The 57,218-nt window shown below is 64.7% G+C and carries 52 protein-coding genes and 2 tRNA genes (2 of these 54 only partly in view); 19 read left to right on the top strand and 35 right to left on the bottom strand.

What is annotated here, in order from left to right:
- On the top strand, window positions 1–841 hold the end of the coding sequence (katG, locus tag L7H23_RS06660) for a catalase/peroxidase HPI (RefSeq protein WP_237838565.1). Its footprint begins 1,349 nt before the window's first position; only the last 841 of its 2,190 coding nucleotides appear in the window; its start codon lies beyond the left edge, outside the window; the stop codon is at window positions 839–841.
- Between the two features lie 111 nt (window positions 842–952).
- On the opposite strand, the gene L7H23_RS06655 is transcribed toward katG, so the two are convergent.
- Entirely contained in the window at window positions 953–2,566 is a 1,614-nt protein-coding gene (locus L7H23_RS06655; protein ID WP_237838564.1) for a DHA2 family efflux MFS transporter permease subunit, read from the bottom strand.
- Window positions 2,567–2,622: 56 nt separating this feature from the next.
- On the opposite strand from L7H23_RS06655, the gene L7H23_RS06650 reads away from it, so the two are divergent.
- The 5 genes from L7H23_RS06650 to L7H23_RS06630 all read left to right on the top strand — a co-directional run bounded on the left by L7H23_RS06650 (window position 2,623) and on the right by L7H23_RS06630 (window position 6,225).
- Window positions 2,623–3,216: a TetR/AcrR family transcriptional regulator gene (locus L7H23_RS06650; RefSeq protein ID WP_237838563.1), complete on the top strand. Its 594-nt coding sequence runs from the start codon at window positions 2,623–2,625 to the stop codon at window positions 3,214–3,216.
- Complete coding sequence (locus tag L7H23_RS06645) at window positions 3,213–3,629, top strand: PaaI family thioesterase (protein ID WP_237838562.1); 417 nt, start codon at window positions 3,213–3,215, stop codon at window positions 3,627–3,629. Before L7H23_RS06650 ends, L7H23_RS06645 begins: the two co-directional genes overlap by 4 nt.
- Window positions 3,626–4,747, top strand: coding sequence for an HlyD family secretion protein (locus L7H23_RS06640; RefSeq protein ID WP_237838561.1), 1,122 nt, complete (start codon window positions 3,626–3,628; stop codon window positions 4,745–4,747). The genes L7H23_RS06645 and L7H23_RS06640 overlap by 4 nt, the downstream gene beginning before the upstream one ends.
- 118 nt (window positions 4,748–4,865) lie before the next feature.
- Window positions 4,866–5,447 (top strand): septation protein IspZ, encoded by a 582-nt coding sequence (locus L7H23_RS06635; protein ID WP_237838560.1) that lies wholly within the window; start codon window positions 4,866–4,868, stop codon window positions 5,445–5,447.
- A gap of 49 nt (window positions 5,448–5,496) precedes the next feature.
- Entirely contained in the window at window positions 5,497–6,225 is a 729-nt protein-coding gene (locus L7H23_RS06630; protein ID WP_237838559.1) for a hypothetical protein, read from the top strand.
- A gap of 3 nt (window positions 6,226–6,228) precedes the next feature.
- Here the strand turns inward: L7H23_RS06630 and L7H23_RS06625 are convergent, their stop codons facing one another.
- Window positions 6,229–7,476, bottom strand: coding sequence for an aspartate kinase (locus tag L7H23_RS06625; protein ID WP_237838558.1), 1,248 nt, complete (start codon window positions 7,474–7,476; stop codon window positions 6,229–6,231).
- A 160-nt stretch (window positions 7,477–7,636) separates the two neighbouring features.
- On the opposite strand from L7H23_RS06625, the gene ubiG reads away from it, so the two are divergent.
- Both ubiG and L7H23_RS06615 read left to right on the top strand, forming a co-directional pair.
- Window positions 7,637–8,362, top strand: a complete 726-nt coding sequence (gene ubiG / locus L7H23_RS06620) for a bifunctional 2-polyprenyl-6-hydroxyphenol methylase/3-demethylubiquinol 3-O-methyltransferase UbiG (RefSeq protein WP_237838557.1) — start codon at window positions 7,637–7,639, stop codon at window positions 8,360–8,362.
- Window positions 8,359–8,952, top strand: a complete 594-nt coding sequence (locus L7H23_RS06615; protein ID WP_237838556.1) for a YdeI/OmpD-associated family protein — start codon at window positions 8,359–8,361, stop codon at window positions 8,950–8,952. Before ubiG ends, L7H23_RS06615 begins: the two co-directional genes overlap by 4 nt.
- Window positions 8,953–8,954: 2 nt before the next feature.
- Here L7H23_RS06615 and L7H23_RS06610 read toward each other — a convergent pair whose 3' ends face one another.
- The 12 genes from L7H23_RS06610 to L7H23_RS06555 all read right to left on the bottom strand — a co-directional run bounded on the left by L7H23_RS06610 (window position 8,955) and on the right by L7H23_RS06555 (window position 22,841).
- The gene (locus L7H23_RS06610) at window positions 8,955–9,389 is read right to left on the bottom strand and encodes a hypothetical protein (protein ID WP_237838555.1); all 435 of its coding nucleotides are present in this window, start codon (window positions 9,387–9,389) and stop codon (window positions 8,955–8,957) included.
- Between the two features lie 8 nt (window positions 9,390–9,397).
- Entirely contained in the window at window positions 9,398–9,748 is a 351-nt protein-coding gene (locus tag L7H23_RS06605) for a hypothetical protein (RefSeq protein ID WP_237838554.1), read from the bottom strand.
- Window positions 9,749–9,793: 45 nt separating this feature from the next.
- Entirely contained in the window at window positions 9,794–10,270 is a 477-nt protein-coding gene (locus L7H23_RS06600) for a helix-turn-helix transcriptional regulator (protein WP_237838553.1), read from the bottom strand.
- 283 nt (window positions 10,271–10,553) lie between these two features.
- Entirely contained in the window at window positions 10,554–11,225 is a 672-nt protein-coding gene (locus L7H23_RS06595; protein ID WP_237838552.1) for a glutathione S-transferase N-terminal domain-containing protein, read from the bottom strand.
- Window positions 11,226–11,293: 68 nt separating this feature from the next.
- On the bottom strand, window positions 11,294–11,716 hold the full coding sequence (locus L7H23_RS06590; RefSeq protein WP_237838551.1) for a hypothetical protein: 423 nt from the start codon (window positions 11,714–11,716) through the stop codon (window positions 11,294–11,296).
- 112 nt (window positions 11,717–11,828) lie between these two features.
- Complete coding sequence (gene gltB / locus L7H23_RS06585) at window positions 11,829–16,358, bottom strand: glutamate synthase large subunit (RefSeq protein WP_237838550.1); 4,530 nt, start codon at window positions 16,356–16,358, stop codon at window positions 11,829–11,831.
- Between the two features lie 29 nt (window positions 16,359–16,387).
- A complete protein-coding gene (locus L7H23_RS06580) occupies window positions 16,388–17,545 on the bottom strand; it encodes a DUF2059 domain-containing protein (protein WP_237838549.1) in 1,158 nt (385 codons plus the stop codon).
- Window positions 17,546–17,646: 101 nt separating this feature from the next.
- A complete protein-coding gene (locus L7H23_RS06575; protein WP_237838548.1) occupies window positions 17,647–18,438 on the bottom strand; it encodes a DUF2059 domain-containing protein in 792 nt (263 codons plus the stop codon).
- Entirely contained in the window at window positions 18,435–19,880 is a 1,446-nt protein-coding gene (locus L7H23_RS06570) for an NAD(P)-dependent oxidoreductase (RefSeq protein WP_237838547.1), read from the bottom strand. The genes L7H23_RS06575 and L7H23_RS06570 overlap by 4 nt, the downstream gene beginning before the upstream one ends.
- A 160-nt stretch (window positions 19,881–20,040) precedes the next feature.
- A complete protein-coding gene (locus L7H23_RS06565) occupies window positions 20,041–20,841 on the bottom strand; it encodes an undecaprenyl-diphosphate phosphatase (protein ID WP_237838546.1) in 801 nt (266 codons plus the stop codon).
- Window positions 20,842–20,941: 100 nt separating this feature from the next.
- Window positions 20,942–21,817, bottom strand: a complete 876-nt coding sequence (locus tag L7H23_RS06560; protein WP_237838545.1) for a hypothetical protein — start codon at window positions 21,815–21,817, stop codon at window positions 20,942–20,944.
- 91 nt (window positions 21,818–21,908) lie between these two features.
- The gene (locus L7H23_RS06555; protein ID WP_237838544.1) at window positions 21,909–22,841 is read right to left on the bottom strand and encodes a complex I NDUFA9 subunit family protein; all 933 of its coding nucleotides are present in this window, start codon (window positions 22,839–22,841) and stop codon (window positions 21,909–21,911) included.
- 200 nt (window positions 22,842–23,041) lie between these two features.
- Between L7H23_RS06555 and L7H23_RS06550 the strand changes: the two genes are divergently transcribed.
- A tRNA-Leu gene (locus tag L7H23_RS06550) sits at window positions 23,042–23,128 on the top strand.
- Between the two features lie 382 nt (window positions 23,129–23,510).
- Here L7H23_RS06550 and L7H23_RS06545 read toward each other — a convergent pair.
- The 15 genes from L7H23_RS06545 to L7H23_RS06475 form a co-directional block, all read right to left on the bottom strand.
- Window positions 23,511–26,102, bottom strand: a complete 2,592-nt coding sequence (locus L7H23_RS06545) for a restriction endonuclease (RefSeq protein WP_237838543.1) — start codon at window positions 26,100–26,102, stop codon at window positions 23,511–23,513.
- On the bottom strand, window positions 26,095–27,717 hold the full coding sequence (locus tag L7H23_RS06540) for an Eco57I restriction-modification methylase domain-containing protein (protein ID WP_237838542.1): 1,623 nt from the start codon (window positions 27,715–27,717) through the stop codon (window positions 26,095–26,097). The genes L7H23_RS06545 and L7H23_RS06540 overlap by 8 nt, the downstream gene beginning before the upstream one ends.
- Window positions 27,714–28,592, bottom strand: a complete 879-nt coding sequence (locus tag L7H23_RS06535) for an N-6 DNA methylase (RefSeq protein ID WP_237838541.1) — start codon at window positions 28,590–28,592, stop codon at window positions 27,714–27,716. The genes L7H23_RS06540 and L7H23_RS06535 overlap by 4 nt, the downstream gene beginning before the upstream one ends.
- Window positions 28,593–28,650: 58 nt before the next feature.
- Window positions 28,651–29,781 (bottom strand): site-specific integrase, encoded by a 1,131-nt coding sequence (locus L7H23_RS06530; protein ID WP_237838540.1) that lies wholly within the window; start codon window positions 29,779–29,781, stop codon window positions 28,651–28,653.
- Window positions 29,778–30,263 (bottom strand): helix-turn-helix domain-containing protein, encoded by a 486-nt coding sequence (locus L7H23_RS06525; protein WP_237838539.1) that lies wholly within the window; start codon window positions 30,261–30,263, stop codon window positions 29,778–29,780. The genes L7H23_RS06530 and L7H23_RS06525 overlap by 4 nt, the downstream gene beginning before the upstream one ends.
- 7 nt (window positions 30,264–30,270) lie before the next feature.
- Window positions 30,271–30,438: a helix-turn-helix domain-containing protein gene (locus L7H23_RS06520; protein ID WP_237838538.1), complete on the bottom strand. Its 168-nt coding sequence runs from the start codon at window positions 30,436–30,438 to the stop codon at window positions 30,271–30,273.
- A gap of 96 nt (window positions 30,439–30,534) precedes the next feature.
- Entirely contained in the window at window positions 30,535–31,356 is an 822-nt protein-coding gene (locus L7H23_RS06515; protein WP_237838537.1) for a hypothetical protein, read from the bottom strand.
- Between the two features lie 296 nt (window positions 31,357–31,652).
- Entirely contained in the window at window positions 31,653–32,897 is a 1,245-nt protein-coding gene (locus L7H23_RS06510) for an integrase arm-type DNA-binding domain-containing protein (protein ID WP_237838536.1), read from the bottom strand.
- 196 nt (window positions 32,898–33,093) lie between these two features.
- Window positions 33,094–33,169, bottom strand: a tRNA-Thr gene (locus L7H23_RS06505).
- Window positions 33,170–33,277: 108 nt separating this feature from the next.
- Entirely contained in the window at window positions 33,278–34,300 is a 1,023-nt protein-coding gene (locus L7H23_RS06500) for an alpha/beta hydrolase (protein ID WP_237838535.1), read from the bottom strand.
- 66 nt (window positions 34,301–34,366) lie between these two features.
- Entirely contained in the window at window positions 34,367–34,786 is a 420-nt protein-coding gene (locus tag L7H23_RS06495) for an organic hydroperoxide resistance protein (protein ID WP_237838534.1), read from the bottom strand.
- Window positions 34,787–34,886: 100 nt separating this feature from the next.
- Window positions 34,887–35,375 carry a DUF3237 domain-containing protein gene (locus tag L7H23_RS06490; protein ID WP_237838533.1) on the bottom strand — a complete coding sequence of 163 codons (489 nt, stop codon included), beginning with the start codon at window positions 35,373–35,375 and terminating at the stop codon, window positions 34,887–34,889.
- Window positions 35,376–35,445: 70 nt separating this feature from the next.
- Entirely contained in the window at window positions 35,446–35,682 is a 237-nt protein-coding gene (locus L7H23_RS06485; RefSeq protein WP_237838532.1) for a 4-oxalocrotonate tautomerase family protein, read from the bottom strand.
- Window positions 35,683–35,709: 27 nt separating this feature from the next.
- Window positions 35,710–36,543, bottom strand: coding sequence for an SDR family NAD(P)-dependent oxidoreductase (locus tag L7H23_RS06480; RefSeq protein WP_237838531.1), 834 nt, complete (start codon window positions 36,541–36,543; stop codon window positions 35,710–35,712).
- A gap of 23 nt (window positions 36,544–36,566) precedes the next feature.
- Window positions 36,567–37,484 carry a LysR family transcriptional regulator gene (locus L7H23_RS06475; protein WP_237838530.1) on the bottom strand — a complete coding sequence of 306 codons (918 nt, stop codon included), beginning with the start codon at window positions 37,482–37,484 and terminating at the stop codon, window positions 36,567–36,569.
- Window positions 37,485–37,641: 157 nt separating this feature from the next.
- Here L7H23_RS06475 and L7H23_RS06470 point away from each other — a divergent pair, with 157 nt between their 5' ends.
- The 8 genes from L7H23_RS06470 to L7H23_RS06435 all read left to right on the top strand — a co-directional run bounded on the left by L7H23_RS06470 (window position 37,642) and on the right by L7H23_RS06435 (window position 48,173).
- The gene (locus L7H23_RS06470) at window positions 37,642–38,904 is read left to right on the top strand and encodes an acetyl-CoA C-acyltransferase (protein WP_237838529.1); all 1,263 of its coding nucleotides are present in this window, start codon (window positions 37,642–37,644) and stop codon (window positions 38,902–38,904) included.
- A gap of 4 nt (window positions 38,905–38,908) precedes the next feature.
- Window positions 38,909–39,970, top strand: coding sequence for a nitronate monooxygenase (locus L7H23_RS06465; protein ID WP_275671229.1), 1,062 nt, complete (start codon window positions 38,909–38,911; stop codon window positions 39,968–39,970).
- Between the two features lie 67 nt (window positions 39,971–40,037).
- Window positions 40,038–41,525 (top strand): carboxylesterase family protein, encoded by a 1,488-nt coding sequence (locus tag L7H23_RS06460; RefSeq protein WP_237838528.1) that lies wholly within the window; start codon window positions 40,038–40,040, stop codon window positions 41,523–41,525.
- A gap of 234 nt (window positions 41,526–41,759) precedes the next feature.
- Window positions 41,760–43,925: a TonB-dependent receptor gene (locus L7H23_RS06455; RefSeq protein ID WP_237838527.1), complete on the top strand. Its 2,166-nt coding sequence runs from the start codon at window positions 41,760–41,762 to the stop codon at window positions 43,923–43,925.
- A 50-nt stretch (window positions 43,926–43,975) separates the two neighbouring features.
- Window positions 43,976–45,331, top strand: coding sequence for an FAD-linked oxidase C-terminal domain-containing protein (locus tag L7H23_RS06450; protein WP_237839138.1), 1,356 nt, complete (start codon window positions 43,976–43,978; stop codon window positions 45,329–45,331).
- The gene (locus L7H23_RS06445) at window positions 45,331–46,644 is read left to right on the top strand and encodes an MFS transporter (protein ID WP_237838526.1); all 1,314 of its coding nucleotides are present in this window, start codon (window positions 45,331–45,333) and stop codon (window positions 46,642–46,644) included. Before L7H23_RS06450 ends, L7H23_RS06445 begins: the two co-directional genes overlap by 1 nt.
- A gap of 57 nt (window positions 46,645–46,701) precedes the next feature.
- Window positions 46,702–47,463 carry an AraC family transcriptional regulator gene (locus L7H23_RS06440; RefSeq protein ID WP_237838525.1) on the top strand — a complete coding sequence of 254 codons (762 nt, stop codon included), beginning with the start codon at window positions 46,702–46,704 and terminating at the stop codon, window positions 47,461–47,463.
- A complete protein-coding gene (locus tag L7H23_RS06435; protein ID WP_237838524.1) occupies window positions 47,460–48,173 on the top strand; it encodes an FCD domain-containing protein in 714 nt (237 codons plus the stop codon). Before L7H23_RS06440 ends, L7H23_RS06435 begins: the two co-directional genes overlap by 4 nt.
- Here L7H23_RS06435 and L7H23_RS06430 read toward each other — a convergent pair.
- The 6 genes from L7H23_RS06430 to L7H23_RS06405 are packed head-to-tail and all read right to left on the bottom strand — an operon-like array spanning window position 48,170 to window position 55,149.
- Window positions 48,170–49,018 (bottom strand): MaoC family dehydratase N-terminal domain-containing protein, encoded by an 849-nt coding sequence (locus tag L7H23_RS06430; protein WP_237838523.1) that lies wholly within the window; start codon window positions 49,016–49,018, stop codon window positions 48,170–48,172. The two genes, L7H23_RS06435 and L7H23_RS06430, sit on opposite strands and share 4 nt — an antisense overlap.
- Window positions 49,018–50,610 (bottom strand): acyl-CoA dehydrogenase family protein, encoded by a 1,593-nt coding sequence (locus L7H23_RS06425; RefSeq protein ID WP_237838522.1) that lies wholly within the window; start codon window positions 50,608–50,610, stop codon window positions 49,018–49,020. Before L7H23_RS06425 ends, L7H23_RS06430 begins: the two co-directional genes overlap by 1 nt.
- A gap of 2 nt (window positions 50,611–50,612) precedes the next feature.
- The gene (locus L7H23_RS06420) at window positions 50,613–51,827 is read right to left on the bottom strand and encodes an acetyl-CoA C-acetyltransferase (protein ID WP_237838521.1); all 1,215 of its coding nucleotides are present in this window, start codon (window positions 51,825–51,827) and stop codon (window positions 50,613–50,615) included.
- Window positions 51,824–53,038, bottom strand: coding sequence for a CoA transferase (locus tag L7H23_RS06415; RefSeq protein WP_237838520.1), 1,215 nt, complete (start codon window positions 53,036–53,038; stop codon window positions 51,824–51,826). The genes L7H23_RS06420 and L7H23_RS06415 overlap by 4 nt, the downstream gene beginning before the upstream one ends.
- Window positions 53,038–54,219: an acyl-CoA dehydrogenase family protein gene (locus tag L7H23_RS06410; RefSeq protein WP_237838519.1), complete on the bottom strand. Its 1,182-nt coding sequence runs from the start codon at window positions 54,217–54,219 to the stop codon at window positions 53,038–53,040. Before L7H23_RS06410 ends, L7H23_RS06415 begins: the two co-directional genes overlap by 1 nt.
- A gap of 12 nt (window positions 54,220–54,231) precedes the next feature.
- Window positions 54,232–55,149 (bottom strand): SDR family NAD(P)-dependent oxidoreductase, encoded by a 918-nt coding sequence (locus tag L7H23_RS06405; RefSeq protein WP_237838518.1) that lies wholly within the window; start codon window positions 55,147–55,149, stop codon window positions 54,232–54,234.
- Between the two features lie 106 nt (window positions 55,150–55,255).
- Here L7H23_RS06405 and L7H23_RS06400 point away from each other — a divergent pair, with 106 nt between their 5' ends.
- Together L7H23_RS06400 and L7H23_RS06395 are read left to right on the top strand one after the other, a co-directional pair.
- The gene (locus tag L7H23_RS06400) at window positions 55,256–55,996 is read left to right on the top strand and encodes a helix-turn-helix domain-containing protein (protein ID WP_237838517.1); all 741 of its coding nucleotides are present in this window, start codon (window positions 55,256–55,258) and stop codon (window positions 55,994–55,996) included.
- 74 nt (window positions 55,997–56,070) lie between these two features.
- Window positions 56,071–57,218: the 5' portion of an FAD-dependent oxidoreductase gene (locus tag L7H23_RS06395; protein ID WP_237838516.1), read on the top strand. Its footprint extends 76 nt past the window's final position; only the first 1,148 of its 1,224 coding nucleotides appear in the window; its start codon is at window positions 56,071–56,073; its stop codon lies beyond the right edge, outside the window.

Below are 57,218 nucleotides of genomic sequence, written 5' to 3'. Positions count from 1 at the left end.
CGCCGAAGTGGCGGCGGTGAAGGACAAGATCGCCGCGAGCGGACTGACCGTCAGCGAGCTGATCAAGACCGCCTGGGCATCGGCGAGCACCTTCCGCAAGTCCGACTTCCGCGGCGGCGCCAATGGCGCGCGCGTCCGCCTGGCGCCGCAGAAGGACTGGGAGGTCAACGAACCCGCGCTGCTCGCCAAGGTGCTGAACACGCTCGAGGGGGTGCGCGGCACTCTGTCGATCGCCGACACGATCGTGCTGGGCGGCGTCGTCGCGCTCGAAAAGGCGATCAAGGACGCGGGCTTTAACGTCCCCGTCCCGTTCACCGGCGGCCGCGGCGATGCGACCGCGGAACAGACCGACGCCGAAAGCTTCGAGGTGATGGAGCCCGAGGCCGACGCTTTCCGCAACTATGTCGGCAAGAAGAAGCTGGCAGTGAAGGTCGAGGAAATGATGCTCGACCGCGCCTCGCTGCTCGGCCTGTCGCTGCCTGAAATGACGGTGCTGATCGGGGGCTTGCGCGTCCTCGGCGCCAATCATGGCGAGCGCGGGCACGGCCATTTCACCAAGCGGTCGGGTCAGCTCACCAACGACTTCTTCGTCAACCTTTATGACATGACCAATGTCTGGAAGGCCGAAGGCGACGGCGACGATGAATTTATCGCCACCGACCGCAAGGACGGCGGCGAGAAGTGGCGGGCGACACGCGCCGATCTGATCTTCGGCTCGAATGCCGAGCTGCGCGCCGTCGGCGAGGTCTATGCGCAGTCCGACAGCGGCGAGAAGTTCGTGAAGGATTTCGTCAAGGCCTGGACCAAGGTGATGAACGCCGACCGTTTCGACCTCGCCTGATCCGGCGCCCCGGTCCCGCATCATGCCGCGGGACCGGGCGCGGCCAATGGACGACGGGTCGCGACCCGCCCCCGGGGACATGGGCCCGGGGGCGGGTCTTCTTTTTAGGGTTTAATGCGCGTCGGTCGGGGCCGGGCCTCCGATCGGCGGCGGCTTGCAGAACGGGACCATGATCAGCGCCGCCAAGAATATCCACGACATCAGGCGGAAGACGTCGTCGAAGGCGAGCGTCAGCGCTTCGCGTCCGACGATCCGGCCGAGCACGCCGTTCGCCATCTGCGCCGCGAGCGCAGGGTCGGTGACATATTGGCCGATGCCGTGCGTCAGGTTGGCGGCCGCCTCGCGCGCCGCTTCGCCGCCGCGGCCCAAGGCTTCGGATAGACGCAGCGCGTGGAGGCGCATATTGTCGCCGAGCCAGGTGTTGACGAGCGCGATGCCGATCGCGCCGCCGAGGTTGCGCATCAGGTTGAACAGGCCCGAGGCATAGCGCAGCTCGGGCCCCTCGAAATTGCCGAGCGCGAGCCCGACCGACGGGACGATGCAGAGCATGATCGCAAAGCTGCGCACGACCTGCGGCCAGAACAGCGCGGCGAAACCCCATTCGGGGGTCATGAAGCTGAACATCCAAAGGCCGACGGCGAACAGGCCGAGCCCGAAGGTGATGACGATCCGCTGGTCCACCTTCTGCGATAGCGCGGCCGCGATCGGGACGCCCATGAGTTGCGCGATCCCGGCGATAAACACGGTCGTGCCGATCTCCGACGCATTATATCCCTGCACGCGGCCGAGGTAGATCGGGATCAGATAGGTGCTGGCATAGAGGCCGAAACCGATCACCAGATTGAAGACGCAGGCAAAGACGAAGGTCGGCACCCGGAAGGGCGACAGCTTCACGATCGGTCCGTCGGAGCGGAAAGAGCGCTCGAGGAAGAGGCCGAAGGCGACGAACGACACCCACGCGCCGATCGCGATTTCGGGTTCGCTGAACCAGTCGTGCTTCGGCCCCTCCTCGAGCACGAATTCGAGGCCTGCGAGGAACACCGCCATCGAGGCGAGGTGGACCCAGTCGATCCGGCGGAGCATCGGCAAATTGGGCTTGTCGACGCGGACGAGCATCAGGATCAGCAGCGTCACCATCGCGCCGGGCAGAACGTTGATGAAGAAGACCCAGCGCCACCCCAGACTGTCGGTGATCCAGCCGCCGACCGTCGGGCCGAGCGTCGGCGCGAGCACCGATACCATGCCGAGGATCGCGGGGATCATCGCGCGCTGCTTGCCCTGGAAGAGCATATAGCCGGTCGCGAACACCGTCGGGATCATCGCGCCGCCGACGAAGCCCTGGACAGCGCGGAACAGGATCATCGATTCGATGTTCCACGCGAGCCCGCACGCGATGCTCGACAGGGTGAACAGCGCCGCCGATCCCGCGAACAGCCAGCGCGTCGACAGCGCCTGAGCGAGGAAGGCCGAGAAGGGTATCATCACGAGCTCGGCCATCAGATAGGCGGTCTGCACCCAGCTGATCTCGTCGGGCCCGGCGCTGAGTCCCGCCTGCACTTCGTTGAGCGATGCGGCGACGATCTGGATGTCGATCAGCGCCATGAACTGGCCGAACGCCATCACCGCAAAGATCAGATATTTCCGCGCGTTGGGCATCGCCGCCGGGTCGAAGGGCGTGTCGTCTTTTGCGGGGTTTTGCCCGGAGGAGAGCGGGATGGAGGCCATGGGTCTTGTGTCCTGTCGTCTTTATATTATATGTATCATATAAAAGGAGACGACAAGTGCGCTATTCAAGTGCCCACAAGGCGGAGACCCGCGAACGGGTCCTGAAAGAGGCGGCGAAGGAGATTCGCGAGCGTGGTCCGGACAATGTGGCGGTTGCGGGCATCATGGCCCGTGCGGGCCTGACGCACGGCGGCTTCTACGCGCATTTCCCGTCGAAGGATGCGCTGGTGAAGGAAGCGATCGGCACGATGTTCGCCGACGCGCGCCGGCGCTCGGCGACGATCGACGCTGAGGGCGATCCGCGCTCCGTGCTGCGCGCCTATGTCGATTTCTACCTCTCGCCGGCGCATCGCGACGGGCGCGATCGCGGCTGTCCGCTGCCGACGCTGTCGGGCGATTTCGCGCGATCAAAGCCCGAGACGCGCGAGCGCTTCGGTGCGGGGGTGGTCGGGATAGCGAGCCGCCTTGCCGCGCCGCTGGGCCAGCTGGGTTTCGCCAGCCCCGATGCCGAGGCGCATGCGCTGCTCGCACAGCTCGTGGGCGGGGTCGCGCTTGCGCGGGCGGTCGGCGACGCGGAATTGTCCGATGCGCTGCTCGCCGACACGCGCGCCAGCATCGTCGCCCGCTATGGTCTGGAGACGGTGCAATGACGCTTGCGAAGGTGCGCGGGCTGATCGCGAGCGGAGGTCGCCCGCCGATCGGACACACGATGGGCTTTCAGCTCGTCGATGCGGGTGACGGCTGGGCGGCGTTCGAGGGGGTACCGGGCCCCGAGCATTATAATCCGATGGGCACCGTGCATGGCGGCTATGCCGCGACGCTGCTCGATTCGGCGTGCGGGATCGCCGTGGTGACCAAACTCGCCGAGGATCAGGCGATGACCACGCTCGAACTCAAGACATCCTATCTGAAAGCGATGACCGAGAAGACGGGCAAGGTCCGCGCCGAAGGCCATGTCATCTCGATCGGGCGCCGCGTCGCCTATGTCGAGGCGAGGCTGACTGACGAAGCCGGACGCCTCTATGCGACTGCGACCTCGACCTTGCTGGTGCTGAGCCAATGAACGCGCAGACCGCCATCGCCGCCGATGCGTCGGCCGAAGCACCCGTCCGTCGCCGCCTCGCCCTGCCGAGGAAGGCATGGAAGATCGGCCTGATCGCGCTCGCCGTGGCGGCGCTCGGCATCTGGTGGCTGATTGCGCCGAAGAGCGTCGAGTCGACCGACAATGCTTATCTGCAGGCCGATTCGAGCGAGGTCGCGCCGCGCGTCGGCGGACTCGTCACCGCGGTGCTGGTGAAGGACAATCAGGTCGTGAAGGCGGGCGATCCGCTCGTCCGCATCGACGTGCGCGACTATGACTCGCGCGTGATGGCGGCCGAGGCCGCGGTGGCGGACGCCGATGCGCAGGTCGCGACGGCGCGCGCGACGCTCGCATCGCTTGGCGCCGAACAGAAGCTTGCGGCGGCGCATGTGCGTTCGATGAACACCCAGATTGCAGCGGCCGACGCCGAATATGTGCGCGCCGCCGCCGACCGGAAGCGCTACGACGCGCTGCTGGTCGACGGTTTCGTGCCGCGCCGCGATGCCGAGCAGGTTTCGGCCAATGCGGTGAGCGCGGCTTCGGCGGCGCAGCGCTCGCGCGCCGACCTCGGCGCCAGCATCGAGGCGGCCGCGGTGACGCGCGCAAAGGGTCCGGTTCTTGCGGCACAGATCCAGGCGGCCGAGGCAAACGCCGCCAAGGCGCGCGCAGCGCTCGCGCTTGCGAAGCTTGACCGCGGGCATACGCTGATCGTCGCGCCGATCGACGGGGTCGTCGGCAACCGCCGCATTCAGGTCGGCGACTATGTCCAGCCGGGCTCGCGCGTGCTGACGGTCGTGCCGGTGAAGTCGATCTATGTGACCGCCAATTTCAAGGAAACGCAGACGCGCGAGATGCGGCCGGGGCAGAAGGCCGAAGTCTATGTCGACGCGCTCGGCGAGACGCTGAGCGGCACGGTCGAGAGCCTCGCGCCGGGGTCGGGAAGCGAGTTCACGCTGCTGCCCTTCGAGCCCGGGTCGGGCAATTTCACCAAGATCGTCCAGCGCGTCGGCGTACGCATCCGGCTCAATCCGGGGCAGCCGGCGCTCGCGCAGCTCCGGCCCGGCCTGTCCGTGACGGCGAAGGTGCGCCTGCGCGATTGATCGTGACGGCGCGTCGCTTCGGCGCGGCCATGTTAACGATGTAAATTTTATCTTGACCCGGCCTCGCTCCGCCATCAATGTTTACGACAGTAACATTGAGTCGCGAAAGGACGGGCGGATGAAGACGCTGCTTTACGCCATTGGACCAATGATCTTCGACTCGCTGGGCATCATCGTCTTTGCGGTGCTGCTCGCGCTCGGCGCCGACATCGTCGTCGCCACCGTTGCCGGCACCGCGGTGGCCGTTGCCGTCGTCGGTTACGAACTGGCGCGCGGCAAGAAGGTCGCGGCGCTGCAATGGATCAGCCTTGCGTCGGTGCTGCTCACCGCTGCCGCGACGCTCATGACCGGCGATCCGCGCTTCGTGATGGCAAAGCCTACGATCGTCTATCTGATCGTCGGGACGGTGATGCTGCGCCGCGGCTGGCTCGACCGCTATATCCCGCCCGAACAGAAAGCGCTGGTCGGCGACGTCATGGACCGCTTTGGCATGATCTGGGCGGCGCTGATGTTCCTGAGCGCCGCGCTGAACCTGATCGTCGCGGTTTTCTTCACCCAGTGGTGGCCGCTGTTCGTCGGGATATTCCCGCTGTCGTCCAAATTCGGGCTGTTCGCGGTCCACATCGCGGTGGTGCACGTCATCGGCCGGAACCGGCTGCGCCGCCGCGGGGGCGGATTGCAGCCGGCCGTCGCCGAATAGCCGTGTCTCCCGCGCCGGCGCATGATAAGCATGCGGACGGGAGGGGCTTATGAAACAGATGCTTGCGGTGTCGCTTGCGCTCGGGGCTGCCCCCGCGCCGGCGCAGCAGGAAGAGCTGTCTATCGTCGGCCATTATTATGCCTGCACGGCGTCGGTTGCCGTCGGCGATCAGCAACTGCGCGGCGAGCTCGGCGTCGGCGAAGATGGCGCGTATCGCGATTTCAAGGCCGAACTCGGCGAAATGCCGGTCGACAGCAATCCCAAGGTCTATGCCGAGGAAAAATCGACCGAGCGCTGGTCGCATATCGGCAAGGCGTGGTGGAAACTGAGCTGGTGGCAGATGGCATATGACGGGCAGGGGCCGATGGCGTTTCCGGCGTGGCCGGACGCAAAGCTCGTTTTCCGCCTGCGATCCGAACAGGCGATGCCCGAATATACGCTCCTTCATCTCGAACGCGGAACGCAGTTTGATCTGAGCTCGGTCGTCGATGGCTGGAGCAACGAGAAGCAGACGGCTTATTTCTCGTTTCCGCTGAGCAGTCTGATGGCGCATGGGGCCGGCCTGGACCGTATGTCATGGCAGGTACAGCGGCCGCCCTTCCGCAAGGTGCCGTCGCTCAAGCGGCGTTACGGTTTCGGCCAGTTCGATCTGGTTCGCGTCAGGGCGACGGCCGCGCCGTATGAAGAACTGCTCGAAGCCCTGCGCCAGAAAGCGCGCGACGCCGAACGGCAGTGCGAGCGCAAGCCGATCTACGAAGACAATTCGATCGTTATCTGACGATCAGTCGGCGTCGAGCCCGTAGGCGGTGTGCAGCACGCGCACCGCGAGTTCGGTTTCGTCCTCGTCGATCAGGACGCTGACCTTGATCTCGCTGGTCGAGATCGCCTGGATGTTGATCCCGCGATCGGCGAGCGCGCGGAACATCGTGCTCGCAACGCCCGCGTGGCTCTTCATGCCGACGCCGACGACGCTGATCTTCGCGACCTTGTCGTCGCTGATGATGCGGTTGAACCCGATCTTGTCCTTCGCGCCTTCGAGCAGGTCGATCGAGCGGAGCAGGTCGGTGCCCGGGACGGTAAAGGTCACGTCGGTCTCGCCCTTTTCGCGGCCGACATTCTGGATGATCATGTCGACGTTGATGCCCGCGGCGGCGAGCGGGCCGAAGATGTTCGCGACCGCGCCCGGCTTGTCGGGCACGCGCGTGACGATGATCTTCGCTTCATTCTTGTCGTGGGCGATGCCGGTGATCAGCTGCCGTTCCATCTGATGTTCCTCTATTTCCTCGTCGCTGACGATCATCGTGCCTTTTTTCGGAGCCTCGTCGCCCTCGACGAAGCTGGAGAGCACCTGCACGCGCACGCCCATCTTCATCGCCAGCCCGACCGAGCGGGTCTGGAGCACCTTGGCGCCGACGCTCGCGAGTTCGAGCATTTCCTCATAGGTGACATAATCGAGCTTGCGCGCGCGCGCGACGATGCGCGGGTCGGTCGTATAGACGCCGTCGACGTCGGTGTAGATGTCGCAGCGGTCGGCCTTCACTGCCGCGGCCACCGCGACCGCGCTGGTGTCCGATCCGCCGCGACCGAGCGTCGAGACGCGGCCGTCATCCATCATGCCCTGGAAGCCCGGGATCACCGCCACTTCGCCGCGGCCCATCGCCGCGAGCAGACCGCCGGTGTCGATGTCGAGGATGCGCGCGCGCGCGTGCGCTTCCTCGGTACGGATCGGGAGCTGCCAGCCGAGCCAGCTGCGTGCGGGAACGCCCATGGCCTGCAGCGTCAGCGCAAGCAGCCCCGACGTGACCTGCTCGCCGGCTGCGACGACGACGTCATATTCGGCGGGGTCGTAGCGCGGGTTCGCCTCGCGGCAGAAATTGACAAGCCGGTCGGTCTCGCCCGCCATCGCCGACACGACGACCGCGACCTCGTTGCCGTTCGCCACTTCGCGCGCGACGAGCTTCGCCACAGTGCGAATCCGCTCGGTGCCCGCCATCGACGTGCCCCCGAATTTCATCACGATCCGCGCCATCTCGCCCCGCTTTCCTGAACTGGTTTCGGCCGCAACTTTTCCAAGCATTTCCGCGGCGCTCGCGTCGTTACGGAAGGGGGAGGGCGATGGCAAGACCGGCTTCGTATGCGCAGGATAGAATTTCTTGCGCCAATGATGGCAGAGTGCCACATCGAGCGGCATGAGTGCCGCGACGATCAATCCGAATGAAGCCGCCCATTTCGGCGCACTCGCCGCCGACTGGTGGGATCCGCATGGATCGTCGGCGATGCTGCACAAGCTGAACCCGGTGCGACTGGCCTATATCCGTGACCGGATCGATGCGCATTGGCATGTCGATGCGCGCGAGCGTTATCCGCTGTCGGGGCGCAGCGCGATCGACGTCGGTTGCGGCGCGGGGCTGCTGGCCGAGCCGCTGGCGCGCATGGGTGCGAAGGTGACCGGGGTCGATGCGGCCCCGGAGAATATTGCGGCGGCACGCGATCATGCGGCGGGGCAGGGGCTGGCGATCCATTATCATGCCGGCGAACTTGCGGCTTTGCCCGCGGCGACCTTCGACCTCGTCACGTCGATGGAGGTGGTCGAGCATGTGACCGATCCTGCGGCCTTTATTGCTGAACTCGCGGCGCGGCTCGCGCCCGGAGGGCTGATGATCCTGTCGACCCCGAACCGGACCGCGCTGTCGAAGCTGCTGCTTGTCGAAGCGGCCGAGCGGATCGGCGCGGTGCCGCGCGGGACGCACGACTGGGATCAGTTTCTGAAACCCGAAGAGCTGACCGGCCTGATGGAAGAGGCGGGGTTGCAGGTGATCGACCGCACCGGCCTGTCGCCGTCGCCGGCGAAGGGCTTCAAATTGGGCGGCAGCGAGGCGCTCAACTATCTCGTCGCGGCAAGGCACGCGGGATGAGCCGCGACCCGCGCGTCGACGCCTATATCGCAAAGCGTCAGCCCTTCGCGCAGCCGATCCTCAATCACCTCCGCGAGCTGGTGCACAAACACGCGCCAGGCAGCGAAGAAACACTGAAATGGGGCGTGCCGCATTTCGTGATCAACGGGCAGAATCTCGCCGGCATGGCGGCGTTCAAGGAACATGCGACCTTCGGCTTCTGGCGTGACGAGGAAGTCACGGGATCGCCGCGCGATACCGGAGCGATGGGCAGCATGGGGCGCCTCGCGACGCTTGCCGACCTGCCGTCGGACAAGCAGATGGCGGACTGGATCGGAAAGGCCGCAGCGCTCTGTGCCGAGGGCAAGCCGAAGCGGCCGAAGGCGGCACCGAAGCCGACGCTCGATCTGCCCGCCGACCTCGGCTCGGCGCTGAAAGCCAATGCCGCGGCGCAGGGCCATTGGGATGCTTTCTCGCCCGGCAAACGCCGCGACTATATCGAATGGGTGCTCGAGGCGAAGCGCGAGGAAACGCGCGCAAAACGCATCGAAACGATCGTCGCGCAGGTCGCCGAGGGCAAGGATCGCAACTGGAAGTACAAGAGCTGCTAAGGTCAGTCGCCGGCAGGCGCAGCGGCCAGAGCCCGAGCAGCGCGTCGCTGTCCGTCGCGATAGGTTCCGTAAGCCATGCAGGCGAGTGCCGGCAAGGACCAGAAGGCGCTGGCTGCGAATATTAGGAACGGATTGAGTTCCCGGAACAACAGGATGCTCACCGACGACGCCACACCGACCATCAGAAAGCCTGCGAACCAGACCGGCCAGAACCGGCTCTGCGTCAGCGCGAGATACAGTGCGTAGACGAAGATCGAAGTGTCGATTGGCAGGATATAATAGAGGTAGGCGGGAAAGGGAAAATAGGCCTGGATCAGATGTGTCGCGGCGGATGCGGCGAGCAGATAGGCGCAAAATCTGCGCTCGACATTTTCGCCATATATCGACGTAATGGCGAGCGCAGACAGAAGATAGAAATAGAATAATATCTGGATCAAGGCGTCGCCTATTGCTGCTGCGCGGTTAGCTCGCCGGGTGCATCCAGCGAAGCCTGGCTCGGCAGGCCACCCGGACAGCCAAAACCCACTTCGCGCAGATTGCTCTTCCGCTGAAGCTGCTGGAGCTCGGTAAGCGCTTTGATCAGCTCGGTCCGGCCGGCGACGACCTGCGACATGCTATCGGTAACGGCCCGCAGAATGCCTTGGGTCGCCGCCGCGGGAAGATCGGAGGCGGTCGCCGCTTCGACGATGCTGGCTGCCATTCGCGCCTGAGCGAGGTAAGCCGCGTCGACCGATCGCATTGTCGTCCGCGTATCCGCTGCAACCACGCTCCCTACCCCTTGTTCGATCTTGTGCATCGCATGCCTCCTTCATTGAACTGGCACCGATGCTTCCGGAAAATCCTATCGGCTGAACAGATCAACTACCCCCGCAATGGTGATTGTGATTGCAGCAAACGCCATTGTGGCGGCAATTGCTATCAGGCCGATATGCAGGATGCGCTGTATCAGCGGCTCGTCATTGGTTGCTCCGCCGAGCGGTGGCAGCAAGTTGCGCGCGGCCTTTGAGCCGAGTCGTAGATCATCAGGGTGCGTAAACTTTGCCTTGTTATCTTCGCTTTGGGAATGAAGGTCGCCCCGTTCGGCAAACTGCTCCGCCGTTTCCAGTATGCGCGCAGCAACGATACGTGAGGAACAACCGAGCCTTTCGGCGGCGGCATTGAGATGATTGTCGATCGTCGAAGGAGATAGCGAGAGCAAACGCCCGATTTCCTTGGACGTGAGACCGTCTTTGACAAGAATCAGGCATTCGCGCTGACGATCACTTAGGCGCGCCGCCATTGACGCGGCCTCTGAAGGTAATGGAAAATTTTGCTTCACTTTGGATCAATTACTGCGTCGAAACTGGGACCCCATGTTTAGTACCCATGGTTAATTTCGCCTAGGCAGATTGACCGGTTAATTTGTGCCAATACCGTTTGAATCTTTGCTGTGGCAGTCCGGTACGCAGAACGACGCGGCGGATTTGCCATAGCTCCGGAGGGTCATTGGGTGCGGGGGCGTGCCAATGGCTGCTGACAGTCCAGTCGGGTGGCGCCGACTGCACCCGCCATAACCCGGTCGTTGAGGATGTGGATGGAGGAAAGGGGGCGTCCGGTGGGACCTAGAAATCCACATCCTCATAATATTTCGGCGGCGTCACGATTTCCATTCGCTCGGCCAGCAGCGGGCGAAAGCTCGGCCGCGACTTCAGGCCCGAATACCAGCCCTTGGTCTGTTCGTGTCCGGTCCAGTCGATGCCGCCGAGATAGTCGGCGACCGAGATGTGCGCGGCGGCGGCGAGGTCGGCGAGGCTCATCGTCGCGCCGGCAAGCCAGGTGCGGTGGTCGATCAGATAGTCGATATAGTCGAGATGCTGGTTGGCCGCCTTCATCGCCTCGCGCAACGCGCCGCCGTCGGGCGGCTGGCGGTGAACAATGCGTTTCTGCATCCGCTCGAAGAGCAAGGGCCCGGTGACCTCGAAATAGAAATCATGGTCGAACCAGGCGGTCAGGCGGCGAATCTCGGCGCGGTTCGCCGCGGTGCCGTTGATCATCGCCTTGCCTTCGACGGTCTCCTCGAAATATTCGGCGATCGCGCTGCTGTCGATCAGCACCTGTCCGCGTCCCTGGTCGACCATCACCGGGGTGCGGCCCGCGGGGTTCAGGTCGATGAATTCGTCGCGGCGCTCCCACGGCGATTCGCGTACCAATTCATAGCCGATGCCCTTTTCCCCCAGCAGAAGCCGGATCTTGCGCGAAAAGGGACAAAGCGGGAATTGGTAAAGCTGCCACATGGTAACCGCATAGCGGCAGGCAGGCGCCGCGTGCAACGCCTATAGGCGCATGGCTGTGGACTAAGTGCCTAGCGGCGCGCAGCGTCGCGCTCACGCTCCCATTGCGCGGCGAGGTCGCGCGCCATGTCCTTGAGCACCGGGGCGTAAGCCTGAAGCGCCGAGGCAGCCTGACCCGCCATGCGGGCGCTCGCGCGGACGTCGGCGCCCATGCGCTCGGCATCATGCCGGTCGCGGCCGGCGATGTCGCCGACGGTGGCGTCGTGCGGGATGTAGGCGGCGTCGGAGTCGGGGTCGATTTGCGCGACTGCCTCGGCGAGGGGGCCGACCTTCATCTGCATCATGGCGCTGACAAGCGCGGTCACGGTGTCGGCCATCCGGTCCTGCATGGCGGGATCGTTAAGCGCTGCGACGGCGCCGCGCGTATCGGCAGCGGCCGCGGGAAGCGGCATCGCAAGGGCGAGCAGGGGCAGAAAAGCGATGGTCAGGCGCATGGCGTCTTCCTTTCGGAAAGCGAAATCGAAACCGCGCGCATAGGGCAGCGACGCTTTCGCTGCCCTGAACACCGCCCGGCCTTGCGGCAGGACGCGCCTGCCGCACGACGAGCTATTCGGCAGCGACCACCTCGGCCTCTTCCTCGCTCAGCGAGTGCGTCAGGCGGCTGATCATTTCCTTCGGGCAGACCTGCCAGAACTGATCCCGCCAGCGGTCCCAGTCGGCGAGGATCTCGGCCGACCATTTGCTGCCGGTGGCGCGTGCATGGTCTTCGACCAGATCCTTGAGGACGCTTTCCCAATGGCTGCTCGCGATCCGCTGCCAGACGATCGATTCGCCGTTGGCGCGGCGTTCGAAGCTGCCGTCGGTGTCGAGAATGAACGCCATGCCGCCGGTCATCCCGGCGCCGAAGTTCGAGCCGACGGGCCCGAGGATCACCGCGGTGCCGCCGGTCATATATTCGCAGCCGTTGGCGCCGCAGCCCTCGACGACCACCTTCGCGCCCGAGTTGCGGACCGCGAAGCGCTCGCCCGCCTGACCCGCTGCGAGCAAGGTGCCCGCGGTCGCGCCATAGAGGACGGTGTTGCCGACGATGCTGTTGTGCTGGCTGACCAGTGGGCTCGACACGGTCGGGCGCACGACGATGCGGCCGCCCGACAGGCCCTTGCCGACATAGTCGTTGGCGTCGCCGAACACCTCGAGCGTGACGCCGCTGCACAGGAAGGCGCCAAGCGACTGGCCGGCGGTACCGCGCAGGCGCACCTGCACATGGTCGTCGGCGAGCCCGTTCATCCCGAAGCGCGCGGTGACCTCGGCCGAAAGGCGTGTGCCAACGGCACGGTGCGTGTTGCGGACATTGTAGGTCAGCTGCATCCGCTCGCCGCGCTCGAACAGCGGCTTTGCGTCGCTCAGGATTTGCGCGTCGAGGCTGTCGGGCACCGGATTGCGGAAATTCGGCCCCTGCGACCGGCGCTGGTCGTCGGGGGCGTCGACCTTGGCGAGGATCGGGTTGAGGTCGAGGTCGTCGAGATGTTCGGCGCCGCGGCTGACCTGACGCAGCAGTTCGGTGCGGCCGATCACCTCGTCGAGGCTGCGGCAGCCGAGCTTGGCGAGGATTTCGCGCACTTCCTCGGCGATGAAGGTCATCAGGTTGATGACCTTCTCGGGGCTGCCGGTGAACTTCTGGCGCAGTTTCTCGTCCTGCGTGCAGACGCCGACGGGACAGGTGTTGCTGTGGCACTGGCGCACCATGATGCAGCCCATGGCGACGAGGCTCAAAGTCCCGATGCCATATTCCTCGGCGCCGAGTATCGCCGCGATCACGATGTCGCGCCCGGTCTTGAGCCCGCCGTCGGTGCGCAGGCGGATACGGTGGCGAAGACCATTGAGGGTGAGGACCTGATTGACTTCGCTGAGGCCCATTTCCCACGGCGTGCCGGCATATTTGACGCTGGTCTGCGGGCTGGCGCCGGTCCCGCCGGTATTGCCCGCGACGAGGATGACGTCGGCATGCGCCTTGGCGACGCCCGCAGCGACCGTGCCGATGCCCGCCGAGCTGACGAGCTTCACGCAGACGCGCGCTTTCGGGTTGATCTGCTTCAGGTCGTAGATGAGCTGCGCCAGATCCTCGATCGAATAGATATCGTGGTGCGGCGGCGGCGAGATCAGCATCACGCCCGGCGTCGAGTGACGCAGCCGCGCGATGAACTCGGTGACCTTGAAGCCGGGAAGCTGGCCGCCCTCGCCGGGCTTGGCGCCCTGCGCGACCTTGATCTCGATCTCGTCGCACGCGCCGAGATATTCGGCGGTGACGCCGAAGCGGCCGCTCGCGATCTGCTTGATGTTGCTGTTGGCGTTGTCGCCGTTTGCATAGGGCTGGTAGCGCTCGCTCGCTTCGCCGCCTTCGCCGGAGACCGCCTTGGCGCCGATGCGGTTCATCGCGATCGCGAGCGTTTCGTGCGCTTCGGGCGACAGCGCGCCGAGCGACATGCCGGGGGTGACGAAGCGCTTGCGGATCTCGGTGATCGCCTCGACGCTGTCGAGGGCGACGCCCTGCGGGGGATAGTTGAACTCCATCAGGTCGCGCAGATAGACCGGCGGCAGGTCGGCGACGCCGCGCGCGAACTGCAGATAGGTCGAATAGCTGTCGGTCGCGACCGCGGTCTGGAGCAGGTGCATGAGCTGCGCCGAATAGGCGTGCGTCTCGCCGCCTGCGCGCTGGCGATAGAAGCCACCGATGGGGAGGGTGGTGACGCGTGCGTCGAACGCGGCCTCATGCTTCTCGGTCGCGTTGATGAAGAGCGACTGATAGCCCTCGCCCGAAATCTTAGCCGGCATGCCGGGAAAGAGGTCGTTGACGAGCGCGCGGCTCAAACCGACCGCTTCGAAGTTGTAGCCGCCGCGATAGCTGGAGATCACCGCGATCCCCATCTTCGCCATGATCTTGAGCAGGCCGTCGTCGATGGCCTTGCGGAAGCGCAGCTGGCAGTCGCCCAGCGACAGTTCGCCGCCGAACAGCCCGCGCGTCCAGCGATCGGCGATCGCAGCTTCGGCGAGGTAGGCGTGGACCGTCGTCGCGCCGACGCCGATCAGCACGGCGAACGCGTGCGTGTCGAGCACTTCGGCCGACCGGACATTGATCGAGGCGTAGCTGCGGAGGCCCTTGCGGACGAGGTGCGTGTGCACGGCGGCGGCGGCGAGCACCATCGCCATGCCGACGCGGCCTTCACCGATCGCCTGGTCGGAGAGGAACAATTCGCTGCGTCCCGCGCGGACTGCATCCTCGGCTTCCTTGCGGACGCGCGCGATGGCTTCGCGCAAGGTGGCGGCATTGCCGCCGGCCTTGAAGGTGCAGTCGATGTCGGCGACCGCGTCGCCGAAATAGGCGCGCAGCCGATCCCAGTCTTCGCCGACGAGGACGGGGGAATCGATCACGAGGACGTGCGCGCTCTGTCCCTTTTCGTCGAGGATGTTGGCGAGGTTCGAGAAGCGCGTCTTCAGGCTCATCACATGCCGTTCGCGCAAGCTGTCGATCGGCGGATTGGTGACCTGGCTGAAATTCTGGCGGAAGAATTGCGCGACGTGGCGCGGCTTGTCAGAAATGACCGCGAGCGGCGTGTCGTCGCCCATCGAGCCGATCGCTTCCTTCGCATCCTCGACCATCGGGGCGAGGATCAGCTCCATGTCTTCCATGGTGAGACCGGCGGCGACCTGACGACGGAGCAGTTCGGCGCGGTCGAAGGTCGGCAGCGTCGCCTTGCCGCCCTTCGGCAGGTCGGCCATCGTGCGGAAGCCCTTCACACGCGACGCATAGTCGGCGCCGCCCGCGATCTTGTCCTTGATCGCGCGATCTTCGTAGAGCGTGCCGTCGTCGAGATCGACCGCGATCATCTGGCCGGGGCCGAGACGGCCCTTCTTGCGGATGCTCGCCTCGGGCAGCAACACCATCCCGCTTTCGGAGCCGACAACGAGGAGATTGTCAGCGGTCAGCGTGTAGCGCAGCGGGCGGAGCGCGTTGCGGTCCATCCCCGCGACCGCCCAGCGGCCGTCGGTCATCGCGAGCGCGGCGGGTCCGTCCCACGGCTCCATGACGCTGGCGAGATAATTATACATCGCCCGGTGATTGTCGGGCATTTCGGCGTCTTCGCCCCAGGCTTCGGGGACGAGAATCAGCTTCGCGGTCGGCGCGTCGCGGCCGGCGCGGCAGAGCGTCTCGAACACCGCGTCGAGCGCAGCGGTGTCCGACGCGCCCGCCGGGATCACGGGTTTGATGTCTTCCGAATGCTCGCCGAAGGCGAGGCTCGCCATCTTGATCTCGTGGCTCTTCATCCAGTTCTTGTTGCCGCGGATCGTATTGATCTCGCCATTGTGGGCGAGGGTGCGGAACGGCTGCGCCAGCCACCATTGCGGGAAGGTGTTGGTCGAATAGCGCTGGTGGAAGATCGCGACCCGGCTTTCGAACAGCTTGTTCGTGAGGTCGGGGAAGAAGTCCGCAAGGCTCTCAGCGAGGAACAGGCCCTTGTAGATGATCGAGCGCGCCGAGAGGCTGCAGACATAGAAATCGGCGATCTGCGCCGCGATCACCTTCTTCTCGATACGGCGGCGCGTCAGATAGAGCTGTTTTTCGAACTCGGCGAGCGACTGTTCGTCGGGGAGCGGTCCGGCGATCATGATCTGCTCGATCTCGGGGCGCGTGCGCTGCGCCTTGTCGCCGATCACCGAAACGTCGACGGGAACCTGGCGCCAGCCATAGATGGTAAAACCCGCGTCGATGATCTCGGACTCGACGATCGTGCGGCAATGTTCCTGCGCGTCGAGGTCGGTGCGCGGCAGGAAGACCATGCCGACGGCTAGGCGGTTCGGGCGTACCTTGTGGCCCGACGCGGCGATGGCATCGTCAAAGAAGCGGACCGGCAGGTCGACATGGATCCCGGCCCCATCCCCGGTCTTGCCGTCGGCGTCGACCGCGCCGCGGTGCCACACGGCCCGCAAGGCTTCGATCGCCGCCTCGACGACGCGGCGCGACGGCTTGCCGTCCGTCGCCGCGACCATGCCGACGCCGCAGGCATCGGATTCAAGGTCGGGGCGATACATGCCTTCGGCTTCGAGCCGCGCGTGATCGGGGGTGGGGTAATGGGTCATGTCGGTTTTCCTGCCGGCCGCAGCCGTTTCTATTTCTTTGGAGACTTCTTGCGCGCGTTGGCGATCGCGGCCTGTTCGGCGTCATAGGCGGCCGACGAGGCTTCGCTTGCCGTCGCTTCGAGTTCCTCGACGCGGGTACGGTCGGCTTCCGACCAGTTTTCGCGGTCGTAGGCCGGATCCCAGTCGCCGCTCGCGGCATCAGCCGCTGCCGCGGCGGCGTCGGTCGCTGCGGCGCTGGCGTCGTCGCCATAGCCACTGTCGTCCGCGGCCTCGACGGCTTCGGTGACATCGTCCACCGAATTCCACTGGTCGCGCTGTTCTTTCAGCACTTTCACATCGACCTTCATCAGCTTCGCGAGTTTTGCGAGCTCTGCGTCGGTGAAGTCCGAAAGCTGCCGTTCCTTGGGCAGATCCTTCATCTTGCCCTCGATTTCGGGGCCGCGGTCCATGAACTTGTTGATCAGCGGCGGCACCGCCTTGACCATCGCCAGCATCACCTCGGGATCCGCCTGCAGCGCCATCCACTCGTCGGCATAGGCCTTGCCCGTCGGGGTTGCGAAGAAGGCGTTCATTTCGCCGAGCTGCTGCGCGCTGAACTTGCGGGCATAGGCATAGGCCATGCCGTTGCGCATCGGGCCTTCCAGATCGCCCAGCGCCTCGGTGATCAGCGGCTTGATGACATTCGTCATCTGCTCCTCGCGCTGGGCGCGCTGCGGATCGAACATGTCGGCGATCGCCGCCTTGCTCTTTTCGTCCAGTGCTTCGATCTTTTCGCTTTCGACACCGGTCTTGATCGAGAGCATGAGGTCGGACATGCCGCCGAGTTCGCCCATCAGGCCCTTGAAGAATTTGCCGTACATATTGTCGATCATCTTCGCGAGGCTGCCCGGCGGGACGAGCGCGGTCGTCGTCTGCTGCGCCAGCGCGAGCTGCGCCGGCGGGACGGCGGGCAATTTGTCGACGCCGAAAATCTTCTCGATCAGCTTGATCGCCTCGTCGATTTCCTTCTGCATCTTTGCCTTGGCGTCGGCCATCGCGGCTTCGCTGCTGGCTTCGGACTGATCGCTCTGTTCCTCGGCGGGCGCGACGACTACCGCGAGGGGCGCTTCCTTTTTCGGCGCGGCGAAGGCGTGCGCAGGCACGATCGCAACGGCGCCGGCCAGCAGAATGGATTTCCAGTTCGACATGATGATATTCCTTCCCCGATTGGTCATTCCGGTTTCATTTCGTTTTTCGGACCCGGTTTCAACCATTTCGGCGTTGCGCATCGAAAAAGACCTTGCGCCTGTCAGTTGGCGGCGGCGGTGGACGAGAAATATTCGGGGACCGCTTCCGCATAGGCTGCTTCGATCTCGGCGCGATGGGGGCCGATCAGGTCGTTGAGCAGTTTCACGGACAAATCCTTTGTCCGGTTCGTCAGGCGGAACAGCTTCTGTCCGGCGGGGCTGAGGGTGAATGCCGTCACCTTCACCCGCTCTTGCGGCGTGAGCGCCTTGATCATGCGGCCCCCCACGCCGACGTAAAGCTGGTCGACGTCCGATCGGGTGAAGGTTTCGCCGTCCGCAAGGCCCTTGTCGGAGAGGACTGCAGGATCGATGCTCTGATATTCGACCCGGATGAGCTTTCGGCCCAGCTCGCTCTCGTAGAATTCGACCGTCGTCCGCAGCGTCGCCTCGTCGAGATTGCGCACATAATGCTCGGCCATGGCTGCCTGCATGGCGGGCAGCCCCGCCGTCAGGATGCGGGTCAGTTCGCGCTGGCCGGTTTCCACAAGCTTGGTGCGCAGTCCGGGATGCTGCTGCAGCAGCGCTTCGAGGTCGGGATTCTTCTTTGCTTCGGCATCGAGCACAACCGGAATCGTCGCGAGATTCTGTTCGAACATCATGTCGGGCGGCAGGACCAGGACCGTCAGCCGCTGTGCCAATGCAAGACCTGCTTCGGTCCGCACCGGCACGGCGGGCGCCCGGGGCGGGGCAGGCGGAACATAGACCGGCGGCGGAGCCTTTGGCGCGGGGTCGTTCGCAGCCGCCGGAGCGGAGGTCAGCATGGCGCCGGCGAGGGCGACGAGGACAGCTCTCATGCCGCCTTCCTTTCGCTGCCCGCCGCCTTGGCCTTCAGCCACTTTGCCATCTGATCGCTCGCGTCGCGGCCATCGCGGATTCCCCAGACCACCAGGCTGGCGCCGCGGACGATGTCGCCGGCGGCGAAAACGCCGGGCAGGCTGGTCATCATCGTCTGGTGATCGACGCGCAGCGTGCCCCAGCGCGTGACCGACAGGTCGGGCGAGCCGAACAGGTGCGGCAGTTCCTCGGGATCGAAGCCGAGCGCCTTGATCACCATGTCGGCGGGCAGGTCGAACGTGCGGCCCGGGTCGGGCTCGGGGCTGCGGCGGCCGCTCGCGTCGGGCGCGCCGAGGCGCATCCCCGCGACGGCGACCTGCTTGACCGTCTTGTCGGCGGTGAAGCTTTGGGGGGCGGAGAGCCAGACGAACTCGACGCCTTCTTCCTCGGCATTGGCGACCTCGCGCTGCGAGCCCGGCATATTCTCGCGGTCGCGGCGATACAGGCACTTCACCGACTTCGCGCCCTGGCGCACCGCGGTGCGGACGCAGTCCATCGCCGTATCGCCGCCGCCGATCACCACGACATGCTTGTCCTTGGCATCGAGGCGGCCGTCTTCGAATTCGGCGACGGCGTCGCCGAAACCCTTGCGGTTCGAGGCGATGAGATAGTCGAGTGCGGCGACGACGCCGGCCGCTTCATTGCCCGGAACATTGATCTCGCGCGCCTTGTAAACCCCGGTCGCGATCAGGATCGCATCATGCTTGCGGCGCAGCTGGTCGAGCGTCGCGTCCTTGCCGACCTCGAAGCCGAGGTGGAAGTGGATGCCGCCCTCCTCGAGCCGGGCGACGCGGCGCATCACGACGTCCTTCTCCAGCTTGAAGCCGGGAATGCCATAGGTCAGCAGCCCGCCCGCGCGATCATGGCGGTCGTAGACATGGACTTCATGCCCCAGCACACGCAGATATTCTGCGGCCGTCAGGCCCGCGGGTCCGGCGCCGATGATGCCGACCGACTGGCCGGTCGGCTTGCCGGCATGGACCGGTTCGACCCAGCCCTCCGCCCAAGCGGTGTCGGTGATGTATTTCTCGACGCTGCCGATCGTCACCGCACCGTGGCCCGAGAATTCGATCACGCAATTGCCCTCGCACAGGCGATCCTGCGGACAGATGCGGCCGCAAATCTCGGGCATTGTCGAGGTTGCGTTGCTGAGCTCATAGGCTTCGCGCAGGCGCCCCTCGGCGGTCAGGCGCAGCCAGTCGGGGATGTGGTTGTGCAGCGGGCAATGCACCGAGCAATAGGGCACACCGCATTGTGAGCAGCGCGCGGCCTGCGCGTCGGCGTCCGGCGCGGCATAGCGCTCGGCGATCTCGCGGAAATCGCGCGCGCGTTCCTCGGCGGAGCGCTTGTCCGGATAGGATTGTTCACGCCCCACAAACTGGAGCATGCGGTCGGAAGCCATGCAGTATCCCCTTCGTTGAAGGAGGCGATTGCATGGCCCGAAACCGCCTGTCACGGCCGAAATGGCATATAGGACAGCAATGCTAACCTAAAATGATGGGCAATCGGGGCTGCAAATTGGCCCACGCAATATTCTTTCGCAAATTGGTACCGGTTTGGCCCTATCTCATTGCGAGCCACGCAAGCGCGGCGACGCCGACGATGATTCGGTACCAGGCGAAAGGCGCGAAGCCATAGCGCGTTACGACCGCGAGGAAGGCCTTGATCACCGCCCAGGCGACGATGAACGACACCAGCGCGCCGACCAGGATCAGGCCGATGTCGTTCTTCGTGATGGCGTCATGATGCTTGGCGAGTTGCAGCACGGTTGCCCCGGTCAGCGTCGGCAGCGCGAGGAAGAAGCTGAATTCGGCAGCGGTCTTGCGGTCGATGCCGAGCGCCATCGCGCCCATGATCGTCGCGCCCGAGCGGCTGACGCCCGGAATCATCGCGATGCACTGGACCAGTCCGACGATGATCGACTGGCGCGTCGACAGATTGGCGACGCCGCCGCTTTCCTTCGGCTTGGCGAAGCGCTCGACGAGCAGGATGCCGATGCCGCCGATAATCAGCGCCCACGCGACGACGACGGCGTTCTCGAGCAATGCCTCGATATAGTCGCCGAAGGCGAGGCCGAGGACGACCGCGGGGATGAACGCCAGCAGCAGGTTGCGCACGAACGCGATCGCGACGGGATCGCGCCGGAAGAAGCCGGTGAACATGTCCCAGAAGAGTTTGCGGTAGAGCACGACGATCGCGAGGATCGCGCCCGGCTGGATCGCGATGTTGAACACCGCCCATTTCGACGCGTCATAGCCGAGAAGTTCGGTCGCGAGGATCAGATGGCCCGTCGACGAGACGGGGAGGAATTCGGTCAGCCCTTCGACGATGCCGAGGATGATCGCGGTCAGCCAGATGCTCATGGGGTTCCAGTATAAAGGCAAAGGTCAAGCGAAAGGGCGCCCGGCCGATGCCGGACGCCCTTTGCAAGACCTACGCAGGCGAGCCTGCTTTTGCCAGCGGCTATTTGAACCGTGCGTCGCACGCTTTCAGCACATTGGCGGGCGGGCCAAGGTCGAGCGCCTGCGCGATCAGCTTCTTGGGGCTTGTCGCCAGATCGAGGTCGGGGATGGCCTTCGACGCCTCGAGCTTCTTTTGCACCGCTTGCGCCATGTCGCCCTCGGCACCGCCGAGTTCGCGGAACAGGCCGACGCTGAAGCTGCACGCCGCAACCGCCTGGCCGTCGTCGGCGGGCAGGGTGACTGCGGCGTTTGCCGCCGCCTTCGGATATTCCTTGACGCACGCGTCGGTCAGCGGACCGACCGCACCCGATGCGATCGCCCATTCGACCTGCGAGGCCATCGCGTTCTGCGCCGCGGCCAGCCCGCCATCCTGACCCGCAGCAGCGATCAGGAAATAGGAGGATTGCGGATCCGACAGGACCTTCTTCTGAAGCTGGGTGGGGTCCATCGTCCCGTCCTTGAAGGATGCCGCGACCGCGACGGCGGCGCAGGCGGCGGGTTTTGTCTTCGGATCGTCGGGCAGCTTCGGCAACGGCTCGGCATCGCCGAGCGCATAGGCCGCCTTGCAATTGTTGAGCGTCGCAAGCCAGTTGCCGCCGGCGAGCGTTCCCTTGATGTCGCCGAGCAAGGCCTTGCCCTTCGCATCGTCGAGCCCGATCGCGCTGAAGAAGTCCGTCGCGTCGATCACCTTCTGCAGCAGGTCCTGCCGGCGCTTCTGTTCGGCCGCGTCCTTGTCACCGCCCGCCGCGGTATAGGCGAGCGCCGCGCGTCCGCACTGGGTCGCGCGCTCGGCGGCGTCCTTCGGCAATCCGTGAAGATCGGCCGGCGTCTTGTCACACCCGGCCACCAGCATCGACACCGCGACCAGCGCGGTCATTCCCCCATATCGCATCAGCGTCCCCCGCTAACAAGGATGCGACCCCGAAGCAGGGGTAGCAGTTTTTCGGGGATACGCCAGAGGGCGAAGTTCAGGCGGTCTGGGCGAAGCGTCCGTTGCGGCGATACTGGACGAGCCAGCCTTCGGCGACCGACCCGAGCGAGGTCGGCGTAACGCCGAGCTGGCCGAGGCCCGCGGCCTTCTCCGCGACGACATTGTCACGCTGGAGCATCAGCCATTGGTCCCTGGTGATCGGCGCACCGGGCGCCCAGCCGAGGCCCGTGGCGAGCGCTCCCGACACGACATCGGGCAGCTCGACGAACAGCGGCTGGCGAGCCGTTGCGCCGGCGATCCATTTCTGCAGCTCGAGCATCGTCAGCACCTGCGGCCCGCCGAGTTCGAATGTCTTGCCCGCTGCGCCGTCGCCGAGCGCCGCGACCACCGCATCGGCGACGTCGCCGACATAGACCGGCTGGAACTTCGCCTGCGGCGCGATGACGGGAATGACCGGCAGGAAACGGATCATCGTCGCGAAGCGATTGATGAAATTGTCCTCGCGCCCGAACAGGATCGAGGGGCGCAGGATTATGGCTTCGGGGAAAGCCTTGCGCACGGCGGCTTCGCCGTCGCCCTTGCTGCGGCCATAAGCCGAAGCGCCGTCGCTGTCGGCGCCGATCGCCGAGACGTGGACCAGCGCGCGGGCGCCGGCCGCCTTCGCCGCCGCGGCGACATGGCCGGCGCCGTCGGCCTGCACGGCATACATGTCATCGAACGCGCCGACGAGATTGATCACCGCATCGCTTCCCGCGACGGCGCGCGCGACGCTGGCGGGGTCGCGGACGTCGGCCGCGACGAACTGCGTCTGGCCCAGTCCGCCCAGCGGCTTAAGGAAGACCGCCTTGCGCGGTTCGCGTTCGGCGACGCGGACCCGCGCGCCGCGGGCGAGCAGGCGCTGGACGACATAGCGGCCGAGGAAGCCGCCGCCGCCGAGCACGGTGATCAATTGTCCGTCCAGCTTTTGCATGATGTCCGCCTGTATCCGATTCTCTGGGGAGCGCGCTGCGGCGCGATATGCGCTCCCATGCCGCGAAGCGCACGGCGGGGCAAGGGGGAGGGCGCGCATATCGACGCGAAACCGTGCCTCGGCGAATAAAATTGCGCGGCGCCGCGCAGCGCGGTTGACAAGCCGATGGCCGCGCCGCTAAGCGCCCGCTCCTACCCCGTGCCCAGATGGCGGAATTGGTAGACGCACCAGCTTCAGGTGCTGGCGATCGCAAGGTCGTGGAGGTTCGAGTCCTCTTCTGGGCACCATTTTCTTCCATCGTTGCCGAATGGCCGTCGCCCGATTGCGGGGCGCCGGATGACGCAGCGACGCGTCCCGTCGCCGGCGTGTCTGCGGCTTCGCAAATATCCCGCGCGACTGCGAACACGCAGATCGTTCGGGGCAACGGATTTTATGGAAAGTGGTGCGCTTACAGGACTCGAAGTCCTATGCTAACAAATTTATAATAAAGGATTTTATATCGGTATCTTCCTGCAATACCCCCAAAAATACCCCCAATGCTGATTTTTTCGATCGCTTTGTGCAAACGCACCGACCTATTAGGTGCAGAGTACGCCCTTCCTTTACCGCAAAGTTAGGGCGCGCGATCGCGTGTTATCCTTCGGTAAATCGCGACGCCATCTTTCCGGCTCACTGCTGAATCGTATCGCCTTGTGGCTGCGCGATCTCCACTACGGTGTCATATCCGCCAATATGCGTTAGTCCCTCATGACTCTCGATTCCGGTATAGCGGAGCGACGCATCCTCGTAGCGGCGGAAGGCAAACACGGCTTCGTTCATCCGTTCGGTGTTGAACACGCGCAGCCGAACTAGCAGGTTGAAATCCTCGACCGTCAGGCCCGTGACGGTGAGGAACAATTCCGGCTCAATTTTCGTGATAACATCGACCAGAGTGTTTTCACGAAAATCGGTCAGATACATGAAAGCAGGAATGCGTGTTGCAAACTTGATCAGCTTTTCCTGTATCTGCTTGCGCTTGTTTTTATATTCCCGCTCCTCCTCGGTCAGCTCTTTTTTCTCGGTCGTCGAAAGCTCGCCATCCTTGGCTTTTTTCTTCAGGTCTTTGACCGTATCGCTCTTGTTGATGATCGTTTCGATCACATTGTCGCCGAGCGCCCGCCAGCCTTCGATCCGCTCGACCGCTCCCAAGGCTTCCGGATTATCGAGCACGCGGCGCAACGTGTCATTGTCGACATTGACCAGCATCGCCGATTCCCATTTCCGCGCCAGCAGTGTTGCTGACGTTCCGGCCATCGCAATGTCGAGAATTCCGCCCGCATCAATTTGCGTCATGTTCGCGCCGTCGTAGGCGAGCACTGGCAGGAACGAGACAAGGTCCGCCACAGCCTTTTCAGGGTTAGGCTCGCTTGGTGACAGGCCAATGCCATATTCGGAAAGCTGACGCAGCGCCCGCGTCGGTGCGAAATCGAAGACGAAACAGATTGGCTTTTTGACCAGTTCCGCGTTCGGATCGTCGCCTTCCGGATTGGGGATCGACCAAGGCGATTGCACGCGGAAGGCCGCCTGAAAATAGGTTTCGGGTGACTTCAGATTGCGCAGCATCAGGATTGACGCCCATTGCTTCACCGTTACGCCGGTCGTCAGCTTCCCGCATGAGAGCGTAATGGTCTTGGCGTCTTCGCCATTGCCGATTGCCTTGCGAACAGGCGGCAATGCGTCCAGCCCTATACCTGCGCCAGCACCTGCCGCGACAATCACGTCATATTCGTGCCAGAACGTATTTTGCGGCTCTTCCAAAAGGTTCTTCATCGCCTCACAGGCGGCAACATTCGGCAGGAACCAGAACGCATGATTCAGGTAAGGCAACAATCGCACGTCGGAATAGGGCCAAGGTGGCCTTGTACCGGTTTTAAGGCTTTCAATCGTTTGCGTCGGCCCCGAACCTCGGATGATGTTCAGCCACTTCTGCACTTCGTCCTTATGCTCGAACTGCGCCAGCACGCCGCTGCCCTTGGCCTTGAAAAACTCGTTCAGGTCGAACTCGTCAAACTCGCCGCCGCTCGCAATGGCGAGCAATTCGTCCGGCATTTGATAGGTCAACAAACGCATTTGCGGCAGCGCGGCATAGGGGTTGCGCTGGCCCGGATTTTTGCCATCCCATTCCGCCCGCGCGCGCTGCTCGTCGGTATAGGTCCAGTTGAAAATCTGTTCCTCGATAAACTCGCCGGTGGCGAGCGCCTTGAATGGCGTGCCGGATAGGTAAAGATAGGCGCGGGTCGTGATCGGCAAGAACTCGGCCTCGGCTTCCGATAGTTCTCCAAGGTCTTCGTTTACGACCTCCAACTCGCCCGCATACTCCAATTTCGCCTCGGCCTTGGCGACAGCCGCATCTTCGCCTTCGAACAGTTCCTTGGCCGTATCGCGCCATGCGCCGAAATGATATTCGTCGAATACGACCAAATCCCAGTTGATCGCATGAATCCATTCATTGCGCGGCTTGATATTGCCCGCCGCGTCCTTGCCCAGCAAATCCTGAAACGATCCGAAATAAACAAGCGGCGTATCGCTCGGCACTTTGCGCGGATCGCCGCCGGTGTTGCGCGACATGTAGGTCCAGCCGTTAAAGTCTTGGTGATTTTCGAGGTCGGCCTGCCAAGCATCCTCGACAGCTGGTTTGAAGGTGACGACCAGCAGGCGCTTTGCGCCCAGCCGCTTGGCAAGCTGGTAGCTGGTGAAGGTTTTGCCGAAACGCATCTTGGCATTCCACAGGAAGCGCGGCACGGCCTTTGCGTCCTGTTCCCATCGGGACTGGTAATAGGCAAAAGTCTGGTCCACGGCATCGGCCTGTTCGGCACGCATCGGGAAACTGTCATGGTGCGTGCCCGAAAGCGGGGCGCCGCGTTGCAGTTCGGCAATCGCGGTCAGCACATCGGCGGGGGTGCAGCGCATCCATTCCCGCGACGAGCCAAGGATGACATTTTCGAAGCCCTTGTCGATCAGCCGCTGGCGGACATCATTGTCGCGGAATGTGCTGCCGTCTTCGCGCTCCGCAAATGTATCGAGATCGGTGTGCAGCGTGTAAGCCTGTTGCGCCTGTCCTTGTGACTGGCGAATGCGGCCGTTGACATCTTCTTTCGTCGTCTGCCCGACCTTGATCAGCCCGTCATAGGCAGGCGGCGGATCGTTGAACGACCACGCGTAGATGCGAAGGCGCACTTCGGGCTTTGGAGCCAATATGTCTTCGACGGTGAGGTCAGGCAATTACAGCATCCATCGGCCGGATCATGCTTTCGATGAAGGCGATTTCATCGTCGGCAATTCCGTATTTTTGGTAGAGGTCGGCGTCGGTCCATGAGCGGTCCCAAGATTGTTGCGGAACAAACGCATAAACTCCACGTGGGGCGTCTTGGCTGATCTTTCGTAATGACACCAAAAAGCGGGCAAATCTCGTCCTAAGGAAAGAATGGGCGCTGTCCGCCTCGTCCTTCGAATCAAATGGTCCAGCAACGACATAGGTAAGCGTGCAGACTGATCCGGGCGCGGCGACCATTGGTGGTCCCAAGACCAGATCAACGCCGCTCTTTTCTCGCTCTCTACCCGAACCCGCCTTAGGGATCAGTAGCTTCCACGTATGCACTAAATGATCGCTCTTTGTTACGTACTTGGGAGAAACCCACGCCGTCTCCCGCTTTGTCCCGACGTTGAAATGCAAGCGCAAATCGCCGTCTTGCTTCGATGCATGATAATCTTTGAAATTCGAGCTTAGAGCAGGTCCAAAGGGATCTCTTGGAGACACTATTTCTGAGAGTGTCGGTTCATCGAACGCCCTAACTTTCCTCAAAATGCCGACCGACCGCACGTCACGAATAAAAACGTCGAACTCGTTCAACTTCCGTTCGTGCGGACCATATTCAGAGCCTCCACGGATGGTCGTAACCGCGCACTCCCCTTGGTGGCTAGAATCCCACAGGAAATAACTGATACCGCCGTTGATTCCGACCGAAGGAAACATTTCCGCCGCGTTTGGAAAATCAACAAGCGCCGCTAATCGCTCGTCGTTGAGCATAGTGGACCTGAAGTCATCAAGATGTTTACCGCCCGCCATCCAGCGAGACGGTGTGACCATCGTCAAGAAACGTGGTTCCAACCTTTTTGCCTGCTCTACAAAGAGGTTGTAGATGGGCATGACGTTCTGCCCAGCCTCGTCCGCAGAAATTTGATATGGCGGGTTCCCGATAATCACGTCGAAATGCATCTTGTCTCCGAACAGCGCGACCAGGCGCTTGTTGATATTGTCGCTGTGGATAAACGCATAGGCGTGGTTTTCTGCGTCCGGCCCGCGTCCCAGAAATTCCATGCCCGCGCCGCAGACTTTGCAGCGATCACCATCGCGCAGATGCTCCGTCCGCGCAAACCAGATATTTCCGTCATCGTTGTCGCCAAAGCTTTTGGCGACGCTGTGGGCTCCGGTTGCGTGTTTCGAGCAATATAAACTCCGCCGCGCCAGCAGGCTCGTCAGGCGGGTGATGCCGATACCGAAGACCTGCTTGGTCAAGATATGATCGACACGCGCTTGCAGGTGCGGGATTTCCCCTTCCAGCCCCTTTATCAGCCGCTTGGTGATCTCGCGCAGGAACACGCCCGATTTCGTGCAAGGGTCCAAAAAGGTGACCTTGCTGTCCGCCCAAATATCCGCGCCATCGTTTACGCTTGCCCAACCTTCCGCGAGCGTATCGAGCATCCGGTTGGCAAATTCTGGCGGCGTGAACACTTCGTCGTTCGACAGATTGGCGATGCAGGTGAGCACATCGGGATTGCGGTTTTTCAGGGTAAAGGTCGCCCGGCCGGGAGCAAGCGTTTCGGGCGGCTCAGTCATGCAACCATATCCAGCGCCGCCAGTTCGCGAACCGCCATTGGCGGATAGCTCTCAGCGGGTTTGAAAATCTCGTGGCTGCCCAAATGCGCGAACAAGGTGCGTTCCTCACGGAAGCTGGACATGCCCGTCAGCACGTCCAGCCGGAAATCGCGCCGCTGGAACTTGCCCTTGCCGATATAGCCCCATTCGACGATCAGGATCGGTTCGCCATCCGCATCCTTCATCGTCATCGCATCGCCGTGAATCAGATTGAGCGACAGCACATGGCTGGCGGCATGATAAAGCTCGTCATCCTCGTCCAGCCGCAGATACTGCGCGAACACGTCCAGCATGTTTGCGCGGCATTCGCTGATATTGTCCGCGAGTAATTCGATGCCATAGCAGCAGGTCAGGGCCAGCAGCGCGTAATGGCGTTTTTCGAAATCGACCTTGCCATATTTCGCTTCGACTGCCGCCAGCTTCCTTTGCAGGATCGGCACAAGGAAATTGCCGCTGCCACAGGCCGGTTCGAGGAAACGGCTGTCAATCCGTTCGGTCTCGCCCTTGACCAGATCGAGCATTTTTTCGACCAGCCAAGGCGGCGTGAAAACCTCGCCATGATCAGCAACGCGCTGCTTCGACTTAATCAGCTTGTCTGACTTAAAGAGCGGCCCTTCGTCACGAATAGCCTTGAATTCGGCTTGTCGCGGGCTGATTCCCGGCGAACTTTCCAGCAGGCTCATCCGGCCGATCATCTCCAGTGAATTTGTCACTTGTGCGGGCGGTTGCTCGGTCCCCGCTTCCCATGATTTAACAGTGGCGGCCGGCACGCGAAATTCCGCCGACACTTGGTCGAGGCTGAATCCTGCGGCAATTCGGCTGGCTGAAAATGACATGCGAATCGTTATGCCAGCCAGTCAGAAATCCGCAACGCCGTTCGACCTTTCTCGCCCATCAATCTCCGGCGGGCCAAAGCTGGCGAGAGCCGGTGGCTTGTGCTTTAATTCTGGCAAGCACCGCTTCAAGTTCGGCAATCGGGTCGGTGGCGCCTTCGATCGCGTACTTTTGTCCGGCCGCGCGGATCAGGTAGCCCTGCCGGTGCGTCGGCAATGTCCCGTAACTGGTAAATGTCGTAAGCACGTCGGCATGGCCCAGATTTTGCGACCAAGCCTTCATTGCTTCCGGCGACAGGTTCAACGTCATGGCATGGCGCACCAGCATGTCGCGGAAGGAATGCGGGTTGTAATAGGGTAGGCCCGCCGTCTCGAACGCGCGCCGGAATACCGCGTTGATCGGCTGCGTCGTGCTCCAGCCGCTGCGCAACAGCCCGGCCGGACGAAAGCCGCCATCCTCGCCGACCTCCATTTCCGTCGCCGGAAACAGCGGGTCGTCGTTTCCCCAATGATGCTCGCGCTCCAGCTCGCCGACCCATTCGGTAAACAGCGCCAGCGCGCCGTCATCGATCGGCATAAGATAGCTGCGAAAGGTCTTGGCGAATTTGGTACGTACGACGCGCGCATCCTGTTCGACATAGCCATCCGCCAGATTGACATGGCCCAAGCGGAACGACGCGAGCGCGCCGACACGCGCGCCTGTCAAAGCGGCAAATGCGATCAACGCCCGGTCGCGCCGCTCCAGCACGGTGGCGGACGGCATGGCGGTCAGCACATGGCGGACCTGCGCCAGCGTGGGCACGCGCTTTTCGCGTTTCGCCCGCGCCACGGCGACGTCCTTGTCGGACAGGTTGAAATAGTCGGCGTCCGCATAGGCGATATGCGATTTGTAGCCGGGCAGGTGCGCCAGCCAGAAAAAGAAGGCGCGCAGATCGCGCAGCGTCGAATTCATCGTCGCTTTGCTGATACGCTCGCCGGTGCGGACATTGACGGCCTTTGCCAGCCCAGCCTTGAACGCCACCGCCTGTTCGCGGTGGAAGCGTTTGAAGTCTCGCGCCTTGGTCGATTCCTCGAAGCGCGCCAGCGATTTTGCCACGCCGCTGATTGTCGCGTCGTCGCGGCCCTTCGCTTCCTTCAGATAGGCGAAATATTCCCGTTTGATCCGCTCGTTTGCGGCGCTGTATTTCGTCATTTGATCGTCTGCCTTTGCAAATCACAATTTAAGGGGGGCGAGGAACAGCCCTTTAATCGTGTTGGTGCCTCCGCCATTTGGACGTCACAGCCGGGCAGAATCGCCGCCAGCGACGCAAGGCGCGCGCCCCGGTGCATCACGGTTTCGCATGTCGCGCAGATCGCCCGCACGCTGCCCGACGTCAAATTCCTCGGCACATATTCGACCAGCCCCAACGCTGGCTGGCGCGGCTCGCGGCACCGGAAGCAATAGAGCGTTCCGGCCGGGCAGGGCCGCTTGCGACCTGCGTTGCGGTTGGTGAGCCATTCGCGCACCGCGCCACCCGGAAACAGCAGCGGCCGGGCGCGCTCGATCGGCGTTAGCCCCTCGTTCTGCCAATGGCGCACCGTGTTCTTATGGACGCCCAGACAGGCCGCCAACTCGGAAACGCTATAGCTCCGATGCAGCTTCACTAAGCGCGGGTTGACCCGCTTCCGCGACATGATGCGCTCAAAGGCCGGTGTCGGCGAGGCGCCGGATCGATTCCGTCGTGACGACGCGGCGGCGACCCATTTTTCGGGTCTCCAGCGTTCCCGCGTTGATCAACTGATAGATCGACGTGCGGCCCAGGTTCAAAATCTTTGCGGCGTCATTCACCGATACGAATAGGACGTCCATTTCATGCTCCCACAATAGTCCGCCGGAACACCAGCGGATGCAGGATTGTGATTCGCAGAAATTTTCGCGTTACTCGGCCGAAATGGGCAAAAAGGCTCAATCAGCCCTTTTCGACTTTTCAACCATTTGGACCAATCGACTGGCTCGGCTCCGAATCTGGCTAATCGTCGGGGCGTCGCCCGTTTGCTCGACGAACCATTCGGACATGACAGCTTCAATCTTAGCCTGCATGCCCGGCTCGCCGGTCAAGAGTCCGCGCTCTTTCGCCAGCCCGCCAACTATAGCCATAGCGCCTTCCCAATCCCATTTGCGCGGCCGGCCGATTGCTCGCCGTTCATTTGCTTCAGGAGCGAGACGTCCCGCCGATCTTTCTAACCTATGCGTGGGAAGCAACAGCTCGATCTGCTCGAAAACAAATGACAGGCCTCCGAATTCCGCTGTGAGGTCGGGTTGATTGAATTCAGACGCCAGCAACTCCTCTTGGTCCCACCAGAGATAATCAGGCCGCTCGCCTGCGTCGGGAATATAGAGCGGTCTCAGCGTCCCATTATCCCAATCGACATCGCTATGTGTGATCCATCCGGGGCTAATTCGCCGATTGTCCTCTTGACCCACCACATCAATTTCGAACTCTAGGACAGGCTCGTTCCATTTTTTTTCGCGGACCTTGTCGGCGATTTCGTCAGCGAAAACCTCTCGCACTAGTTTGTCGCGCTGTGGGGACGGTTCTTCCAAATTGTAGTCGGGAACTTCCGACAGATACTCGATTGCCCATACATGAGAGCGAACAGTGCCACTGGTGACGTAAGCATGAAGTTCGTCGGCCTCGACCATGCTCGGGATCATGCGCTTCAACCACGCGCGCGGCGCGGCTTGGCTAAGGAAATCCAAAACCTCGCGGGCCGGAATCAGAATCATGCGGTGCGCTTAGCAGAGCTGTCCATTTGGAAGATGATCGCACCATTCGTAACAAAGTCCAGATGGCCACCGGCCGCCGTGCGCTTTCGGTTCTCACGCCAGATTGCCGAATGTCTGAAATGGGGTGGTGAGCTGACTCTGATTCAATTCCCTTCGTCATCCCGGACTTGATCCGGGATCCCGCTTTTTAACGCACTCGCTGCGCTCGATCTCAAGCGGGACCCCGGATCAAGTCCGGGGTGACGATGCTGGAGAGGTCCGCTTTCGGTCGTTAGCGGTCACAAATCTTCGTGCATTCAGGCTCCCGCGCGCAAAGGGATTATCTCAGCGCCATTCCGTAGCATATCTAAATGGTCGCTCCACCATTGCGCCATTTCTACGCGCTCCGCCCAATGAGCGCCGCGATGATAGGCAGCGCGCACTTGGTCGCGGTCCTTATGTGCCAGCGCGCGTTCGATGGCGTCTGGCTGCCACTTGCCGCTTTCGTTCAACAAGGTGCTGGCCATCGCGCGAAAGCCGTGCGCGGTCATTTCGTCGCCGGTAAAGCCCAAGCGTCGAAGCGCACCGTTGATCGTGTTCTCCGACATGGGACGACGCGGCGTTCGGATAGAAGGAAAGACAAACTGCCCGTCGCCGGTGAGCGCGTGGGCTTCGCGAAGCAGCACCAGCGCCTGCTTCGACAGCGGCACGGCATGTTCCTGCCGCCCCTTCATCTTTGCGGCGTCGATTTTCCAGACCGCTGCGTCGAAGTCGATTTCGCGCCATTCGGCCTTTCGCAACTCGCCCGGCCGGACAAATACGTGCGGCGATAGCTGCAATGCGACATGCGTTATGCCTTGCCCCTCATACCCGTCGATCGCGCGCAACAGCTCGCCGACGCGCTTGGGGTCGAGTATTGCAGCCAGATGCTTGGGCTTGCGTGATGCCAGCGCGCCGCGCAGATCGCGTGTCGGGTCTGCGCCGACCAACTGGTTCGCGACGCCATAGCGAAAGACGGCGCCGACGAATTCCAGAGTCCGCCGCGCCTTTTCGTGATTCTTCGCGGCTTCATAGGGGCGCACCGCGTCGAGAATATCGATCGGCTTGATTTCGGCGATCGGGCGGTTGCCGATGGCACGCCCGACTAGTCCCAAGGTCCATTGCCGCTTCCGCAATGTCGTTTCGGCGAGACCGTCACGACGGCATTTTTCGATGAAATTCGTCGCCACGGCGTGAAAGGTGTTGGCGGCGCCAATTTTAGCAGCCCGCTTGTCACGCTGCTTCTTTTCGGCCGGGTCGATACCGCTGGCGAGCTGCTGGCGCGCGGCGTCGCGCCGCTCGCGCGCTGCCTGCAAACCGACGTCGGGGTAGGCGCCCAGCGCCAGCGTCTTTTCGATCCGTTTGGGCTGGCTATCGGCGCCAATGCCATCGACGCGATATTTCCAGCGCCACAGCATACCCCCCGACGGTGAGACGATCAGGAACAGACCCTTTTCGTCAGCCAATTTATACGGTTTCGCCTTGGGTTTTGCCGCTTTGATCGCCGTCACCGTCAACGCCATTGGGGGTATCTCCCAATCCGTCACCGGCAATTTGGGGGTATTTCAAATGGCCCGTTTGCCAAATACCCCCACACATACCCCCTGCGGCATGCGATTGTCGGCGACCAGTCGCGCACATTGGCGACTGTTCCGACTTAGTTTTTCGCAGATTTTCGGGGTTTTTGCAACCATTCCCGGCCGTTGGCGAATAGGGAAATGGTGCCGCTTACAGGACTCGAACCTGTGACCCCATCATTACGAATGATGTGCTCTACCAACTGAGCTAAAGCGGCAACGAGCGGCGCCTCTACCAGCGTGCCGGGGCGAAAACAAGCATCGTCGCGCAGATTCTGTTCTTGCGCGATCTCCGGGGGTTTTGCGATCCTTCCGGGCGCTTGCCTTTATGCGTTTGCGAGGTCGAGAATCGCCTTGGCGAAGGCGTGCGGCGCTTCCTGCGGCAGGTTGTGCCCGATGCCGCCGGTGACCGTCCGGTGTTCGTAGCGGCCCGTATATTTCTTCGCATAGTCGGCCGGGTTCGGGTGCGGCGCGCCATTGGCGTCGCCTTCGAGCGTGATCGTCGGCACCGTAATGACGGGCATGGCCGCGAGCCTGGTTTCGAGCGCATCATATTGCGCTTCGCCGCGGTCGAGGCCGAGCCGCCAGCGGTAGTTGCTGATCGTGATCGCGACATGGTCGGGGTTGTCAAGCGCCTTGGCCGAGCGTTCGAAGGTCGCGTCGTCGAACTGCCATTGCGGCGAGGCCGTCTGCCAGATCAGCCGCGCGAAATCGTGGGTGTTCGCGGCATAGCCTTCGCGGCCGCGCTCGGTCGCGAAGTAGAATTGATACCACCAGGCGAGTTCGGCCTTCGGCGGCAGCGGCGCCTTGTTCGCCGCCTGGCTGCCGATCAGATAGCCGCTGACCGATACCAGCGCCTCGCAGCGTTCGGGCCAGAGCGCCGCGACGATGTTCGCGGTGCGTGCACCCCAGTCGCAGCCGCCGATAATCGCGCGCTCGATATGGAGCGCGTCCATCAGCGCGATGACGTCGGTTCCGAGGACCGCCTGCTGGCCGTTGCGCTGCGTCGCCTGCGACAGGAAACGCGTCGTGCCGTAGCCGCGCAGATAGGGGACGATCACGCGGTAGCCGGCCGCGGCGAGGATCGGCGCGACGTCGACATAGGTGTGGATGTCATAAGGCCAGCCGTGGAGCAGGATGACCGGGCGGCCGCTTGCGGGGCCGGCTTCGGCATAGCCGATCGAGAGGGTGCCGGCGTCCACCTGCCGGATCGCGCCGAAGCTCGCGCTGCCCGGCTGCGCGAAGGCCGCGGGGATCGAGACGAAGGGCGCGGCGGCGAGCAAGCCCGAGGCCGTGCCCAGGAAAAGACGCCGCGACGGATCGGCGGGGAGGGGCGTGGCTTCGATCATCGGGGTCTTTCCGGGCAAAAAGGGCGAGACCGGAGCGCGTATCGCACCCCGGTCCGCGTCGGTCGATTATACGAGAGTAATATCGACAGCGATGTTGCCGCGAGTCGCCTTCGAATAGGGGCAGTTCGCATGCGCGCCGTCGACGATCGCCTGCGCGGTCTCGCGGTCCAGACCCGGAAGGCTGACGTTCAGGCGCGCGCCGAGCAGATAGCCGCCTTCGTTGGTGCCGAGGTCGACTTCGGCATCGACGGCGAGATCGGCGGGAAGCTGGACCTTCAGCTTGCCGGCGACGAGACCCATGGCGCCGATGAAGCAGGCCGACCAGCCGGCCGCGAACAGCTGTTCGGGATTGGTGCCGTTGCCGGGAGTGCCGGGCTGCGCGAATTCGATATCGAGACGGCCATCGTTGCTGCGTGCGGCGCCGGTGCGGCCGCCCGTCGTGTGCGTGTGGGCGGTATAGAGGGTCTTGTCGATCGTGGTGCTCATTGGGGGTTCCTTTACAGCTTGTCCGATAAGATCGGATACGATCTAAATAGATGATGCTCGTCGGATTGCAAGCGGGCGGATGCGATTTTTTTTTGGCGGCCTAAAGAATCTCGAAAATCTGGTAGACCGGACCGTGCGGCAAGCGGTGGCCGGTGCCGACGGCAAGGATGTCGTTGAGCCAGCGATAGCGCGGCGCCGCGGTCGTGAAGCGCGGCATGGTGCGGAAATAATAATCGGCAGGATCGACGGGCTCACCCGCGGCGAGGCGCGCCATCACCTCGGGGTGGCCGCGGCGGATGCCTTCATATTGCATCGCGATCGACGCGCCGTCTTCGGTTTGCAGGACGATCCGCGCGTCAAGCAGGATCGTGCCGTCGTCACGTAGCGTCTGCCAGTCGGTGCCGCCGGGCTGGATGATACCCGACAGCCGGTCGCCGGAGAAATGGCCGCCGGTGACGTCGCCAACGCGCATCTCGGTCCCGCGCGGCCCGCCGGGCGCGTGGATCGTGCCGACCGCGACGTTCATCGCGAACAGCGGGCGGAGGCTCAGGCTCCGCAGCGCGGCGGGGATCTGGTGCGGGTCGGTCAAGCGCGTCGTCCTTTTGAAAAAGAGGGGCCGCGACGTGCGCGACCCCGGTGTTTGTGCTGCGGTTCGTTGGTCAGCCCGATCGCTGCGCCATCCGCTTGCGATATTCGGCGACGGGCATTCCGCCCCAGCCCCAATCTTCCATCTCGACTTCCTGGAAGACGACCCAGGTCCATTCGGGCGGCTTGCCGAGAACATCGAAGAGCACCTGGCTCATGCCCTTGAAGATGGCGGCCTTCTGTTCGGCAGTGACATGGTAGACACCGGGCTCGGTGCCTTCCCTGGTGACCTGTACGGTAACGATCGGCATCGTCTTTCTCCTCGCTGGGGGCTGCGATCAGTGGCCGGCGGCCTGGCCGCCATCGACATGGAGAATCTCGCCCGTCACGAACGGGGCGCCCTCAAGATACAGCACCGCGTCGACGATGTCCGAAATTTCGCCCATCCGGCCGACGGGATGGAGGGCCGAGAGGAAGTCGTGCGTTTCGGGCGTGTGCATCGGGGTCTTGATGATTCCCGGCGACACGGCGTTCACGCGGATGCCGCGCGCGGCATATTCGATCGCGAGGCTCTTCGTCGCGGCGTTGATGCCGCCCTTCGACAGCGAGGCGAGGACCGAGGGGACCTGCGACAGCGGATGGTCGACAAGGCTGGTCGTGATGCTCGCGATATGGCCGCGGCCCTGCTTTTCCATTTCGGCGAGAGCCGCCTGCGTGATGTAGAAGAAGCCGTCGAGGTTCGTCGACACGACGTCGGCATATTGCTGCGCGCTATAGCCGGTGAAGGGGCTCGCGACGAAAATGCCGGCATTGTTGATCAGCGTGTCGATGCGGCCGAAATGTTCGATCGCCGCCGCGATCACGCGCGGGCCTGTCGCGGGATCGCCGATGTCGTCCGCGATCGTCAGCACGTCGGGATTGGTCGACGGCTGGATCGAGCGCGAGGTCGCGACGACCTTGTAGCCGCGGTCGAGATAGGCATGGACGAGCGCGGCGCCGATGCCCTGCGATGCGCCGGTGATGACGGCGACTTTCTGTCCGGTGGTCATGATCGATACTCCAGTTCCAAAAGCTGCGGTCGCATCTGGCGGCCGGTCGGCGCGTTCCTGCGCCAGCCCGTGGAAATTAGGCTCGATCAGATTGGATGATAATTGTCGATAAACGGCGATCATTCCACCGGATATCGCTATAATGGTCAGAGCGCCTGCGCGTCGATCGCCAGCCTCGCGAAGGCGGCGCGGAGGCGCGGCGCGGCGAAATCGGTGAAGGCGCGAACCTTCGGCACCGACAGCCGGCCTGCCGGGGTCAGCAGATGCGCGGGCTGGACCGGCGGCTCGGCATCGGCGAGCACGACCTGCAGCCGCCCCAGCTTCACCTCTTCGGCAATATGATAGGAATAGACGCGCGCGAGGCCGCGGCCGGCCACCGCTGACGCGACCGCGGCGCGGACGCTGTTGACGATCAGCCGCGGGGTAAAATGGACCGTTCGCGCCGGGCTCTCGCCGAAGCTCCACGACTGGAGGCCGAAATGGGTGAGCGAGACGATCTGGTGGCTTGCAAGGTCGGCGGGGTCGGTGATCGGCGGATGTTCGGCGAGGTAGCTGGGCGAGGCGACGATGACGCGGCGCACACCCTCGCCGACGCGCGTCGCGACGAGCGCCGAATCGGGGAGCAGACCGACCCGCAGCGCGATATCGACGCCCTCGTCGACCAGATTGACCGCGCGATCGACGAGCAGCAGCTGCGCCGAGACCATCGGATATTCATCGAGAAACGCATCGAGGATCGGGCGCAGCAACTCCTCGCCGCCGATCGGCGGTGCGGTGAGCGTCAGCATTCCGCGCGGCGCGGTGCGTTCGCCGCCGGCGAGGATGTCGGCCTCTTCGAGTTCGGAGAGGATGCGGCGGCACGCCTCGGCATAACGGACGCCGGCGTCGCTGAGGCGGATCGAGCGTGTCGTGCGGTGGAGCAGCTCGGCGCCGACATGCATCTCGAGCGAGGCGATCGCGCGGCCGACCGCGGTGGGCGAGCGGCGGAGTTTCCGGGCAGCGCCCGCAAGGCTGCCTTCGTCGACCGCCGTCACGAAGATCTTCATCGCATCGATGCGGTCCATGATGGCCTTCCCGGCTGCGCGCGCTCACACCTAAGCATGGTATCGACAATCGGCAATGCGCGATACGCAATCGTCCAGCGCCCCCTTGTCCGTTTCGGGGCGTCCGCCAATATCGTCTGCGCGCGGCCATGCCGCCGCGGTCTTTCGGAGACTGATCATGCAGCGTTTCGCCCAGAAGATTTATCTTGCCCCCGGCCTTCGCACGCCCTTCGGACGCGGCGGCGGCGCGCTTGCCGATCATGATGCCATCAGCCTGTCGGTGCCGCTCGTGCAGGCGATGGCGGCGAAGGCGCGACCCGACCTGTTCGTATGGGGCACTGTGATCCCCAGCCTCGGCTGGAGCAATATCGGACGCGAAGTCTGGCTTGATGCCAAACTCGACCCGACGGTGCCCGCCTTCTCCGCTGTGCTTGCCTGCTCGACAAGCATGATTGCGGCCTTCGCGGCGGCGGGGATGCTCGGCGGTTCGGCCGAACTCGCGCTCGTCGGCGGCGCCGAGGTGATGAGCAATCCCCCGATCGGGCTGAAGCTCGACGTGTCGAAGCGGATCGTGAAGCTGTTCCGCACCGATCCGCCCGCGGCGGTCGCAGCGCTGCAGGCGCTGACCGCGGACGACCTGTCGCTGCCGGGCAAGGGCTGGGCGAACCGCATCACCGGACGCACGATGGGCGATCATATGGAAGAGACCGCGCAGGAGTGGGGCATCACCCGCGAGGCGCAGGACGACTGGTCGCTGAAGAGCCACCAGCGCGCGGTCGCAGGTTGGGAAAACGGCTTCTTCGACGATCTGGTCGTGCCGCTTCCCGAAATCGCGCGCGACGCGAACCCGCGCGCCGACACCTCGGCGGAGAAGCTCGCATCGCTGCCGCCCGCGTTCGACAAGTCGGACAAGGGCTCGCTCACCGCGGGCAACAGCTCGCCGATCACCGACGGGGCGGCAGCGCTGTGGGTCGCGACCGAAGCGGGGCTCGGCAAGCTGCCCCAGGGTACGCCGCATGCAGAACTCGTCGATCATGAGATCGCGGCGGTCGACCATCATGTCGACGGGCTGCTGATGGCGCCGAGCTTCGCAATCCCGCGGCTGCTCGCGCGGCACGGGCTGCGCTATGAGGATGTCGCGCTGTGGGAGATCCACGAGGCCTTCGCGGCACAGGTGCTCGCCAATGTCGCTGCGCTCGAAAAGCCCGGCTGGACCAAGGAGCGCGCGGGCGTCGATTTCGATTTCGGGTCCTTCCCGTGGGACCGCGTCAATCCGAACGGCGGCTCGGTCGCGATCGGCCATCCGTTCGCCGCGACCGGCGCGCGCGACCTCAGCCAGGCGGTGAAGGAACTGTGGGGCAAACCCTCGGGTTCATGGGCAATCGTCAGCGTCTGCGCCGACGGCGGCCACGGCACGGTCTCGCTGCTGCGCCGGCCCTGAGCTCGTGAGCCTGCTCGATCGCATCGGAATCGACCTGCCGATCGTGCAGGCGCCGATGGCGGGCGTGTCGTCGCCCGCGATGGCGGCGGCGGTGAGCGAGGCGGGGGCGCTCGGCTCGATCGCTGTCGGCGCGACCGATGCCGACGGCGCGCGGGCGATGATCGCCGAAGTGAAGGCGCGGACGGGGCGGCCGTTCAACATCAACCTCTTCTGCCACCGGCCGGCGGTTGCCTATGCCGCTAAAGAGTCGGCGTGGATCGAGCGGTTGCGGCCGGTCTTTGCGGACCATGATGCCGAGCCGCCGACGGCGCTTCGCGAAATATACCGCAGCTTCGTCGAGGATGAGGCGATGCTCGCGCTTCTCGTCGGGGAAAAGCCGCGCGTCGTGAGCTTTCATTTCGGCCTGCCGCCGGCGTCGGCGATCGCGGCGCTTCGCGACGCCGGTATCCTGCTGTTCGCCTCGGCGACGAGCCTCGCCGAGGCGCGAGCCGCCGCCGATGAGGGCGTCGATGCGATCGTTGCGCAGGGCTGGGAAGCGGGCGGCCATCGCGGGATGTTCGATCCCGATGCGCCCGATGAGCAGCTCGGCACGGCTGCGCTGACGCGGCTGCTCGTCGCCGCGATCGATCTGCCGATCATCGCAGCGGGCGGGATCATGGACGGGCGCGGAATTGCGGCAGCGCTCGAACTGGGCGCCGCGGCGGCGCAGCTCGGCACGGCGTTCGTCACCACCGACGAGAGTCTTGCTGATGCCGCCTATCGCGCCGCACTCGCGAGCGACGCCGCGCAGCATACGGTGATGATCCGTGCGATATCGGGCCGGCCGGCGCGGGGGCTTCGCAATCGCTTCGCGGAACTTGGCGAGGTCGTCCCGGCTGGAGATATCCCGGACTATCCGATCGCCTACGACCTCGGCAAAGCGCTTCATGCCGCCGCGAAGGCGCGCGGCGAATTCGGCTATGGTGCCCAATGGGCGGGGCAGGGGGCGCCGCTGATCCGGCCGATGCCCGCGGCCAAGCTCGTCCAGACCCTCGCCGCCGAACTCGCCGAGGCGCGCCGGGCATAGTCTTTGCGCCTTCGGGCAAAAGCTCGGCGGTGGGCTTTCGCGCGGTGCCGGTGCTAGGCTGTCCGGCATGACCGATCCGATCGCCTTCGCCCCGCCCGTCCAGATCGAGAGCGGTGCCGTGCGCGGCGCGCTCGACGGCGATATCGTCCGCTATCTCGGAATTCCCTATGCCGCGCCGCCGGTGCGCTTCGAACTGCCGCAACCGGCGAAGCCGTGGGACGGGGTGCGCGACATGGTCGACCCGGGCCCGGGCGCCCCGCATCCGGTCCGGCCCTTTCCGATGATCGACCCGACGCCGCTGATCGGTTCGGGCAGCGACGGCGGCGATGGCGACTATCTGCGGGCCAATATCTGGGCGCCGAAGGATGCGGCGGGCGCTCCGGTCATGGTATTCATCCATGGCGGCGGCTTCGTCGTCGGCAGCAAGGATGCGCCAGTGCACGACGGGTCGGCCTTCGCGCGGTCGGGGATCGTCTGCGTCGCGATCAATTACCGGATGGGGATCGACGGTTTTCTGCCCGTACCCGGCGTGCCGACCAATCTCGGCCTGCGCGACATGCTCTTCGCGCTCGGCTGGGTGCAGCGGAATATCGGAGCGTTCGGTGGTGACGCCGCAAACGTCACCGTCTTCGGCGAAAGCGCCGGCGCGATGGCCATCGCCGATCTGGTGACCTCACCGCTCGCGAAAGGGCTGTTCCGGCGCGCGATCATCGAAAGCGGGCACGGCGCAATGGTGCGCGATATCGGCATCGCGCAGCGGCTGGTGAAGAAGCTCGCGAAGATCTTGCGGGTGACGCCCGATGCCGACGGGTTCCGAACCGTATCGAACGACGCAGCGGCAGCGGCGATCGAGAAGGTCGGCAAGCCGTGGGCGATCGACCTGCGCGATGCCGACGGACATGAGCCGGTGTTCGGGATCAGCCGCTTCATCCCCGTCCATGGCGACGATGTGCTGCCCGAAAAGCCGATCGACGCGCTGCGCAAGGGAGCGGGCGCCGATGTCGAGGTGCTGATCGGCAGCAACGCCGACGAGATGAACCTCTATTTCGTGCCGACGGGCGTGCGGAAGAAGATCGGCGGGCTGCTGACGCGCTGGCTCGTCGGGCGGTCGCTGCCGAACGCGAAACAGGCGTTGATGGCTTATGGCTTCAAGCAGAAGGACGTGCGGCCGGGCGATGCGCTGACCTGGGCGCTCAACGATTTCGTCTTCCGCTGGCCGGCGCGGCAATATGCCGCTGCGCATCGGGGCAGGACGTGGATGTACGAGTTCGAGTGGCAGTCGCCCGCGTGCGGCGGCGAACTCGGCGCCTGCCACGGGATCGAGCTGCCCTTCGTCTTCAAGACGCTGGCGTGCGCGACGGGGCCGGACGGGCTGGCAGGCGAGGCGCCGCCCGAAGAGCTTGCCGAGCGGGTGCACGATATCTGGGCCGGGTTCGGGCGCAGCGGGACTTTGCCGTGGGCCGAATTCGGGAATGACCGGCAGGTCTATCAGCTCGCGCGCGGCGAAGCGGTGTACGAGCCGGTGATGCCGGCGGCGGAATTTCTGCCGAAGTAAGCTTTCCTCTTCATTTCCGCGAAGGCGGGAATCCAGATTTTTCCCGCGCGGCTTCAGGAGCTGGATTCCTGCCCTCGCGGGAACGACGAGTAATTCTCCATATATTCCAAACCCTTCCAGCCTCGGCAAAGGCCCTCTGCCGATCGGCAAAATTGATGACCTTTCTTACAGGTTGAAAAGCTGTCATATAGGTCCTCGCAGGGCGGCCCGGACCGCCTCTTTTGGGGATGCCTGATGACCAAGATCCGATTTGCCCTTGTTTCGACCGTCGCATTCGCCGCGATGATGGCGATGCCCGCGCAGGCGCAGAGCGAGACGACCGCTCCCGCCGCCGACGAAGCCGGCATGATCGTCGTGACCGCACGCAAGCGCGAAGAAACGCTGAATGACGTTCCGATCGCCGCGACCGCGATCACCGGCGACACGCTTGTCGCCCGCGGCTTCAATTCGGTCCGCGAGGCGGCGGTTCTGTCGCCTGGCCTCAACATCAACAGCGACGGCACCGGCCGCGCCTTCGTCTCGATCCGCGGTGTTGGCGTGACGCTCGTCCAGTCGGTCCAGCCGGGCGTCGGCCTGTTCATCGACGGCATCTATCAGCCAAACACGGCCTATCTCAACAACCCGCTGGTCGACGTCGACCGCATCGAAGTGCTGCGCGGCCCGCAGGGAACGCTCTATGGCAAGAATACAATGGGCGGGGCGATCAACGTGATCACGCGCCAGCCCGGCAACGAGTTCGAGGTCCGGGCGAACGGCAGCTATGCCGGCCCCGACGACAGCTGGATGGTTTCGGGTTCGGTTTCGGGCCCGATCGTGACAGACAAGGTGGCGCTCCGGGTCGCAGCGGCGCACCGCCAGCAGGACGGCTTCCTGACCAACACGGTCATCGGCGGCAATGCCAATCCGTTCAACACCGACAGCCTCAACGCGACGCTGCGCGTCACGCCCTCGGACGGCTTCGCACTGACGATCAAGGGCTATTACGACCGGGTCGACGGGGTGAACACGCCCTATTCGCGCGTCTCCGGGCCGACCGATTATCGCCGCGACGTCCAGTTCAACACGATCAACCGCGTCTCGTACAAATATCGCGGCCTCAACGCGCGCGCCGAGGCCGACCTTGGCGGGGGGTCGAAGCTCAGCGTCATCGGCGCCTATGATATGCGCAACGGCTTCACCCCCGATGGCGAGGGCGATTTCGGGCCGACCGACACGGTGCGGACGATCGCGCGCGACAGCCTGCGCACGATGACGCTCGAATCGCGTCTCGACAGCGAATGGTCGGACCAGTTTTCCACCCTGTTCGGCGTCTTCTATTCGAACGAGATGGTCCGCGCCCGCGGGCAGGACACGATCCGCCTGACGCACCCGATCCTGGGACCGGTCTCGATCCTGCGCACCACGACCGCGAAGAATGTCGGCGACACCTATGCCGCGTTCGGCACGCTGTTCTTCAAGCCGAGCATCGATTGGGAAATCGCGGCGGGGTTGCGTTTCGACCATGAGGATCGCACCGCGAACGGATCGGTCGTCACAGCGACGACGACCGTGCTCGGCACCGCGACCGCTGGCGGCATTGTTCCGACAGCGAAGATCAAGTCCGACGAATGGCAGCCGAAGCTGTCGATCACGCGCAAATGGACCCCCGACCTGATGACCTATGTCTCGGTCGCGCGCGGTTATCGCGGCGGCGGTTTCAACGCCCCGACCGCGCCGACGCGGACGTACAAGGGCGACTCGGCGTGGACCTATGAAGCCGGCGCCAAATATGCCGCGCCGGGGATGAGCCTGTCGGGCACGATCTTCTACAGCGACTACAAGGATTATATTGGCCTCAACTCGATCGCTCCGGCGGTCGGCGGCGGCCTCGTCACGGTCGATCTCAACACCGGCGACGTCGAAAGCTATGGCGTCGAACTGGAAGCGATGGTCCGTCCGGTGCAGGCATGGACGCTGCGTGGCGGCTTCACCTGGATGCACGCGCGGATCACCGACGACAGCGCCTATACCGCGACCACCGGCCGTCTGCTCTCGTCCGACCGGCTGACCTTCCAGCCCGACTGGACCGCGAGCCTGTCGAGCGATTACCGGATCGAGACCGGCGGCGACAGCGACCTGACGCTGAGTGCGGGCCTTGTCGGCAAGGGCAAGCGCCTCGCCGCGACGCTCAACCAGACGACGCCGACGTTCCTCGACAGCTATTGGCTGACCAATGCGTCGATCGCGTATCGCACCGGCCCGGTCGAGGTCGCGCTGTTCGCGAACAACATCTTCAACACCGAATATTTCGAAAGCTATATCGAACAGACGACGCTGGCGCTCGCGGGGCTTCCGGCCTCCGATCTCGGCATCACCGGCGATCGCCGCCGCTATGGCATCCGCGCTAGCCTGAAGTTCTGATCGTGGCGGGAGCGGTTCGACATTGGGAGCGTAAACCGCTTCCCGCCGATCTGGTGGGGGCGCTGGAGCAGCGGTTCGGGGACCGCTTCCAGCGCGGCGCGGCGGTGCTCGGGCAGCATGGATCGAGCGAGTCCCATTTCGCTCCGGTGCTGCCCGACGCCGTCGTCTTCGCCCGCTCGACCGACGATGTCGTCGCGCTGGTGACGCTTTGCTCGGCCGCCGACATCCCGATCGTTCCCTTCGGTGCGGGCACCTCGATCGAGGGCAATGCCCTGCCGGTCCACGGCGGCGTGTCGCTCGACATGACGCAGATGGACGCGATCGTCGCGGTGAATGCCGAGGATTTCGACTGCGTCGTCCAGCCGGGGGTGCGCCGCGAGGAACTCAATCAGCATCTGCGCGATCAAGGGCTCTTCTTTCCGATCGATCCTGGCGCCAATGCGACGATCGGCGGCATGGCCTCGACGCGTGCCTCGGGCACCAATGCCGTCCGCTATGGCACGATGAAGGATGCGGTGCTGAGCCTCGAGGTGGTGACGCCGCAGGGGCAGGTGATCCGCACCGCGCGCCGCGCGCGCAAGTCGGCGGCGGGTTACGACCTCACGCGGCTCTATGTCGGCTCCGAAGGCACGCTGGGCATCATCACCGAAGTGACGCTGCGTCTGCATCCGGTGCCCGATACGATTTCCTCGGCGGTGTGTAGCTTCGATAGGTTGGGCGGCGCGGTCGATACCGTCGTGCAGTCGATCCAGTGCGCGGTACCGCTCGCGCGCGTCGAAATCCTCGATGCGAAGCAGATGGCGGCGGTCAACCGCTGGTCGAAGCTCGACTATCCCGAAGCGCCGACGCTCTTCTTCGAATTCCACGGCAGCGAGGCGAATGTCGCGGAACAGGTCGAGACGGTGAAGAAGCTCGCCGAAGCGAACGGCGGCAGCGCGTTCAACTGGTCGAACCTGCCCGAAGAGCGCTCGAAGCTGTGGCGCGCGCGGCACGAGGCCTATTATGCCGCGGTCAACATGCGCGCAGGCGCGATCGGCTGGGCGACCGACGTCTGCGTCCCGATCAGCCGCCTGGCCGAGTGCATCGGCGAGACACATGCCGACCTTGAAACATCGAGCGTCCCCGCGACGATCCTCGGCCATGTCGGCGATGGCAATTTCCACGTCATCTTCTCGATCGACCCGCATGCGCCCGAGGAGATGAAGGAGGTCGAGGCGATCAACGCGAAGCTCGTGGAGCGCGCGCTGGCGATGGACGGGACCTGTACCGGCGAGCATGGCATCGGCATCGGCAAGCAGGAATGGCTCATTGCCGAGCTTGGCGATGCGGTGGGTCAGATGCGGATGATCAAGCGGGCGATGGACCCGCAGAATATCCTCAACCCCGGCAAGATTTTCGCGCTGTGATGGCGAGCGCGGCTGAACCCCTGCAGGTCAAGCGCGCCGGGCTGCTCGCGCCGACAACGATCGGTCCGCTGCTGATGCTGGCGCTGATGATGACGATCGGCTTCGCCGCGCTCGGCAGCTTCGGGACGATCCAGGAAGCGGCGAAAGCCGAACTCGGGCTCGGCGACGACCAGCTCGCCCTGATTCAGGGGCTTGGCGCCGCGGTGCCGCTGGTGCTCTTTTCGATCCCGGTCGGCATTCTCGTCGACCGGCAGGCGCGCGTGCGGCTGATGATCGGCCTCGGCCTGCTCTGGACGCTTGGAACCCTGTTTACCGCGCTGGCACCGACCGCGGTGCTGCTCACTGCCGCGCGAATGCTGACGGGGATCGGCGCGACCGGCGCGCTGACCGCGGCGCTGTCGCTCTGCGCCGACTATTGTGCGCCCGAACAGCGCGGCCGCGCGATGCTGATCGTCAATCTGGGTAAGGCGCTCGGCATTGCTCTCGGCTTTGCGCTGATGGGGTGGCTGTTCGGCCTGTTCACCGATTTCGACGCGCCCGCGTGGCTCGGCGGGCTGACGCCGTGGCGGAGCGCGCATGTCATGCTCGCCGTCCTCAGCGCGCTGTGCCTGCTGCCGCTTTTCGCGCTGCGCGAACCCGCGCGGCACGAGGTCGAGGCCAGCGTCGGCGCACCGTTCCGCATCGTCGCGGCCGAGCTCTGGGCGCGGCGCAGCTTTCTGGGGCCGCTTTTTGCGGGGCAGGTCGCGGTGGTGATGGCCGATGTCGCGGCGACGGTGTGGGTCGCACCGGTGCTGTCGCGCGACTTCGGCCTTCAGCCACAGGATTTCGCGGGCTGGGTTGGCGCCCTCATGTTCGGCACCGGTGTTGCAGGTGCCGTACTGGGCGGGGTCTCGGCCGACCTGGGGCAGAAGAGCCGCCTTCGCGGCGGGCTTCTGTTGGGCGCGGTCATCGCGGCGGGCATGGGGGTGCCTGCCGCGATGTTCCCGCTGATGCCCAGCCTGACGGGTTTCGCCATCATGCTCGGGCTGTTGTCGACCTGCGGCGCGGTGACCGGTCTCGTCGTGTCGGTCGCGCTGACCGTCTTCATCCCGAACGAGCTGCGCGGGCTGTGCATCGGCGCCTTCATCGCGGTCGCGGGGCTGATCGGATTCGGCCTCGCGCCGTGGATCGTCACGCAGGTGAGTGCGGCGATGGGCGGCGAGATGATGCTTGCGCAGGCGCTCGCGCTGGTGGGTGTCGTCGTTAGCGCCTTGTCTTTCGTGGCCTTTTTGCTCGCGATGCGCCGCGCGCCGCATATCGGCAAACCTATCTGACAGGTATTGCTAAAGCTGTCATACAGGTGTAGAGGCCGGAACAGGAGGATGGCAGCGATGGCAGTTAAATATCCGGTCCTGGTTTCGCACGAGATGATGAGCTTTATCGGCCGCGGGTCGTGCGACCTGCTGCAACTGCCGCCCGATGCGCTACTCCTCGGTTTCAGCGGCATCGACGGCGCCGAGCCGGCGATCTCGATGCTCGCCTTTCGCGATCTCGACGGCGGGGTCGATGACAGCCTGCTCGTCTTTGCGGTGACGCGCGGCGCATGCCGCCGCCTGTTCGGTACGCTGCCGCAGGATGACGGCCGCTGGTATCTGCCCTCCGACCTTCGCGTCCTCGCGCAGTCGATCGTCGCGCCCGGCGGCGAGGAGGGCGCGCTCGACACGCTCCGCCTTGCGCGCAGCATCGAGCTGCTCTGCCAGCTCTTCGCTGCGCTGAACGATGGGCGCCTCGTCGCGATCGACGGCGCGGTTAGCCTCAGCGAAACCGACATCGCGCGCATCGCGGCGGCGCGCCGCATGGTCGACGAGCGCTGGCACGAGAAGCTGACCCTCGACGAGATTGCGCGCGGCTGCGGGGTCAATCGCGACAAGCTGACGCGCGGTTTTCGCGAGATCTATCACTGCACCGTCGCCGAGGCCCTGAGCGAACGGCGCCTGAAGCAGGCGCAGCAGATGCTCGCGGCGAGCGACCTGCCGGTCGCGAGCATCGGCTATCGCTGCGGCTACCTCAACAATGCCAGTTTTACGCGTGCCTTTTCGCGCCGGTTCGGTATGGCTCCGACCGAGATGCGACGGGTGGGGATTGCCGCATGACCGAAATGATCCGGGTCGACACCGCCACGCGCGGGTCGCTCGTCGAGCGCGCCATGGATATGGTGCGCGACTATATCGAAACGCACGACCTGAAGGTGGGGGACACGCTGCCGGGTGAGGGCAGCTTCGCGGCCGAGCTGGGCGTCAGCCGTCCGGTGATGCGCGAGGCGTTCGGCGCGCTGGCGGCGCTTCGGCTGGTTGATGTCGGCAATGGCCGCAAGCCGCGCGTCGGCGCGATTGACGGATCGGTGATGGCCGCGTCGATGGGGCACGCGGTGAACACCGCGCAGGTCAGCCTTGCGCATGTCTGGGAAGTGCGCCGCACGCTCGAGCTGCGCACCGCCGAACTCGCGGCGCAGAACCGCAGCGAGGAACAGGCGCGCGCGATCCTGTCGGCAGCGCACGGCCTGTCGGTCGAACATGACGAAGAGGCGCGGACCAACGCCGATACGCTCTTTCACCAGACGATCGCGGCGGCGAGCGGCAACCCGCTCTTCTATCAGATCGTGCGCTCGTTCGAGCAGCTGATGGCCGCGGCTATTCCCAAGGCATGGTCCGGCCGGACGACCGCCGAGGAGCGCGAAGAGACGCTGGCGCTGCACCGCGAAGTCGCCGAGGCGATCGCGGCGCGCTCGCCCGAACGCGCGCGCGCGGCGATGGAGAGCCACTTCGCGAGCTCGATCGGCGAGATGCTGCGCGATCAGGTCTAGACGGCGGCGGTTGCCGCCATGACCTGGCGGCCGTCGCCGGCGAAGGCGCCGAGTTCGATGGTGTCGAAGGTGCCGCGCAGCGTGAGGTGGAGGTCTTCGCCGCAGATGGCGGGTGATGTCCCGCGAAAGTTGAATTTTTTCAGCTTGTTATCGCCGAAATGGCGCTGTGCGAGATCGAGCAGGAGCGTCGCGGTCAGCGGGCCGTGGACGACGAGCCCGCGATAGCCCTCGACCTCCGTCGCATAGGGCAGATCATAGTGGATCCGGTGGCCGTTGAAGGTCAGCGCCGAGTAGCGGAAGAGCAGTGCTTCCGACGGGACGAGCATCCGGTGCGCGTTCCAGTCCGATGCGTCGAAGTTGCCACTTGCCGGCGGCGGGGCTGGCGGCGCTCCGGTGGGCGCCGGTTCGCGGAAAACGATCGACTGGATTTCGCGTACCGCCAGTTCGCCGTCGCCGTGCGTTTCATGCGCGATCTCGGCGAAAACGAGCTTGCCGGTGCCGCCCTGCTTTTCGGTGATCGAGGCGACGCGCGAGCTGCGCATCACCGACTGGCCGGGGCGTAGCGGAGCGATAAATTCGACCTTGCTCGCGGCCCACATGCGTCGCGGCAGGGGGATGGGCGGCAGGAAGCTGTCGTCGCTGTCCTCGCGCACCGGATGACCGTCGGCACCGAGGATCGCGGTCGGCGCGTCGGGGAGGCAGAGGCACCAGTGATACGCTTGGGGCACGCTTCCGTCGGCGGGCGCGGCGCGGTCGAGCGTCGCGAGCCAGCGGGTTACGGCCGCAGGCTCGACATGGTCGTGACGGACATCCTCTCTTCCGATCCATGCTTGCCAGTCGCTCATCAATTGCGCCCTCCGGTCAGTCCGCGCGCGATCACCTGCGCCTGAATCTCCGCCGCGCCTTCGAAGATGTTGAGGATGCGCGCATCGCAGAGGATGCGGCTGATCTCATATTCGAGCGCATAGCCGTTGCCGCCGTGGATCTGCAGCGCGGCGTCGGCGTTCGACCATGCGGCGCGCGCGCCGAGCAGCTTCGCCATGCCGGCCTCGATATCGCAGCGCTTGCCCGAATCCTTGGCGCGCGCAGCGGCATAGCTGAGTTCGCGCGCCATCACGAAATCGACGAGGCTCATCGCGAGCTTGTCCGACACACGCGGGAAATGGAGGATCGCCTTGCCGAATTGTTTGCGGCTGAGCGCATAGTCGAGCCCGAGTTCGAGCGCGCGCCGCGCGACGCCCACGGCACGCGCGGCGGTCTGGATGCGCGCGCCTTCGAAGGTGCGCATGAGTTGCTTGAAGCCCTGACCTTCCTCGCCGCCGAGCAAGGCGTTGGCGGGCGCCGTCATGCCGTCGAACTGCAGCGCATATTCGCGCATTCCGCGATAGCCGAGCACTTCGATCTCGCTACCGGTCATGCCGTCGGCAGGGAAGGGATCGGCCTCGGTCCCGCGCGGCTTGGGGACGAGCAGCATCGACAGGCCTGCATAGCCCTTCGCGTCGGGCAGCGTGCGCGCGAGCAGGGTCATCAGGTCCGAGCGCGCTGCGTGGGTGATCCAGTTCTTCGCGCCGTCGATGACCCAATGGTCGTCCTCGCGACGCGCCTTGGTTTGCAGCGAACCGAGGTCGGAGCCGACGTCGGGCTCGGTGAAGACCGCGGTGGGCAGGATTTCGCCGCTGGCAATCTTTGGAAGCCATTCGGCCTTCTGTGCGTCGGTGCCGCCGTGGGCAATCAGCTCGCCCGCGATCTCCGACCGCGTGCCGAGCGAGCCGGTGCCGATCCAGCCGCGCGACAATTCCTCGGTGACGATGCACATCACGAGCTTGCCAAGGCCGAGGCCGCCAAATTCTTCCGGAATACAGACACCAAAGGTGCCAAGCTCAGCCATCGCCTGAACGGTCGCATCGGGGATGAGGTCGTTGGTGAGATGCCAGCCATGCGCATGCGGGATGATCGCGGCGTCGGTGAAGCGGCGATACTGGTCACGGATCGCGTCTAGGTCGGCGTCGTGGAGCGTCTCGCTGGGCCAATGGCCTTCGGCGAGCGCGGCGGCGACCTCGGCACGGGTGGCGGCGTGGTCGGCGTCGAGCAGATATGAGCAGGCGTCGGCGAGGGTGCGCCCGGCGGCAGTGAGGTGCAGATCGGCGGGGCGGAAAATCTCGTTCTGCCCCATCGGCAGGCCGCCGGTGAGCTGGCCGATGCTTTCGGCGAAGGCGAGGGTGGCGATCTTCGCGTCGAGCGGGTTTGCGCCGTTGCCCGCGTCGAGCCAGTCGAGCGTTGCTTCGAGCGCCGCGACGGTCGTCGCGACCCACGCAAAGCCGTGCGCCGCGCGTTGCTCGCTGTCGATCGGATTGGCAGCCAGCCGTTCGGCGAGCGCGGCCTGCGCCGCGCCGCGCCAGGCCTGCGCGGCCGTAAGGGCTTGGCGCAGGTCGCTCACGCTCAGGCGGCGCGCTCGAAGATAGCGGCGATGCCCTGACCGCCGCCGATGCACATGGTTTCAAGTCCGTAGCGGCCGTCCCTGCGAACGAGTTCGCGCGTCAGATTGGCGAGGATGCGCCCGCCGGTCGCGCCGATCGGATGGCCGAGCGAGATGCCCGAGCCGTTGACGTTGAGGATTTCGTTGCGGCTGTCGTCGTCGCTCCAGCCCCAGCCCTTGAGCACGGCGAGGACCTGCGGCGCGAAGGCTTCGTTGAGTTCGACAAGGTCGATGTCGCCCCAGCCGAGGCCATTGCGTGCGAAAAGGCGTTCGACCGCGGGGACGGGGCCGATGCCCATGCGGCTGGGGTCGCAGCCCGCGGCGGCCGAGCTGTGATACCAGGCGATGGGTTCGAGGCCGAGTTCCTCGAGCTTGTCCTCGGCGACGACGAGGCACGCGGCGGCGGCGTCATTCTGCTGGCTCGCATTGCCGGCGGTGACAACGCCGCCTTCGAGCGGCTTGAGCTTGCCGAGCGATTCCAGCGTCGCGTCGGCGCGGTAGCCCTCGTCATGCGCGAAGACGATGGGATCGCCCTTTTTCTGCGGGACCGATACCGGCACCAGTTCGTCGTCGAACAGGCCGTTGGCCCATGCGGCGGCGGCGCGCTGGTGGCTGCGGACGGCATAGGCGTCGCACGCCTCGCGGCTGATATTGTAATCCTTGGCAAGATTTTCGGCGGTCTCGATCATGCCCGTGATGACGCCGAAGCGCTCGACCGGCTGCGACATGACGCGGCCGCGCGTGAGCCGGTCGTGGAGGGTGAGGTTGCCCGCGCGGATGCCCTTGCGGACGTCGGTCGTGTAATGTTCGACGTTCGACATCGATTCCACGCCGCCCGCGACGACGACGTCGGACATGCCGGTCTGGACCATCATCGCGGCGTTGACGACCGCCTGCAGCCCCGATCCGCAGCGGCGGTCGAGCTGATAGCCCGGCACTTCGAGCGGCAGGCCCGCGGCGAGCCACGACCAGTGGCCGATGCTGGGGGCTTCGGCGTTGCCGTAACCCTGAGAGAAGACGACATCGTCGACGCGCGCGGGGTCGATTTTCGTACGCTCGATGAGCGCCTTCAGGATGACCGCGCCGAGGTCGCCCGCGGTGATCGAGGAAAGCGAGCCGCCGAACTTGCCGACGGCGGTACGGATCGGGGCGACGATGGCGGCGCGGCGAAGGGTCATTTGGGGTCTCCGGTGTTGGCGGTGCCGACAATGCCGGCATCGATCAGACGGGCGATCTCGCCCGAGGAAAGCGAAAGACGTGAGGACAGCACTTCTTCACTATGCTGGCCGTTGAGCGGGGCAGGGCGCGGCGGTTCGCGCTCCGCCTGCGGGATGGTCGAGAAGGCGCCGGCGGCGGGGTAGGCGAAGCCGCTGGGGTTGGCGGCGCTGCCGAAGATCGGGTTGTTCGCGACCAGCGCGGGGTCCTGCACCGCGTCGTGCATCGTGCGGTATGCCGAGTGGACGATCCCGCCCGCGTCGAAGGCGACGGCGAGGTCGGCATGGTCGCGGCTCGCGATCGCCTGTTCGAACAAGGGATAGAGCGCGTCGCGATGGTCGAAGCGGAGGCCGTCGTCCTTGGCGAAGGACACTCCGCGCGCGCTTTCGATGCTCGCGATGGCGTCGCCGAGGTTGAGCGCCGCGATCAGGTTCGCCCACTGGCGCGGGGTGACGACGACGATCATCGTCCGCTCGCCGTCGCGCGTCACGAAATCGCGACCGAAGAGACCATAGACGGCGTTGCCGAGACGTGGGCGGTTTTCGCCCGCGTAAAGCACTTCGGCGATCCCGCCCAGATTGGCGACGGTGCCGATCGCGACGTCCGACAGGGGTATGCGGACCTCTCCGCCTTCGCCGCTGACGCTGCGCCGCTGGATCGCGGCGAGCAGCGCGAAGGCGGCATAGGCGCCGGTGAGCAGGTCCCATGCGGGCAGCACATGATTGACCGGCTCGGGCCCCGCGCCGGTGAGCATCGGATAGCCGACGCTGTTGTTCACGGTGTAGTCGAGCGCGGGCGAGCCGTCGGCCCAGCCCATGACGCGCACGGTAATCAGGTCGGTGCGGCCCTCCGCGAGCCGGTCGTGCGACAGGAAGCCGTCGACCGGGAAATTGGTGATGAACTGGCCCGTTGCGCGCACCAGTTCCTTGAGCAGTTCGCGGCCCTCGGGCCGCGCCAGATCGAGCGCGACCGACTTTTTCGCGCGGTTGAGATTTTCCCAGTAGAGCGAGTTGTTCTCGGCCGTCACCGGCCAGCGCCGGAAATCGGGCCCGCCGCCGATCTGGTCGACGCGGATCACCTCGGCGCCGAATTGCGCGCAATAGAGCCCGGCCGTGGGCGAGGCGACGAAGGACGACGCCTCGATCACCGACAGACCGGAGAGGAGTGGGTACATCAGTTCGCCGCCGCAAACTCGCGCAGCATATGCTTCGCGATCTGGAGCTGCAGGATCTGTGTCGTGCCCTCGTAGATGCGATAGATGCGCGCATCGCGGAAGAAGCGCTCGGCGTCATATTCGGCGAGATAGCCCGCGCCGCCATAGACCTGGACGCACGCGTCGACGACGCGGCCGCACATTTCGGACGCAAACACCTTGAACGCCGCGGCCTTGCGCAGGACATTCTCGCCCGCGTCGGCACGGCGGGTGACATCCTCCATCATGCATTCGGCGGCGTAGATGTCGATCTCGCTCTGCGCGAGCATCTGCTGGATCAGCTGGAAGTTGGCGATCGGTTCGCCGAACGCCTTGCGCTCGGTCGCATAGCGGACCGCGCTGTCGAGCGCGCGGCGCGCATAAGCGGTCGCCGCGGCGCCGACCGACATGCGGCCGTTGTCGAGGCTCATCATCGCATAGGCGAACCCCTTGCCGAGTTCGCCGCCGAGCAGCGCCTCGCCGCCGACGCGAACGTCGTCCATCACGACGTCGGCGATATGGCTGCCCGACTGGCCCATCTTCTTGTCCGACTTTCCGATCGTGATGCCGGCGGCGTCGAAGGGGACGACAAAGGCCGAGACATGCGCGTTCTTCGGCAGATTTTCCTTGCTCGTCCGCGCCATGATCAGGCCGACCTTCGCGAAGGGCGAGTTGGTGATGTAGCGCTTGGTGCCGTTGAGTACCCAGCCGTTGTCGGTCTGCGTCGCGGTGGTCTGAAGCCCCGCCGAGTCCGATCCCGATCCGGGTTCGGTGAGGCCAAAGCAGGCGATCTCGCCCGCCGCGACCCGCGGCAGCCACTCGGCCTTCTGCGCCTCGGTCCCGCCATTTTTCAGCGCCGAGGCGAACATGCCGATGTTGATCGAGATGATCGAACGGAACGCCGGCATCGCATAGCTGATCGTGTGGATCGTCCTGATATACTGGCTGACGTTCATCCCCGCGCCGCCAAACTCCTCGGGGATCGTCAGGCCGAAAAGGCCCATGTCGCGCATCTCCGCGAGAATTTCGGCGGGGATCTCGTCGCTTTCGATGATCTCCTTCTCGGCCGGGAGAAGGCGCTCGCGCACATAGCGTTCGAGCTGTTCGATGAACTGTTCGAAGACGTCCGCGTCCATGCCGGGGTTGCTGCCGGGGTTGCTCATGGGGCTCGCTCCTCAGATCGGGTCGTAGGGGAAGACGTGCGCCGAAACCTCGTCGGCGCGCGCAAAGGCGGGGCGGAAGGCGGGAATCAGCTCGTCGGCGATCGCCTCGGCGGTCCAGCCCTCGAGCTTCGCCATCGAACGGACGGGGCGCGGTTTCGAGAAGAGAAGAATCTCGTTCTTGCGGACGCTGAAGATCTGGTTGGTGACGTCCTGCGACAGGTCGGAGGCGAGATAGGCGACGAGCGGCGCGATCTTGTCGGGCGACATTTCCTGGAGGCGCTTGACGCGTTCCTGCTCGGCGGGGGTGGTCGCGGGGATCGACGAGGTCATGCGGCTCCACGCGAAGGGCGCGATGCAGTTCGAACGGACGCCGACGCGCGCCATGTCGAGCGCGATCGACTGCGACAGCGCGACGACGCCGAGCTTGGCGGCCGAATAATTCGCCTGCCCGATGTTGCCGATCAGCCCGCTGGTCGAGGTGAAGTGGATGAAGCTGCCCGACTGCTGCTCGCGAAAGTATGGCGTCGCGGCCTTCGAGACGTTGAAGACGCCGGTCAGATTGACCTCGATGACGCTCTTCCAGTCCTCATAGCTCATCTTGTGCCAGATGGTATCGCGGAGGATGCCGGCGTTGTTCACCACGGCGTCGATGCGGCCGAATTTCGCGACCGCATCCTCGATGATGCGTGCGGCTTCTTTCGGGTCGGCGACATTGCCGAAGTTGGCGGCGGCCTTGCCGCCCGCGGCGATGATGTCGCTCGCGGTGGTCTCGGCCGGGGCCGCGTCGCCGCCGTCGCCGGCTTGCGCGACGCCGGGGTCGTTGACGATGACTGCGGCTCCTTGCGCGGCGCAGTACAGCGCGAGTTCACGTCCGATACCGCGCCCGGCGCCGGTAATCGCGACGACCTTTCCTTTCAGGCATCCGCTCATGGCCGTTCTCCCGTTCGATTCGTGTTGGTAGCGCGATATGCCGCCCTTCGCATCATTTCAACATTCAGAATTGATTTTTCATCATGTTGAAAATATTCCCGCATACATGACCGGCCCTGTGCGCTCCGTTTCGCAAGCCTTTGCGATTCTCCGCCTGCTTGGCGATGCAGGCGCGCTGACCTTGTCCGACATCGGGCGTAGCGTCGGCCTCAGCCCCTCGAGCTGCCTCAATCTGCTGAAAACGCTGGTAGCCGAGGGGGCGATTGAGCGCGAAAGCGCGACCAAACGCTATCGGCTGACCGCGCCGTGGCAGGCGGCCGAGGCGCTGCGCGACAGTGCGGGCGCGCGGCTTGTCGATCTGGCGCTGCCGCGGATGGCGGCGTTTGCGCAAGGTACCGAGGCCGCAGTGGGCCTCTGGAAGATCGTGTCACGCGACCGGATGCAGCTTGCGGTGCGCGCCGAAAGCGATGCGGGGATGCGACTCAGCCTTGCCGACGACCAGCGCCAGCCACTCGGCAGCGGCGCGGCGGGCAGGGCGATCGCGGCAGCGCAGGGGGTGGGTGAGGGCGAACTCGCGCGACGCTATGCCCCGGTGCGCTGGCAGACGGAATTGCCGTTCGAAACCTATGTGCGGCAGGTGCACGAGGCGGCGGCGCGCGGCTATGCGATCGACCAAGGCTATACGCATCGCGGCGTGTGGACGGTTGCGGCCGGGATGACGGCCATCTCGCCCGGCTTTTGCCTGTCGGCGTCGGTGGTTGCGGGGTCGCAGAGCGATGCCGGGATCGATGCACTCGGCGCGGCGCTGATCGCGCTTCGCGACGAGTTGATCGTGCAGGCGGGATAGCCATTGTTTCTTGTGCCACCCCGTACCGCATGTCAGGGACGCCGCGACAACGAGCATGCCGTAGCGGAGGGATCATGAAGTTCGATGTGGTGATCGTGGGGGCCGGACACGGCGGGGCGCAAGTGGCGGTGATGCTGCGCACGCAAAAGTTCGAAGGCAGTATCGCGATCATCGGTGACGAACCCGAGCTTCCCTATGAGCGCCCGCCGCTGTCGAAGGAATATTTCGCGGGCGAGAAGGAATTCGAACGCATCCAGCTTCGTCCTGCCAGATATTGGGATGAGCGCGAGGTGGCGATGCTGCTCGGCAAGCGCGTCGTGAGCGTCGATCCGTTGGCGCACACGGTCACGACCGATGGCGGCGAGACGATCGGTTACGGCAAGCTCGTCTGGGCGACGGGTGGGAGCCCGCGGATGCTGCCCATCCCCGGCGGCGACCTGCCCGGGGTGCAGGGGGTGCGCACGCGCGCCGATGCCGATGCGATGAAGGCGGCGTCCGAGACGGCGGGCCAGATCGTCGTGATCGGCGGCGGCTATATCGGGCTCGAGGCCGCGGCGGTGCTGAACAAGGCGGGGAAGAAGGTCGTGCTTCTGGAGGCGCTCGACCGCGTGCTCGCGCGTGTCGCGGGGGTCGAGCTGTCGCGCTTTTACGAGAAGGAGCATCGGGATCACGGCGTCGACCTGCGGCTCGGCGTGTGCGTCGATGCTATCGAGGGCGATACGCATGTCACGGGCGTGCGGCTCGCCGACGGCGAGGTGATCCCAGCCGATCTGGTGATCGTCGGTATCGGCATCGTCCCTGCGGTCGAACCGTTGATCGCGGCGGGCGCCGAGGGCGGCAACGGCGTGCTCGTCGATCGCCTGTGCAAGACGAGCCTGCCCGACATCTACGCGATCGGCGACTGCGCCGCGCATGAAAACCATTTTGCCGAAGGCGCGACGATACGGCTCGAATCGGTGCAGAATGCCAATGATCAGGCGAATGTCGTCGCCAAGGGCATCGTCGGCGACGAGGCGCCCTATCATGCAATCCCGTGGTTCTGGTCGAACCAGTATGACCTGAAGCTGCAGACCGCCGGCCTGTCTACGGGGCATGATCAGGCGGTGCTCCGCGGCGATCCCGCGAACCGCAGCTTCTCGATCGTTTACCTGAAGGCCGGAAAGGTGATCGCGCTCGACTGCGTCAACGCGACCAAGGATTATGTGCAGGGCCGGATGATCGT

It is taken from the genome of Sphingopyxis sp. BSN-002, from assembly GCF_022024275.1.
GTDB lineage: Bacteria > Pseudomonadota > Alphaproteobacteria > Sphingomonadales > Sphingomonadaceae > Sphingopyxis.
The sequence above is the reverse complement of the archived record's forward strand: the minus strand, read 5'-3'. Positions and strand labels throughout refer to the sequence as shown.

Coding starts and splice junctions, on each gene's coding strand:
- L7H23_RS06540 (WP_237838542.1), bottom strand. CDS start 27,717: ATGACTGAGCCGCCCGAAACGCTTGCTCCCGGCCGGGCGACCTTTACC.
- L7H23_RS06655 (WP_237838564.1), bottom strand. CDS start 2,566: ATGGCCTCCATCCCGCTCTCCTCCGGGCAAAACCCCGCAAAAGACGAC.
- L7H23_RS06415 (WP_237838520.1), bottom strand. CDS start 53,038: ATGTACCCACTCCTCTCCGGTCTGTCGGTGATCGAGGCGTCGTCCTTC.
- L7H23_RS06400 (WP_237838517.1), top strand. CDS start 55,256: ATGACCGGCCCTGTGCGCTCCGTTTCGCAAGCCTTTGCGATTCTCCGC.
- L7H23_RS06605 (WP_237838554.1), bottom strand. CDS start 9,748: ATGCACAAGATCGAACAAGGGGTAGGGAGCGTGGTTGCAGCGGATACG.
- L7H23_RS06640 (WP_237838561.1), top strand. CDS start 3,626: ATGAACGCGCAGACCGCCATCGCCGCCGATGCGTCGGCCGAAGCACCC.
- L7H23_RS06635 (WP_237838560.1), top strand. CDS start 4,866: ATGAAGACGCTGCTTTACGCCATTGGACCAATGATCTTCGACTCGCTG.
- L7H23_RS06535 (WP_237838541.1), bottom strand. CDS start 28,592: ATGTCATTTTCAGCCAGCCGAATTGCCGCAGGATTCAGCCTCGACCAA.
- gltB (WP_237838550.1), bottom strand. CDS start 16,358: ATGACCCATTACCCCACCCCCGATCACGCGCGGCTCGAAGCCGAAGGC.
- L7H23_RS06455 (WP_237838527.1), top strand. CDS start 41,760: ATGACCAAGATCCGATTTGCCCTTGTTTCGACCGTCGCATTCGCCGCG.
- L7H23_RS06445 (WP_237838526.1), top strand. CDS start 45,331: ATGGCGAGCGCGGCTGAACCCCTGCAGGTCAAGCGCGCCGGGCTGCTC.
- L7H23_RS06410 (WP_237838519.1), bottom strand. CDS start 54,219: ATGAGCAACCCCGGCAGCAACCCCGGCATGGACGCGGACGTCTTCGAA.
- L7H23_RS06470 (WP_237838529.1), top strand. CDS start 37,642: ATGCAGCGTTTCGCCCAGAAGATTTATCTTGCCCCCGGCCTTCGCACG.
- L7H23_RS06480 (WP_237838531.1), bottom strand. CDS start 36,543: ATGATCGCCGTTTATCGACAATTATCATCCAATCTGATCGAGCCTAAT.
- L7H23_RS06530 (WP_237838540.1), bottom strand. CDS start 29,781: ATGACGAAATACAGCGCCGCAAACGAGCGGATCAAACGGGAATATTTC.
- L7H23_RS06485 (WP_237838532.1), bottom strand. CDS start 35,682: ATGCCGATCGTTACCGTACAGGTCACCAGGGAAGGCACCGAGCCCGGT.
- L7H23_RS06625 (WP_237838558.1), bottom strand. CDS start 7,476: ATGGCGCGGATCGTGATGAAATTCGGGGGCACGTCGATGGCGGGCACC.
- L7H23_RS06495 (WP_237838534.1), bottom strand. CDS start 34,786: ATGAGCACCACGATCGACAAGACCCTCTATACCGCCCACACGCACACG.
- L7H23_RS06615 (WP_237838556.1), top strand. CDS start 8,359: ATGAGCCGCGACCCGCGCGTCGACGCCTATATCGCAAAGCGTCAGCCC.
- L7H23_RS06500 (WP_237838535.1), bottom strand. CDS start 34,300: ATGATCGAAGCCACGCCCCTCCCCGCCGATCCGTCGCGGCGTCTTTTC.
- L7H23_RS06440 (WP_237838525.1), top strand. CDS start 46,702: ATGGCAGTTAAATATCCGGTCCTGGTTTCGCACGAGATGATGAGCTTT.
- L7H23_RS06405 (WP_237838518.1), bottom strand. CDS start 55,149: ATGAGCGGATGCCTGAAAGGAAAGGTCGTCGCGATTACCGGCGCCGGG.
- L7H23_RS06435 (WP_237838524.1), top strand. CDS start 47,460: ATGACCGAAATGATCCGGGTCGACACCGCCACGCGCGGGTCGCTCGTC.
- L7H23_RS06560 (WP_237838545.1), bottom strand. CDS start 21,817: ATGACCGCGCTGGTCGCGGTGTCGATGCTGGTGGCCGGGTGTGACAAG.
- L7H23_RS06460 (WP_237838528.1), top strand. CDS start 40,038: ATGACCGATCCGATCGCCTTCGCCCCGCCCGTCCAGATCGAGAGCGGT.
- L7H23_RS06510 (WP_237838536.1), bottom strand. CDS start 32,897: ATGGCGTTGACGGTGACGGCGATCAAAGCGGCAAAACCCAAGGCGAAA.
- L7H23_RS06590 (WP_237838551.1), bottom strand. CDS start 11,716: ATGCGCCTGACCATCGCTTTTCTGCCCCTGCTCGCCCTTGCGATGCCG.
- L7H23_RS06430 (WP_237838523.1), bottom strand. CDS start 49,018: ATGAGCGACTGGCAAGCATGGATCGGAAGAGAGGATGTCCGTCACGAC.
- L7H23_RS06555 (WP_237838544.1), bottom strand. CDS start 22,841: ATGCAAAAGCTGGACGGACAATTGATCACCGTGCTCGGCGGCGGCGGC.
- L7H23_RS06575 (WP_237838548.1), bottom strand. CDS start 18,438: ATGAGAGCTGTCCTCGTCGCCCTCGCCGGCGCCATGCTGACCTCCGCT.
- L7H23_RS06475 (WP_237838530.1), bottom strand. CDS start 37,484: ATGGACCGCATCGATGCGATGAAGATCTTCGTGACGGCGGTCGACGAA.
- L7H23_RS06515 (WP_237838537.1), bottom strand. CDS start 31,356: ATGATTCTGATTCCGGCCCGCGAGGTTTTGGATTTCCTTAGCCAAGCC.
- ubiG (WP_237838557.1), top strand. CDS start 7,637: ATGAGTGCCGCGACGATCAATCCGAATGAAGCCGCCCATTTCGGCGCA.
- L7H23_RS06580 (WP_237838549.1), bottom strand. CDS start 17,545: ATGTCGAACTGGAAATCCATTCTGCTGGCCGGCGCCGTTGCGATCGTG.
- L7H23_RS06565 (WP_237838546.1), bottom strand. CDS start 20,841: ATGAGCATCTGGCTGACCGCGATCATCCTCGGCATCGTCGAAGGGCTG.
- L7H23_RS06645 (WP_237838562.1), top strand. CDS start 3,213: ATGACGCTTGCGAAGGTGCGCGGGCTGATCGCGAGCGGAGGTCGCCCG.
- L7H23_RS06520 (WP_237838538.1), bottom strand. CDS start 30,438: ATGGACGTCCTATTCGTATCGGTGAATGACGCCGCAAAGATTTTGAAC.
- L7H23_RS06525 (WP_237838539.1), bottom strand. CDS start 30,263: ATGTCGCGGAAGCGGGTCAACCCGCGCTTAGTGAAGCTGCATCGGAGC.
- L7H23_RS06630 (WP_237838559.1), top strand. CDS start 5,497: ATGAAACAGATGCTTGCGGTGTCGCTTGCGCTCGGGGCTGCCCCCGCG.
- L7H23_RS06570 (WP_237838547.1), bottom strand. CDS start 19,880: ATGGCTTCCGACCGCATGCTCCAGTTTGTGGGGCGTGAACAATCCTAT.
- L7H23_RS06420 (WP_237838521.1), bottom strand. CDS start 51,827: ATGACCCTTCGCCGCGCCGCCATCGTCGCCCCGATCCGTACCGCCGTC.
- L7H23_RS06595 (WP_237838552.1), bottom strand. CDS start 11,225: ATGTGGCAGCTTTACCAATTCCCGCTTTGTCCCTTTTCGCGCAAGATC.